Here is a 41,558-nt window from a genome sequence, read left to right as displayed (position 1 = left end):
GCTGGGCCGCCCACGACGACACCTACGTCGTCGACGGCGAGAACGTCGTCGTCCTGGCCCGCTACACCGCCGTCAACAAGGCCACCGGCAAACCGATCGACGTCCGCGTCGCCCACCACTTCGTCGTACGGGGTGGACTCATCGTCCGCTTCGAGCAGTTCGTCGACACCGCACTCGTGCGGGAGGCCATGACCGACTGAGTGGTGGGGGGAGTGCGGCGGCGGACGGAGTCTCTGCCGCCGCACCCCCGTTTGCGGTCGCCGGGGGATGCGGTCAGTCCGGCAGCGGCTCGGAGTAGTGCCGGAAGCCGTCACGCTTGTGGTGGATGGCGAACAGGCGCTCGGCCAGGGCGTCAGGGCTGCTGTGCTCGGCGTCGGGGCGGATGGCTCCCGGGATGACCAACTGGGCGACGTGGATGTTCTCCGGGGCGAGGGCGTCGTGGAGCATCCGCGCGTAGGCGCTCTCGCCGGCGAAGGCGATCGAGGTGCCGGCCCGGTCCGGGTGCGGGCGTACGGCGGTGCCGCCGTTGACGAACAGGAGCGTGCCGCGGCCGAGTTCGCGCATGCCGGGCAGCACGGCGTGCACCGCGGTGACCGGACCCTTCACCGAGAAGGACAGGGGCGCGTCGAGGTCGGCGGCGCTCGTGTCGAGGACCGGCTTCATGAAGTCGGCGCGGGGCGCGGGGCTGTACTGGAGGATCTCGATCGGCCCGAGGGCGTCGGCCGCCGTGTGCAGGGCCGCGGTGAGGGATGAGGGGTCCAGTACGTCAGTGGTGAAACCGCGGGCCTGGATGGCGTCGCGGGTCAGTTCCTCTGCCAGCTCCTCCAGCTTCCCGGCGCTGCGGGAGAGAAGGGCGACGTTGTGGCCGGCGGCTCCGAAACGGCGGGCGGTGGCGAGCCCGAGGCCGGGGCCGGCGCCGACGAGGGCGAAGGTCGTCACGGGAACTCCTTGAACGGAGCGGGCCCGGGTCGCACGGTCGGCCGTACGACCCGGGGGTGGCTCGGTGTGTTCGGTCGGGGCTGGAGAAAGGTCTTGATGGCGCGGCGCTCATCCATCGCCTTGTACCCCTCGGCGACCTGTTCCAGCGGCGGAGCAGGTCGAAGACCTTGCCCGGGTCGATCCGGCCGGACAGCACCAGGTCGATCAGCTCGGCAGGTGTCGGAGGCCTCAGCCCTGGAAGACGATTTCGCCCTGGTCCCGCTTGGTGGTGTGCAGCTCCCAGTAGACCGGGGAGATGTCCTCGGGCCGGGCCACCGGCCGGCCAGGGATGAGGGAGACGGCGATCGACACGTCGATGCCGACGTGGGCGGCCTGGATGCCGGTGCCGTCCAGCTCCTTGTGAAGGTTGACCGCCCAGTTGCGCAGCGCGGCAGCGGCGGCGTTGACGTTGCCGACCACCGGCACGGGGTCGAGGGAGCCGGCGCCTGTGGTGTAGAGCAGGGTGCCGGTGCCGGCCTCCCGCATCGCGGGCAGCACCGCGTTGGTGGCGGCGATGGCACCGTAGAGCTGGAACTCGATCTCGTGCTGAACATGAGCCGGGTCGCTCTCGGCCGGGGTGGTCAGGACGACCTGGCCGAACTGTCCGAGCGGCGAGTACTCCAGGACGTCGATGCCGCCGAACCGCGCGGCGGCGTTCTCGAGCGCCTGGGTGAGTGCGTCGCGGTCGAGTACGTCCGCGGGGAACGCCGCGGCGTTGATGCCCTCGGCGGTGAGCTTGCCCACGAGGTCGTCGAGCTTGTCGCGGTTGCGGGAGATCAGGGCGACGTCGAAGCCCTGGGAGCCGAAGGTGCGGGCGATGGCCAGGCCCAGCTGGGGGCCGGCTCCGACGATGGCGATGCTGGTCACAGCGATCCTTCCGTAAGGCGTCCAGAGGGAGTCAGGAAGATATGGACAGGTCTGTCCAGTTCGGCGATCCGGATAGACCTTTCCGGTTCGCCGGGATCAACATAACACCAGAAGTGGATAGGGCGCTCCGATTGGCGCCATCCCGCCGCCGCGGTCAGTTCGACGCAGCCGCCGGACATCGAAGCGAAGAGGCACCGTCGGACCCCTGGGCAGCGACCCAGGAAGTTCCGTGGCGGGTGACGTTGCGGGCGCCGCGGCGGATGGCCGGGGCCGCCACGGGTCATGGGGGACGGCGCGTCAGCCTCCTCGACCTGCCGACCCCGCCAGGCAGCTCGGAGCAGAGCGGATCAGGAGGCCTCCCTCCCCCCTTCGCTTTCAGCCAGGCCACGAGATGCGTCCCGGACTCTTGACGGCACGCTTATGACTGCGTAGACATGACTACGCAGTCAGACGGCGGTGTCTGACATCATTGGGGCTCGTTCGAGCGCCACCGGGAGGCACCATGACGCGAGGCACAGGGCGGAGCAGTGGATCCGCCGCGCCGAACAGCGTGGACGTGGCCCGCCTCGCCGGGGTCTCGCAGAAGACGGTCTCGCGTGTCTTCAACGAGGAGCCCTATGTCTCCGCCGAGGCGCGCAGACGCGTCCTCGACGCCGCCGAACAGCTCGGCTACCGGCGCAACAACGCCGCCCGGGCACTGGCCTCCGGACGCACCCGCTCGATCGGCGTGATCACCCTGGGAACCGCCTTGTACGGTCCCGCCTCGCTGCTCATGGGTGTCGAGCGGGTGGTGCGGGACACCGGGTACGCGCTGCGCGTGGTCAACACGATGGAGGGCGACCCGGCGGGTCTCGCCGGTGCCGTGGACTCGCTTCTCGACCAGGGCGTGGACGGCATCGTCATCTCCGAGCCGATCGACGAGGAGGGCGACGGCTCGGCCGATCCCCTCCGGGTGGACGTACCGGTCCTCGTCATCGGCGCACCGCCGCCACCGATCACCTCCCCGGCGGTGCTGACCGCGGGCCGGGGTGCCGATCTGATGGCCCGTGCCGCCACCGAACACCTGCTGGGGCTCGGCCATATGACGGTCCATCACCTTGCGGGCCCGCAGCGGTGGTACGCCGCCCGGGACCGCCTGGAAGGGTGGCGGGCGACGCTGACCGCGCTGGGCAAGGACGTGCCCCCGGCGGTCGAGGGCGACTGGTCGGCCGCGTCCGGGTACGCGGCGGGTCGCGAGTTCGCCCGGGACCCCGAAGTCACCGCCGTCTTCGTCGCCAACGACGACATGGCGATCGGCCTGGTCCACGCGCTGACGGAGGCCGGGCGGCGCGTGCCCGGCGACGTGAGCGTGGTCGGCTTCGACGACATCCCGGTGGCCGCGTACGTCACTCCTCCCCTGACCACGGTGCGGCAACCCTTCGACGCCATGGCGCAGGAAGGACTCAAGCGTCTGGTGCACGCCATCGAGAACCCGGACGCCGACCCCCTGCCGGCGAGCCCCCCTCCGGTCGACCTCATCATCCGCGCCTCCACGGCGCCCCCGAAGGGAGGTTCCTCCACCCGCGTCTGACCCGCTCCGGTCAGCCCAACTCCGGTAAGCCACAGGGGCTTACAGCTGAGGCAGGAGGGCCGAGCAGACAGTGGTATGTGACATACCACTGTCTGATCCACGGACCTGCCTCACCACCCGCACCCCCCGGCCGCGACCCGCTGTGTCGTGAGCCCGTATCCACACGAACGCGACCCGACCGCGTCCGTCTCTTCCCACACCCTCGTACGCCCTCGCCAGGCGTGCCCTCCTCTCTGTCTTCGGCGGGAGTTCACCATGCCCAGAAACGCCTCCTCCATGAGCCGTCGCCTGTTTCTCACCACCACGGGAGCCCTCTCCCTCGGTGCCGCACTCACCGCGTGCGGTGGCGGCGACTCCGGCGGCTCGTCCGGGTCGGCCAAGCCGGTCGGCCAGGCCGACATCGACAAGGCGATGAAGACGCCGACCCAACTGACGTTCTGGACCTGGGTCCCGAACATCGCCAAGGAGATCGCCCTCTTCGAGAAGAAGTACCCGGCCATCAAGGTCAAGGTCGTCAACGCGGGCCAGGGGACGCCCCAGTACACGAAGTTGCGTACGGCGCTCAAGGCGGGCACCGGCGCCCCGGACATGGTGCAGCTGGAGTACCAGGCCATCCCGACCTTCACGATCACCGACAGCCTGCTGGATCTGCGGCCGTACGGCGCCGACGCGCTCAAGAGCCGTTTCGTGGACTGGACCTGGGGCCAGATCAGCGGCACGAAGGGCGAGGTCTGGGCGATCCCGCAGGACACCGGCCCGATGGGCATGCTGTACCGCAAGGACATCTTCGACAAGCACGGCATCCAGGTCCCGAAGACCTGGGACGAGTTCGCCGCGGCGGCCCGCAAGCTCCACAAGGCCGACCCCGGCGTCTACCTCACCAACCTCGCGGCGAACCAACCCGCCGCCTGGCACGGCCTGTTGTGGCAGGCCGGCGCGAAGCCGTACGTCACCTCCGGCAGGAGCGACATCGCCATCAGCGTCGACGACGCGGTGTCGAAGAAGCTCGGCGACTACTGGGGCGGCCTCGCGAAGGAGGGCGTCATCAGCACCGACCCCGACTTCACCGACGCCTGGTACACCGGCTTCAACAAGGGCAAGTACGCCACCTGGCTGACCGCGGCCTGGGGCCCCGTCTTCCTCTCCGGCTCCGCCAAGGCCACCGCCGGCAAGTGGCGGGCGGCCCCGCTGCCGCAGTGGGACCCGGCCAGGCCCAGCTCGGGCAACTGGGGCGGCTCGACCACCGCGGTTCTGCGTTCCACCAAGAACCCCATCGCCGCGGCGGTGTTCGCGCAGTTCCTCAACAGCGACCCGGCGAGCGCGAAGATGTTCGCCACCGAGCAGTTCTTCTTCCCTGCCACCAAGGCCCTGCTGACGGACGCCGAGTTCACCGGTGACGCCCCGGCCTTCTACGGCGGACAGAAGGTCAACCAGCTCTTCGCCGAGATCGGTGACACCGTCAACTCCACTTTCCAGTGGCCCCCGTTCCTCGACCAGGCGGCCACCGACTGGACGGAGACGGTCGGCAAGTCCCTCGCCGACCGGTCCGACACGACCGCCGCCCTCGGCAGCTGGCAGTCACGGCTGACGACGTACGCCAAGGCCCAGGGCTTCACCGTCAAGGGGGGCTGAGATGGCCGCCGTACGCCGGCACCGGTCGGCGGGACCGCTGTTCGTCGCCCCCTTCCTGGTGCTGTTCCTGCTGCTCTTCCTCGCCCCGCTCGGCTACGCCGCCTATCTCAGCCTCTTCCAGGAACGTCTGATCGGCGGCACCGTCTTCGTCGGGCTCGACAACTACGTCCAGGCCCTCGGGGACTCCCAACTCCTGCACGGCGTCGGCCGCGTGGCCCTGTTCTTCGTCATCCAGGTCCCCGTGATGCTGCTGCTGGCGCTTCTGTTCGCCCTCGCGCTCGACAGCGGGCTGCTGCGGCTGGCCCGGGTGATCCGCCTCGGCATCTTCGTCCCGTACGCCGTGCCCAGCGTGGTCGCCGCCCTCATGTGGGGCTACCTCTATGGCCCGGACTTCGGCCCGTTCGCCCAGCTGAGCCGGAAGCTGGACCTGCCGGTCCCGCACTTCCTCAGCGACGGCTGGATGCTCGGCAGCCTGGCCAACATCGTGACCTGGGAGTTCGTCGGCTACAACATGATCATCCTGTACGCCGCCCTGCGCACGATCCCCCACGAGCTGTACGAGGCGGCCGCGATGGACGGCGCGGGTGCCTGGCGGATCGCCTGGTCCGTCAAACTGCCCGCGCTCCGCCCGGCGTTGATGCTGACCCTGCTGTTCTCCGTGATCGGCAGCTTCCAGCTCTTCAACGAACCGAACCTGCTGATGAAGATCGCCCCGGACGTCATCAGCAGCTCCTACACCGCCAATCTGTACGCCTACTCCCTCGCCTTCACCGGCAACCAGGTCAACTACGCCGCCACGGTGTCCTTCCTCCTCGGCCTCCTCATCGTGATCGTCTCCTACGGCGTCCTGCTGACCGCCAACCGCAGGAGGACGCCATGACGACCACAGCGCCCGAGACGGTCGCCACAACGGCCGCGGTGCCGGCCCGCACGACTCCCGCCCGCGGGCCCAGGGCCCGCCGCAGCACCCCGCTCACCATCGCCATGCTGGCCGCCCTGGCCTACTTCCTCCTCCCCCTGTTCTGGCTGCTGATCGCCTCGACGAAGAGCGCCCAGGACCTGTTCGACAGCTTCGGCCTGTGGTTCTCGCACACCCCACGGCTGCTGACGAACATCAAGGAGACCTTCACCCAGGACAACGGCGTCTTCGCGCGCTGGCTGCTCAACACGGTGGTGTACGCCGTCGTCAGCGCGGTCGGTGCCGCGCTGCTCGCGGCCGCCGGCGGGTACGGGTTCGCCAAGTTCCGCTTCCGCGGCGACCGGATCGCCTTCAACCTGGTCCTCGGCGCGGTCATGGTGCCGACCACGGCGCTGGCGATCCCGACCTACCTGCTGTTCGCGAAGGCCGGCCTGGTCAACACCCCGTGGGCCGTCATCCTGCCTTCCCTCGTCAACCCGTTCGGCCTGTACCTGATGCGGATCTACGCGGCCGACGCCATCCCGGACAGCCTCCTCGAGGCCGCCCGGATCGACGGCGCGGGCGAGGCGAAGATCTTCTTCCGGATCGCGCTGCGACTGCTGGCGCCGGGTCTGGTGACGGTCCTGCTGTTCACGCTGGTGGCGACCTGGAACAACTACTTCCTGCCGCTGATCATGCTCAACGACACCAGCCTCTATCCGATCACGGTCGGCCTCTCCTCCTGGGCCGCGCAGGCCCAGAACGGCGGGGCCGGCGCCAGCAGCGACATGATCGCGCTCGTCGTCACCGGCTCGCTGATCTCGATCGTCCCCCTCGTCGCGGCCTTCCTCCTGCTCCAGCGGTACTGGCAGAGCGGCCTGGCCACCGGCGGCGTCAAACAGTAGCCCGACTCCCCCCATTCTTCGGAGGTTTCCTTCATGGCGGCTCTGCCTGCCCGCGTCCTGTTCGGTGCCGCGTACTACCACGAGTACCAGCCGCACGAACGGCCCGACGAACGACTCAAGACCGACCTGGACCTCATGGCCGACGCCCGCTTCAGCGTCATCCGGGTCGGTGAGTCGGTGTGGTCGACATGGGAGCCGGAGAACGGTCGCTTCGCACTCGACTGGCTGCAACCGGTGTTGGACGGCGCCCATGAGCGGGGCATCTCGGTGGTCCTCGGGACGCCGACGTACGCGGTGCCACCGTGGCTCGCCCGCCAGTACCCCGAGATCACCGGCGAGCGACGCACCGGCGAGCGCATCGGCTGGGGCGCCCGGCAGGAGGTCGACTTCACCCACCCGGCGTTCCGCTTCCACGCCGAGCGGGTCATCCGCAAGGTCGTCGCCCGCTACGCGGACCACCCCGCGGTCATCGGCTTCCAGGTCGACAACGAGCCCGGCCTGGAGCTCTTCCACAATCACGGCGTCTTCCAGCGCTTCGTGGACCATCTCCGCGAGAAGTACGGCGACGTCGAGACCCTCAACAAGGAGTGGGGCCTGGTCTATTGGTCTCACCGACTCTCCACCTGGGCCGACCTGTGGACCCCGGACGGCAACGCGCAACCTCAGTACGACGTCGCCTGGCGGGAGTTCCAGGCCCGCCAGGTCACCGAGTTCATCGGCTGGCAGGCCGACATCGTGCGCGAGTACGCCCGCCCCGACCAGGCCGTCACCACCTGCATCTCCTACACCCGCGCCGGGGTCGAGGACGACGAACTGACCGACCGCCTCGACATCGCCTCGGGCAACCCGTACTACGAGATGCAGGACGGTCTGCTGGTGCCCGACCCCACGCCCGACGGCCATGAGCAGACCTGGAAGACCACGGGCGTGTGGTCGCTGTACCAGACCGCCGACTGGATGTTCTCCTCCCGCCAGGAACCCTTCCTGGTCACCGAGACCAACGCGGGCTCCATCGGCGAACCGTGGCACAACCGCCCCGCCTACGACGGCCAGTGGCGTCAGGCCGCCTGGGCGCTCGTCGCACGCGGCGCCCGCATGATCGAGTACTGGCACTGGCACACCCTGCACTTCGGCGCCGAGACCTACTGGGGCGGCGTCCTCCCGCACACCGGCCGCCCGGGGCGGACGTATGCCGAACTCGCCCGTCTGGGAGCCGAGTTCGAGACGGCGGGCCCGCTCGTCGCCGGGCTCGAACCGGACGCCGACATCACGCTGGTGTACTCCACGCCGAGCAAGTGGCTCATGCAGAAGTATCCGCCGCTGGCCAAGCCGGACGGCAGCCCCGATCCGACCGCCTACCATCGCATCCTCGACCCCTTCTACCGCGGCGCCTTCGACGCGCGCCGCCAGGTCCGCATCGTCCACGCCCGCCAACTGCACGACCCGCGCGGGGAGCGGGACGGACTCTCGCCCAAGGAGGCCGTCACCCGGCACCCGGTCCTCGTCGTCCCGGCGTTCTACGTCGCCGCCGACTCCACGCTCGACTGGCTGGGCGCGTACGCCGAGGCGGGCGGCCACCTGGTCCTGGGCCCGCGCACCGGCTACGCCGACCACGAGGCACGGGCCCGCACCGAACCGGCGCCGGGACGTCTGGCCGAGGCCGCCGGTGTGACCTACGACGAATTCAGCAACCTCCTCGAGGACATCCCCGTGCGTGCCGCGCCCGACGGCCCGCTGACGCTCCCGGAGCACGCCACCGCCACACGCTGGGCCGACGGTCTGACCGTCTCCGACGCCGAGGTGCTGGTCACGTACGACCACCCGCACTTCGGCCGCTGGCCGGCGGTCACCACCCGCTGCCACGGCGAGGGCCGGATCACCTACGTCGGCACCGTGCCCGGCCGCGATCTCGCCCAGGCGCTGGCCGCCTGGCTGGCGCCGCGGGCGCGCACCCCGTGGCCGGACCTGCCGGCGTCCGTCACGACGACGTCCGGCACCTCTCCCGACGGCCGCCGTGTCCACGTCGTCCACAACTGGAGCTGGGAGCCGAGGAGTTTGCGGGTCCCGCTGGACCTCACCGACGCACTGAACAGCAGTCGTATCCCCGCAGGCGGCGCGCTGGAGCTCGGCGCGTGGGACGTGCGGGTCCTCATCAGCCAGAAGGAGACCCGGAGTTGAGAAGAAGTCGGAGCAAGGCGCTCGGAACGTTCGTCGCGGCGACCGCGCTGGTGATGGTGCCCCTGGCCGGTGCGCAGGCGTACAACCCGACGGGCGGCGTCCTCTACCAGCTCGGCAACGAACCGTGCCTCAAGGGGCGGGGCAACTGCGCGATCTATCCCAAGTCGGCGCAGCTGCCGGGCGGACGGCTGGTCGCGGCGTTCGAGAAGTCCACCGTCGTACCGTCGAGCGGCAGCGCCGACGGACAGACGCTCCCCGTCTACAAGAGCGACGACAACGGCACCTCGTGGCAGGCGCTCTCGGAGGTCAAGGCTCCCGCGTACCTCTCCGACGACCCCACGTACGCGAAGTACACCAGCAATTGGACCAACCCGTATCTCTACGTCCTTCCCCAGGACGTCGGGAACCTCAAGGCGGGCACCCTGCTCCTGGCCAGTGTCGTCTCCGGCGACGACTCCTACTACCAGGAGCACAAGGCGGCCGACCCGAACTGGACGCCGTCCAACGACGGCGACCGCAAGAACCTGGCGATCGCGCTGTACACCAGCAGCGACCGGGGCGCCACGTGGAAGGTCGTCAACGTCGTCGCGACCGGCGGCCGGCAGGGAGGCAGCGCGGGGGCGATCGGCCAGAACGTCGCCACCGCGAACACCTACAAGCAGGTGGATCCCCTCTGGGAGCCGTACCTGATGGTCTATCAGGGCAAGCTCGTCTGCTACTACTCCGACGAGAACGACTACACCGGCTTCGACCCGGCCACGGGTGTGCCCACCCCGGACCCCGCGAACGACACCGCCACGGACTCGCACGGCCAGATCCTGGCGCACCGGACCTGGGACGGCCGCAGTGCGCGGTGGAGCGGTCCGGTCGTCGATGTCGCGGGCCTGAACCAGGACATGGGCGGCGGCAAGACGGAGATCGGCGGCGGTCGGCCGGGCATGACGAACGTCGTGCCGACGACGGACGGCAAGTGGCTTCTGACGTACGAGTATTGGGGCGGCGGGGTCAACACCCGCTATGCCGTCGCCGACAACCCGCTGAAATTCTACGCCGGTTCGACGGGCAATCCCGTCACCTCTCTTCCGGTGACCGCCGGTTCACATCCCCTCGCGGTGAACGGCAGCCCGGTCCTCATCCGCCTCCCGGACGGGCGTCTCGTCTACAACGCGGCCGGCAGCGGCAACGTCTGGGTCAACGCGAGCGGGCGCAGCGACGGCACATGGACGGAGTACCAGACGACCTCGCCGGCCGGTTACAGCCGCAGTCTGCAGTACGTCCAGGGCACCGGCCGTATCTCGATCCTCAACAACCAGGGCACGTCGACGATCGCCTACGCGGAGGTCGACCTCGGCCGATCGGCGGGCGCCTCCTACCAGTTGGTGAACCGCAAGACCGGCCAGGTGATCGGCACGGGCGGAAAGACCAACGACGCGAACATCGGCAACGGCGATGTGCCCGATGTCGTCCTCGAAGACGCCGGCTCGGCGGCGAACAGGGACACCCAGTACTGGCATGTGGTGACCGAACCGCAGGGCGGCACCACGCTGTTGAACAGGTCCGGGGGCCGCGCGGCGGCGATCTGGACGGGGAACGCGACCGTGGGGCAGCGGATCGGTCAGTGGGTCGACAACAGCCCCACCGGCAGCTGGAACCTGATCAGGACCACCGACGGCTACTACCGGCTCCAGGCGGTCAGGAACACGAGCCTGTACCTGACCGGTGCTTCCGCCGGGGCCGCGCTGACCTTGCAGAACGCGGCCTTGGACGGCTCGCAGGAGTGGCGGCTGGTGCCGGCCCCCGCAGGGGCCGGCAGGGCGCGCGTTCAGCCGTAGAGCGCTATTCTCGGCTGGACCGTGCCCGCCGCGGACGCGTTGGTCACGGTCAGCCGGAACCGCTCGGTGAGCGTCTCACCGGGGTGCAGGGTGCGCTGGGCGGTCGACAGGTCGGTGAACAACGTGCCGGTCTGGCTTCCGAGTCGTACGGCCGTCCAGCAGCCGTCCGCCTTCTGTCGTTCGAGCTCGACGTCCGAGGGGCTCAGGAATGGTCCCGCGTCCGGCGACTCCACCAGGATCTGCGGGGCGACGACCTGGTCCGCCGCCGAGTCGTTGTGGTAGGTGACCGTGAAGGTGTGCGGCTTCGCGGCGGCCGGCAGGGGGCTCGCGGTCAGGTCGACGAAGTCGACGGGAGCCGCGCTCGCGGCCGTCGACGTCGCCGCGGTGACCGGTGCCGTGCTTGCCAGCGCGGGGCCGGCGCCGGCCATTCCGGCGAGGGTCGCGGTCAGCACCAGGGCTGCCGCGGTCGCGAGACGCTTGTTCGTGAGGGGCACGTGCTGGATCCTCCATGTGCGAGGGTGGGGGGTTACTCCGCGATCATGGTAAGTGCCCTCGTCGTGGCACGGATCAACCGAATGGACGAGCCGGCCGTGGCGGCCGTCGTCCGTGCGGCCTGGAGAGCGCGCCTTCAGCGGTCCCGCAGCCGTACGAGGTGGTAGAACACCGGCATCGCGGTCGTGTGGTTCTCCCGCAGGGTGGGCTGGAGGAAGCGGTAGAAGCTCGGCTTGCTGAACTGGCGCAGGGCGGCGGTGGGGAGGCCCATGTCCCAGCGGGCGTGGCCGATGTGCGTGTAGTGCGAGGCCGTGGCGTCGAGGGGCTCCAGCAGCAGGGCGTTGTCCAGGCCGGTCTCGACGGCGTACCAACCCGCGAGGTGCTCCCAGAGCTCGGCGACGCGCTGTGGGTTCTCGCCGAGGAAGTAGTGGAAGAGGAACAGTCCCTGGTGGGTGCGGTCGACGTCGGCCACGCACTTGCCGCAGCGGGCCGTCAGCTCGTGGAGGTCGCTGCAGTGGTGTTCGAGACGTCGGCGCAGGTTGCGGTAGGCGACGGTGTCCTGCACGGCCGGGATGTCCTGCGGTGACCTGGTCTCCACCAGCACCGCCACGTCGTAGGGGGCGCGGTGCGGGCTGCCCGGCGGGTCCCAGCCGATGGCATGCGCGACGGCGGCGGCCCGGAACACGCTCGCCCGTTTCACCTCGGCGAGACTCGCCAGGTCCTCGGTCTCGGCGCGCAGCATGTCGAGCAGCAGCGCCTTGTCACGGCCGTGGCCGGGCCGGCCGAGGCCCCCGGTGGGCGGCCGGACCGTGGCGGCGAGGTGGAGGTAGCCGGACGGCGGCGGCTCGGTGAGCGGGGCCGGGTGGAACTTGGGGCGGGGATGGACGAGGGTGACGCTCATGGGGTCTCCCGCGGGTGCGGTGTATTCCCTGGCCTGCCTGGCACCTACCCAGGGAGGCGCACCTCACGCAGATGGGCCGCGGTGCGTGCCGGTAACGTCACCGCTCGGCAGACCTGGCCCTCGACCCGAGTGGATGGTGCGCACCGTGCTGGACCCCGACCGCCCCCGCAGGCTCGCCGCCGCCCTGACGGAGTTCGCCGACGACACGGCGCTCACCTCCTCCCCCGACGTTCTGGCGCTGTTCCACCAGGTGGCCGCCACCGTCCCGGCATACGGCGCCTTCCTCGCCGAGCACGGCATCGATCCGGACGGTGTGCGCACCCTGGAGGCGTTCCGTGAGCTGCCGCTGACCGACAAGGCGTCGTACCACCACCGCTACCCGCTGGCCGACCGCTGCCGCGACGGCCGCCCGGCGGACCTGGACATCGTGGCCGTCTCCTCCGGGTCGAGCGGCCGGCCCACCCTGTGGCCCCGGTCCGTCGTCGACGAGCTGCACATCGCCCGCCGCTTCGAGCAGATCTTCGCCGACGCCTTCCGGGCCGCCGGGCGCTCCACACTGGCCGTGGTCTGCTTCCCGCTGGGCACCTGGGTCGGCGGCCTGTTCACCACCAACTGCGTACGTCTGCTGTCGGCCAAGGGCTACCCGGTCACGGTCGTCGCACCGGGCAACAAGCCCGAGGAGATCCTGCGCGTCCTGCCCGAACTCGCCCCCGGCTTCGACCAGACGGTCCTGCTCGGCTACCCGCCGTTCCTCAAGGACGTCATCGACACGGGTACCGCGGCCGGCCTCGACTGGAGTCGGTACGCCGTCAAACTCGTCTTCGCCGGCGAGGTGTTCAGCGAGGAGTGGCGGGACATCGTCGGCAAGCGGGCCGGGTTGACCGACCCCGTCCACGACACCGCGTCGCTGTACGGCACGGCCGACGCGGGTGTCCTGGGCAACGAGACCCCGCTCAGCATCACCGTACGGCGCTTCTTCGCCGCCCGTCCCGACGCGGCCCGGGAGGTCTTCGGCGACGCGCGGCTGCCCACCCTCGTCCAGTACGACCCCGGCAGCCGCTGGTTCGAGGAGCACGAGGGCACCCTGCTGTTCACCGGCGACAGCGGCGTACCGCTGATCCGGTACCACATCGCCGACGAGGGTGGAGTGATCCCCTACGACGAGATGCTCCGCATCTGCGCGGACCACGGCTTCGACCCCGTGGCCTCGGCGGGCACCGACTCCCGCGGTCTGCCCTTCGTGTACGTCTTCGGCCGGTCGCTGTTCACCGTGTCGTTCTTCGGCGCCAACATCTACCCGGAGAACGTCACCGTCGGCCTCGAACAGCCCGGCATCCACGACTGGGTCACCGGCCGTTTCGTCCTGGAGGTGGTGGAGGACGAGGCCCACGACCGGCAGTTGCGCATCACCGTCGAGCGGGCCCCCGGAAAGGACGGCGACCCGGCCGAGCCCGCCCGTTCCATCCGCGCCCAACTCCTGCGTCTCAACAGCGAGTTCGCCAACTACGTGCCTGCGGACCGGCAGCTCCCGCACATCGAACTGCGCGACTTCGGCGACCCCGAGTACTTCCCCCAGGGGGTCAAGCACCGCTACACCCGCGGCTGAGCTCACTCGTCGATGCCGATGGGGCGACGCTCAACGGCCTGCCGCTCGGGCCAACGCCGCCTCGGCCTGAACGGCCAACGCCTCGACCAGTTCCTCCGCCGGCGGCAGATCGGTGACCAGATCGACACCCTCGCCCGCCCACACGGGCAGCGGCGGTACGGCGCCTCGCGCCACGTCGGCCCGGTAGGCCTGCTGTGCTTCCGGGCTCGCGGCGAGTTCGGCTTCCCGGTCGCGCCAGCGGTCGAGGTAGGGGTGGCCGAGGGTACGGGCCGTGTACCGCGACGACCACCGGGACCCTCGGGCGATGTCGAGGACGCGGTTGCGTTCGGTGTCCTGGCCTCGGCCCGCCACGATCGCCCTGACGATCGAAGGGTCGGCCAGGGACTCGGCCGTGGCCTGGAAGCGCGTACCGACGAGCGCTCCGGCGGCGCCCAGGGCCAGCGCCGCCGCCACCCCGCGCCCGTCGGCGATCCCGCCCGCCGCCAGCACCGGCACCGTCCCGGCCAGATCCACCACGACCGGCACGAAGGGCAGCGTGGACATGCCGTGCCGCGCCCCGTGCCCGCCGCTCTCCGTCCCCTGCGCCACGACGACGTCGGCGCCCAGGTCCAGCGCCTGCCGGGCCTCCTCGACCCCGGTGACCTGGAGGAGCAGCGCCGCGCCGCCCGCACGGATGCGCTCGGCGAACGGGATCGGATCCCCGAACGAGAGCATCACCGCGGTGGGGCCGTACGACAGCGCGTGCTCGACCACACCGGCATCGGCCTGCCAGGTCAGGAACCCCACCCCCCAGGGCCTCCCGCACTCGGCCACGATCGGCAGCTCCCGGTCCAGCCACTCCCGGTCCCCGCCACCCACCAGCCCGAACCCTCCGCCGCGGGACACGGCCGCCGCCAGCGCACCGCCGGCCGAACCGCCCATCGGTGCCGACGCGATCGGATGCCGTACCCCGAACTTCCGTGTGAACTCCGTGGACAACGCCATGACTGCCATCATCTCCCGATCAGAGCAGGGAAGTTGGGCCGTTCTTCCGCCAACGTCGTCACGTCCTCGGAAATTGCCTGCGATCTTCGGTCCCACCCGTCATACGCTTGCCTCCGCTGTCTGCCGAGGGAGGACGCATGGGGATCCGGAGCCTGACCCGCACCGAAGCCGAGCGACGGGCCGCGCTGTTGGCGGTCGAGCGGTACGACGTGGACATCGACCTCACCGACCTGCCCGGCGGGCCGGAGGTCCGCTGTGTCTCCACGGTGACCTTCACCTGTCGTGAGCCGGGCGCGGAGACCTTCGTGGACTGCGCGGCACAGGTACGGAGCGCCGCCCTGAACGGCACCGCGCTCACCCCCTCCGACGACGGCCGTATCCCCCTGCCCGCCCTCGCCGGGCACAACGTGCTGCGGGTGGAGAGCGTCCAGGCCGACACGGCCGCCGGTCAGGGCGTGCACAAGGCGGTCGACCCCGCGGACGGCGAGGTCTACGTGTGGATGAGCTTCGAGCCGGACGAGGCGCGGTACGTGTGGGCCTGCTTCGACCAGCCCGACCTCAAGGCGCCGCACGCGTTCACGGTCACGGCCCCGGCCGCCTGGACCGTCCTCAGCAATTCCGGCGAGGCGCGCGTGGAGGAGCTGGGCCCGGCCCGCCGCTGGACCTTTCCGGACACCCCGCCGCTGTCCGTGTACAACACCGTCGTCAACGCGGGCCCCTTCCACGAGATCCGACGCGTGTCCGACGGCCACGACCTGGGCCTGTACGCCCGCCGCTCGCTCGCCGAGATCCTCGACCGCGACGCCGAGGAGATCCTCACCCTGACCCGGCAGGGCCTCGCCTTCTACGCCGAGGCCTTCGCCATGCCGTTCCCGCAGCGGAAGTACGACCAGGTGTTCGTGCCCGAGTTCGGCGGGGCGATGGAGAACTACGGCTGTGTGACCTGGTCGGACGCGTTCCTGCGGCGGGCCGAACCGACGCCCGCCGAGCGCGAGTTCCTCGCCGTGGTCCTGCTGCACGAGATGGCGCACATGTGGTTCGGCAACATCGTCACCATGCGCTGGTGGGACGACCTCTGGCTGAACGAGGCGTTCGCGGAGTTCGCCTGCCACTGGGCGGCCGAGGGCGCCACCCGGCACAGGGACGCCTGGGCGAGCCATCTGGTGGTCGGCAAGATCCGCGCGTATCTGTCCGACCAGGGCCCCGCCTCCCACCCGATCCACCAGCCCATCCACGACGTCGCCCAGGCCGCGTCGATCTTCGACAACATCACCTACCCCAAGGGCGCCTCCGTCCTCCATCAGCTCATGACGTACGTGGGCGAGGACCGCTTCCGCACCGGCATGGCCGCCTACTTCGCCCGCCACGCATGGGGCACCACCACGCTCCAGGACCTGATCGACGCCCTCGCCGAGGCCAGTGGCCGCGACCTGACCGCCTGGCGCGGCGCCTGGCTGGAGACGGCGGGCACCGACCGCTTCTCACTGGAACGAGAGGGCGGGTCCGTCACGCTGGTCACGACCGGCGCCCCGCGACCGCAGGTGCTGGCGGTGGGTGCGTACGAGGCCAAGGGCGAGTCCCTCGAGCGCAGCGCGCTGGTACGGGTGGAGGTGTCGCGGGCACGTACCCCGATCACCGGCCTGCCCTCCACCGCGGACGTCCTCCTGGTCAACGACGAGGACCTCACCTTCGCCACGACCCGCCCGGACGCCACCACCCGGGACACCCTCTTCCGTACGGCGGCGCGGCTGCCCACGGCCATCTCCCGGGGCGTGGCCGCGGTCACCGTCTGGGACATGCTGACGACCGGCGATGCCACGGCGGCCGAGGCCGGGCGGTGCATCACGGCGGTCCTCGCGGCCGAGACGTCCGACAGCGTGATCGAGCCCTATCTCACCCTCGCCGCGAACATCGCCGAATTGTGGGCACCGCCCGCCGAACGCGCCGACCTGACAGGGGAGTTGGCGGCGGTGTGCCGACGTCTCGCCGCCGACCCGGGCCGCCGCCAGGTCGCGCTGCGCGGTCTGGCCCGTACCGCAGGTGATGCGGACGACCTGTCCTGGCTGCGCGAACAGGCGGGCGACGACGTGGACCTGCGCTGGCGTGCACTGGTCCGCGAGGCGGAACTGGGCACGGACGTGTCCGACCGGACCGCCCTCCTCCTCGAACGCGATCCGGACCCCGACGCCTGGATCCGCGCCCTCACCGTCCGGGCCGCCCTCCCCGACGCCACCGCGAAGGCGGAGGTCTGGCAGAAACTGGCCGTGGACCGCGAGGTCCCCATCAGCGCGGTCGCCCAGGTGGCGACAGCCTTCTGGCGCCCCTCCCAGGACGCTCTGCTCGCCCCCTACGCCGAGCGGTACCTGGCCTCGATCCCCCAGCTCCACCAGGGCGGAATGATCCAGGCGATGGGTTACACGACCCACCTCTTCCCACCGCACGCCATCGACCCCACGTACATCGAGAAGGCCCAGCAGGCGGCCAAGGAGGCACCCCCGGTGGTCCGCAACTCCCTCCTGGAACGCTCGGACACGATCAGCCGAATGCTGCGTACCCGCACCAGGTCGGCCTGATTTCGCCCCCCGGCCCGGGGTCGAACACCCTTATCCGGTACGGGATTTCGACATGCCGTCCGCCCGCTCCCCTATGCTGGGGCGCCACGTACGCCGCACGCGTCACGGGGAGCACAGTGGCCGTACGGGGCGAGTACCGCAGGCCGGGAGGACGTTGTGGCAGCACTGGAGCCGGACGACCCGCGCTCCGTCGGGGACTACCGGCTGCTGAGCCGACTGGGCGCGGGCGGTATGGGGCGGGTCTTCCTGGGGCGGTCCCCGGGCGGGCGGCTCGTCGCGGTCAAGGTGGTGCACGCCGAGCTGGTCCGCCGGCCGGAGTTCCGCTCCCGCTTCCGCCGCGAGGTCCAGGCGGCCCGCCTGGTCAGCGGCGCCTTCACCGCCCCGGTGATCGACGCCGACCCGGACGCTCCCCGCCCGTGGCTGGTCACCAGCTACATCGCCGGACCCTCGCTGGAGCAGGTCGTCGCCGAGCGCGGCCCGTTACCCACGGCGGCGGTGCTGTCTCTCGCGGCCGGGTTGGCCGAGGCCCTGGTGTCGATCCACGCCGTCCGCCTCGTCCACCGCGACCTCAAGCCCTCGAACGTGCTGCTCGCCGAGGACGGTCCGAGGGTCATCGACTTCGGGATCGTACGGACCGTGGAGGCCGACTCCCTCACCGGCACCGGGCAGTTGGCCGGGTCGCCGGGGTTCATGTCACCCGAGCAGGTCGGCGGCGGCGAGATCACTCCGGCCAGTGACGTCTTCTGCCTGGGAGCGGTGCTGGCCTTCGCGGCCATCGGCGGCAACCCCTTCGGCGACGGACCGACCCCGGCTCTGCTGTACCGGGTCGTGCACAACGAGCCGGACGTCACCGCCGTCACCGACCCCGCGCTCCGGTCGCTGATCAGCGCCTGCCTCGCCAAGACCCCCGCCGCCCGCCCCACACCCCGCGGCATCCTCGCCCGGACGGGCCCCGCGGGTGCGGCGGGTCTGGCGTCCGTCCTGGCGCCATACGCCGGCCAGGGTGCACCGTGGGACGGCCCCGCGTCGGCGGCTCCCCCGGCCGACCACGTGTTTGCCGACCCGTCCGGCCACCGTACGGCCGCCCCCGCATCCGCCCAGTCCCCGGGTGCCTTCGCGGACGCCCCCGGCCACGGCGCCGTACCGCCCATCGGGCCGCCGCACACCCTCGCGGCCACCCATGTCCGGCCGACACCCCCGCCCACGCACCTCTACCCGCCGCATCCGACGTCGCAAGGGCACACCACCCCGCCGTCTCCTGCCGCCGAGCCCGGCGCAGGCAGTGGCCGTACCCGTCGTGTCTTCCTTCTCTCCGGCGCCGCCGCCGTCACCGCGCTCGGAGCCGGTACGGCCGTATGGTTCAGCCGCTCGTCGGGCGAGGAACACACCGGCCCGGCGGGCGCGGTGGCCGAAGGCGGTGCCCCTCCCCCGGCCGCCGCCCGCCCGTCGCCGATCGGCGTCTGGCCCCTCGACGAGGCCTCGGGCACGACGGCCAGGAACATCGTCGGCGGCGGCACCGGCACCGCGACCGGTGTGCGGTGGCGGGCCGGAGCGGACGGTGCCGCCGAGTTCGACGGGAAGAGCAGCGCGATCGTCACCGACGGTCCGGTGCTGCGAACCGGCGCAGGGCGCAGCTTCACCGTCTCGGCCTGGGTGAACCTGCCCGCCGAGCCCGGTTTCTTCGCCACCGCCGTCAGCCAGGACGGCACCGTGGCCAGCGGCTTCTACCTCCAGTACTCCAGCGAGGAGAAGCGCTGGGCCTTCGCCCGCCCCGACCTGCGGGCCGTCGGCCACACCGTCCCCGCCGTGAACACCTGGACCCATCTGGTGGGCGTCTGCGACGGCTCCGCCCGCAGACTGCGGCTGTTCGTGAACGGGGTCCAGGAAGCGGCGATCGACGACACCAGGCCGACCCCGTCCACGGGCCCCTTCGTGATCGGCCGCGCTCGGTACAACGGCCGGCCCAGCGACTACTTCCCTGGCGCCATCAAGGACGTCCGCGTCTTCGACCGGGCCCTGACCGCCGCCCGCGTCAAGAGTCTCGGCTGAGCGAGGGGACGGGTGCCGGCGTGCGCACCATGAACACGTCGACGGGGTCCTCGGCCTCCAGCGTGAACCCGTGCCGCTCGTACAGCCGTCGGGCCGGGCTGCCCTGCAGCACGTTCAGCCGGACGGGGACGCCGTCGCGGTCGCACCGCTCCAGCAATTCGCGCAGTACACCCGATCCGACGCCGAGGCCGTGCAGGTGCGGGGCGAGGAGGAAGTGCTCCAGCCAGTGAGCGTCCTCGGCGGGGCGCAGCGCCACGCAGCCGGCGAGGGCGTCGTCCACCTCGATGATCCAGGTGTGCGCCGGCTCGAACCGGTCCCGCAGCCGCTGCCGCACCCGGTGCTCGTCGTAGCGCCCGAGCCTCTCCAGATCGGGCCGCATCACCACGGCCCGCAGCTCCACCACGGCCTCGACGTCCGACACCGTCGCCGGTCGCATCCCCCACTCCACCATGATCACCAGGCTACCTCTTCCCTTCGACCGCACTCCATCCTGCACACTCACACCATGGACACAGTCGCGTTCGTGGAGATCCTGGACCGGGAAGGCAGGCTGCTGGCCGCGGCCGCCGAGCTGGCGGGCAGTGACGCGAAGGTGCCGACCTGTCCGGACTGGCAGGTGCGGGACCTGCTGCGGCACACCGGGATGGTGCATCGCTGGGCCACCGCCTTCGTCGCCGAGCAGCACACCTCGTACCACCCGGACGGCGGGCTCCCCGACCTCGACGGCGCCGAGCTGCTGACCTGGTTCCGTGAGGGACACCGGCAGCTGGTCGACACCCTCGCCTCCGCCGCGCCCGACGTGCGGTGCTGGCACTTCCTGCCCGCGCCGTCGCCGCTCGCGTTCTGGGCCCGCCGACAGGCGCACGAGACGACCGTGCACCGCATCGACGCGGAGTCGGCGCGGGGCGGTACGCCCGGCGAGATCGCGCCCGCCTTCGCCGAGGACGGCATCGACGAGCTGCTGTCCGGTTTCCACGCCCGCTCCAGGAGCAGGGTCCGCAGCGAGGAGCCGCGGGTGCTGCGGGTGCGGGCGACCGACGCGGACGGCGCGGTGTGGACCGTACGACTGTCTCAGGAACCGCCCGCGGCCGTGCGGGGCGCGAGCGGGGAAGCGGACTGCGAAGTGGCCGGTTCCGCCGCGCAGTTGTACCTGGCTCTCTGGAACCGGCTGCCCTTCCCGAGGGTGACCGGCGACGCCTCGGTCGCCACGCTGTGGCGCGAGAAGTCCGCCGTCACCTGGAGCTGAGCCGCCGTCAGGCGGTCAACATCCTTGTCAGCACCGCGCGTTGCACCGGAAGCACCTCGCCGTACAACGCGCGCCCCTTCCTCGTGAGCGTCACCCGCACCCCCCGCCGGTCCTCGGGACACATGGCGCGCTCCACCAACTCGTCCTTCTCCAGCCGGGCGATCAGCCTCGACAGCGCACTCTGGCTCAGATGGACGCGCTCGGCGATCTCCTGCACACGGTAGGCGCAGGAGTCGCCGGACAGCACGTCCAGCACCTCGAAGTCGCTTGCGCACAGGCCGTGTTGGTGCAGTGCGCGGTCCAGTTCGCACTGGGTGCGGGCATGCAGCGCCAGGATGTCCCGCCATTGGTCCACGAGCGCCCGCTCGGCCTTCTTCGCCACCATCCGCGCACCGTAGCAGAGCCAGCACTTCATTGCACGTGAATTAAATGCATTTGCATTCGATGCATGCGCATGTAGTGTCTGTGGGCATGACCTCTCCGCTCACCACTCCCGCGGCCCCGTCCTCGGAGGTTCGCTGGACTCCCCGGCTGTGGGGCACCCTGCTGGTGCTCTGCGCCGCGATGTTCCTGGACGCGCTCGACGTCTCGATGGTCGGCGTCGCACTGCCGTCCATCGGCTCCGACCTCGGCCTGTCCACCTCGACGCTGCAATGGATCGTCAGCGGCTACATCCTGGGCTACGGCGGCCTGCTGCTCCTCGGCGGCCGCACCGCCGACCTGCTCGGCCGACGCCAGGTCTTCCTGGTCGCCCTCGGCGTCTTCGCGCTCGCCTCGCTGCTCGGCGGCCTCGTCGACTCGGGCCCGCTGCTGATCGCCAGCCGCTTCATCAAGGGCCTGAGCGCGGCCTTCACCGCTCCCGCCGGCCTGTCGATCATCACCACGACCTTCGCCGAGGGCCCCCTGCGCAACCGCGCCCTGTCCATCTACACCACCTGCGCGGCCACCGGCTTCTCCATGGGCCTGGTCCTCTCCGGCCTGCTCACGGAGGCCAGTTGGCGCCTGACCATGCTGCTGCCCGCACCCATCGCCCTGATCGCCCTGCTGGCCGGCCTGAAGCTGCTTCCGCGCAGTCAGCGCGAGAAGGACCACAACGGCTACGACATCCCCGGCGCCGTTCTCGGCACCGCGTCGATGCTGCTGCTGGTCTTCACCGTCGTCCAGGCACCGGAGGCCGGTTGGGCCTCGGCCCGAACTCTGCTGTCCTTCCTCGCCGTTGCCGTCCTGCTGACCGTGTTCGTCGCCGTCGAGCGGCGCTCGCCCGGCCCGCTGGTCCGGCTCGGGGTGCTGCGCTCGGGCAACCAGATCCGCGCCCAGCTCGGCGCGGTGGCGTTCTTCGGCTCGTACGTCGGCTTCCAGTTCCTGACCACGCTCTACATGCAGTCGCTGCTGGGCTGGTCGGCCCTGCACACCGCGCTGGCCTTCCTGCCGGCGGGCGCGCTGGTGGCGGTGTCCTCGACCAGGGTCGGCTCGGTCGTCGACCGGTTCGGCACACAGCGGCTGATCGCGGCCGGCTTCGCGCTGATGGTCGTCGGATACGCGCTGTTCCTGCGCATCAACCTCGATCCCTCGTACGCCGTCGTCATCCTGCCGTCGATGCTGCTGATCGGCGCGGCCTGCGCGCTGGTCTTCCCCTCCCTGAACATCCAGGCCACGAACGGCGTCGACGACCACGAGCAGGGCATGGTCTCCGGGCTGCTCAACACCTCGGTGCAGGTGGGCGGCGCCATCTTCCTGGCCGTCGTGACGGCCGTGGTGACCGCGGGCGCCCCCGAACACGCCACCGCCCAGGCCGTGTTGGACAGCTACCGGCCCGGACTGACGGTGGTGACCGGCGTCGCCGTCGCCGGTCTGCTGATCACCCTCACGGGGCTGCGGGCCCGGCGCCCGCAGGAGTCCGTGGTGGTCGCCAGGTCCACCTCCCTGGAGGCGGAGCGCGTGTCCGTACGGGACTAGCGCGACCAGGGGGACGCCTCCACGCGTGCGCCCGGCGGGGTTGTTGCCTCACCGGGCGCACGTTTGTGACACTCGCGGTATGACGAACCACGGGGGACGGCGCAGTCAGGCCGAGCGGGACGCGATGACCGTCGAGATCGGGTACGCACTCTTCAGTGCGGTGTTCGCGGCGGCGGTGGTGCTGGGGGCGGTGGCGGGACCGGCGTTCGCCTTCGACGTGTCCGACGGTGCGCGCGGCACGCTCATCGGCTCGGGCATCACGCTGGCGATCGTGGTGTTCTTCGCCCGGGTGGTCGGCGTACTCGTCCGGTTCCAGCAGGAGGCGCGGGAGTCTCAGCCCAGCCAGCCCGGCCGGACCAACCCCGACTCGTAGGCCAGGACGACCAGTTGGGCGCGGTCGCGGGCGCCCAGCTTGACCATGGTGCGGCTGACATGGGTCTTCGCGGTGAGCGGACTGACGACCAGGCGCCGGGCGATCTCCTCGTTGGACAGTCCGATGCCGACCAGGGCCATCACCTCCCGTTCCCGCTCGGTGAGTTCGGCGAGGGCGCCTTCGGCCGCGGGTTCCTTGGAGCGGGCGGCGAACTCGGCGATCAGGCGGCGGGTCACGCCCGGGGAGAGCAGGGCGTCGCCCTCGACCACCGCCCTGACGGCGCGCAGGAGTTCGTCCGGCTCGGTGTCCTTGACCAGGAAGCCGGAGGCGCCCGAGCGGATCGCCTCGAAGACGTACTCGTCGAGTTCGAAGGTGGTGAGCATGACCACCTTCACGCCGCCCAGCTGCGCGTCCTCGGTGATGCGGCGGGTGGCGGCCAGTCCGTCCAGCAGGGGCATGCGGATGTCCATCAGGACGACCTCCGGGCGCAGTTCGCGCACCTTGCGCAGCGCCTCCTCGCCGTCGGCGGCCTCGCCGGCCACCTCGATGTCCGGCTGCGCGTCGAGCAGCGCCTTGAATCCCGCCCGAACCAGCGACTGGTCGTCGGCGAGCAGTACGCGGATCACCGGTCGTCCTCCTTGGCCTTGACCTTCAACGGCAGTACGGCGAGCACCCGGAAGCCCCCGTCGTCACGCGGCCCGGCCTCGATCGTGCCACCCAGCGCGGCGGCCCGCTCCCGCATTCCGGCCAGGCCATTGCCGCTGCCGCCCGCGTCGGCGCCGGTCGCGGGCCCGTCGTCGTCGATGCGCAGCCGCAGCGCCCCGGTGTCCTGCTCGACGTGCACGCGCGCGTGACGCGAACCGGAGTGCCGTACGACATTGGTGAGCGCCTCCTGGACGATACGGAACGCGGCGAGGTCCGTGCCGGGCGGGAGCCTGGGCGGCTCCCCCTCCACCTCGACCGTCAGGCCTGCGCCGGCCGCCTGCTGCACCAGCTCCGGCAGCCGGTCCAGGCCGGGTGCGGGCGCGCGCGGCGCGTCTCCCGGTGTGCGGAGCGTGTCGAGCACCTGGCGGACCTCGCCGAGCGCCTCCTTGCTGGCGGCCTTGATGGTGGTGAGGGCGGTGCGGGCCTGCTCGGGGTCGGTGTCGAGGAGGGCGAGGCCGACGCCCGCCTGCACGTTGATCACGGAGATGCTGTGCGCCAGGACGTCGTGCAGCTCGCGGGCGATCCGCAGCCGCTCCTCGTCGGCCCGCCGCCGCGCCGCCTGTGCCCGTTCGGCCCGCTCGCGCGCCCACTGCTCGCGTCGGGTCCGGGCGAGCTCGGCCACCGCCATGATCGCCACCACCCACGCGGCGATCACCGCCTCCTGCGTCCAGGAGGCGGCCGAGTCCCCGGACGGCGGCAGCCATCGGTACAGCCAGTGGGCGACCAGCACATGTCCCGCCCACAGCATCGCCACCGCACCCCAGGCGGCGCGCCGGTGCCCGGTGACCACGGCGCTGAAGCAGGCGACGACGACGGTGAAGAAGACGGGCCCGTACGCGTATCCGGCCCCGAGATAGACCATGGCGGCGGCCGCCGTACCGAACACGACGGCCACCGGATACCGCTTCCGCCACAGCAGCAGCCCGGACCCGACCAGCAGGAGCACGCGCGCGAAGACGTCGAGCGCGGCGCGCTTGCCCTCCTGATGCTGGGCGGCGAAGTTGGAGCCGCCGAGCACGAAGAAGGTGATCAGCACGGTGGAACGCCACGGCCATCCGGCCCCTCGACGCTCCTCGCCGTCCCAGCGGTTCCGCCACGGTGGCCCATGCCACCGCCACCGCGGCGCCCCGCCCTCGCGTACGCCCTGCTGCTCCTCCATGACGGCCACGCTAGACGCCGTAAGCCCTGGTGGGCGTCAGCCGGGCGTGGTGATCACACGTACTCCCCGGGAAGTACGTCGGTTGCGGCCCCTGCCTGCAGAACAGCCGGCGTCGGGGCGCTCGGCTCGATCACGTCGGCGGCCCCTCCGCCTTCCGCCTTCTATGCCTTCTGTGCCCTCTGGTAGAGGTTGACGATGTTGCCGTCGGGGTCGCGCAACCAGACGGATCGGCGGCCCCAGGGCTGGGTGGTCGGGGGCTTGAGGATCTCGGCCCCCTGAGCGAGCAGCCCTGCGTGGCGCTCGTCGACGTCGGTGACCTCGAACTCGAGCGTGAAGTTCCCGCCGGCCGCGACGGTCGTCACTCCCGGCACCATCGCCTCGATCCCCCGCGTCGAGAAGAACGACAGGACCGCGCCCGGGACGGACACCGTGGCGAAGGGGTCGCCGCCCTGGACCTCCGCGTCCAGGACCGTGGCGTAGAAGGCGGCCAGGGCCGGGACGTCGTCGGTGATCAGGCAGGTGCCGGTGAAGTGAGGTCGCGTCATCCCCGCACTCCAGGAGCACGGTCCGACAGTCCGACCCCGCGCGCGATCTGCCCCACCGCATGCCGGAAGAACGCGTCCCGGTCCTCGACGACCCGGTTGAACTGTCCGAACAGCTCGAACCCGATCAGTCCGAACAGCTGGGCCCACGCCGCTACGAGGGCCGCCGCCACGGGTGGGGGGAGGTCGGGGGCGATGTCGGCGGAGAGACGCTCTGCCTCGGGACGCAGTTCGACGGAGAGGGAAGGGACGGTCACGCCGGGGCCCTTGACGGCGTCGCGGACGATGCCGATCAGGACGAGCGCGACGCGGGAGGCGGCGGGGATGGTGGTGTCGGGCGCGACGTAGCCGGGGACCGGGGAGCCGTAGATCAGGGCGTACTCGTGCGGGTGCGCGAGGGCCCAGGCGCGGGCGGCCTCGCAGACCACGGTCCAGCGCTGGACGGGGCCGGCGTCGGCGGCGGCCTTGTGCGCCGCCTCAGCCGCTTCCCCCACGGCGTCGTACGCGTCGATGATGAGCCCGGTGAGCAGGTCGTCCCGGCTGGGGAAGTAGCGGTAGAGCGCGGAGGAGACCATGCCGAGTTCCCGGGCGACGGCCCGCAGGGAGAGCTTGGCGGCGCCCTCGGCCGCGAGCTGTCTGCGCGCCTCGTCCTTGATGGCGGCGGTGACTTCGATCCTGGCTCGGGCGCGGGCGCTGTGGGGGGTGCTCATACGATGCAGTGTGCCATGAAAGCAGAGCAGTGCACACAAACGAGAGCGTCGCACAAAAAAGAGAGCAGTGCTCTTGCTTTGGATCACCGATCCGGTGCAGACTCTTCACAGGCAAGCGAGAGCAGTGCTCACAAAACAGAGCGTCGTTCACGCAAGTCGTCCACTGAACCGACGTACTCAACCCATGGGGGTCATCATGTCCACGCACGTCCAGAAGCCCGGCTGGTTCACCGTCAACGTCTTCAACCGCGCGGTCGCCTGGATGACCCGCCGCGGCCTCAGCGTCTGGGGCTCCCGGGTCCTCGCCGTCCGCGGCCGCAAGAGCGGCGAGTGGCGGACCACCCCGGTGAACCTGCTGGTCGTGGACGGACAGCAGTACCTGCTCGCCCCGCGCGGACACGTCCAGTGGACGCACAACATGCGCGCCGCGGGCGGCGGAGAGCTGCACCTGGGCAAGAGGGTGGAGGCGTTCACCGCCACCGAGGTCGCCGACGACGACAAGGTCCCCCTGCTGCGCGCCTACCTCAAGCGCTGGAAGGCCGAGGTCGGCGTCTTCTTCAACGGGGTCGGCCCCGACTCCCCCGACGCCGACCTGCGCCGGATCGCCCCCGACCACCCGGTCTTCCGCATCGAGGTCGCCAAGTGAGCACGGCTCCCGCCGCCGACCGCCCTCGCACACCCCACCCGGAGGACCCCATGGCCTCGTCCACGCCCTACTACCTCGAGGGCAGTCCGCTCACCGTGCGCTTCAACAAGGTGATCGGGCTGCTGGCCCGGCACGGGCTGAGCCTGATGGGCACGGCGGAGATGTCCGTGCGCGGCCGCAAGAGCGGCACGATGCAGCGCATTCCCGTCAACCAGCACAGCCACCAAGGCGAGCGGTACCTCGTCTCGGCCCGCGGGCACTCCCAGTGGGTGCGCAACATGCGCGTCGCCGGTCGCGGTGAGCTGCGCGTCGGACGCAGGGTCCGGGAGTTCACCGCGGTGGAGCTCCCCGACGCGGAGAAGCTCCCGATCCTGCGGAGCTATCTGGAGAAGTGGGGCTGGGAGGTCAACCAGTACTTCCAGGGCGTGACGGCCAGGTCCTCCGACGAGGAGATCATCGCGGCCGCGCCCGACCACCCGGTCTTCCGGATCACCGTCACGAACTGACCTCGGTGGCCTCCCCGCCCATCGCGCCCACCGGACGCCGGTCGAACGCGGTCAGCGCGCGCTGGGCCATCGGGTGCGTACGGACGATCTCACCGAGGGACGTCGAGCCCTGGGTGATCTCCTTGAACGCGTTCCATGCCGGCCGGAACCCGGTGATCGCCGCGTGGAAGAGACCGGGGCGGCGCTCGAAGACCGTCAGCAGCCGCTTGCCGACGCTCATCTCGACGCCGAGCCCCGCCCTGATCGCGAACGCGTAGTTCAGGGCCTGGCGGCGGGTGTCCACCGCGTCGTGCGCCTCGGCGATCCGCACCGCCCACTCCCCCGCGAGCCGCCCCGAGCGCAACGCGAACGAGATGCCCTCCCGCGTCCACGGCTCCAGCAGCCCGGCCGCGTCCCCGCACACCAGCACCCGCCCGCGCGAGAGCGGCGAGTCATCGGCACGGCAGCGGGTCAAGTGGCCGGAGGAGATGCTCGGTTCGAACCCGGCGAGTCCGAGCCGTCCGATGAACTCCTCCAAGTACCGCTTGGTCGCGGCGCCTTCACCGCGGGCCGAGATCACACCGACCGTGAGTGTGTCCCCCTTCGGGAACACCCAGCCGTAACTCCCGGGCATCGGGCCCCAGTCGATGAGCACCCGTCCCTTCCAGTCCTCGGCGACGGTCTCCGGCACCGGGATCTCCGCCTCCAGGCCGAGGTCGACCTGGTCGAGCTTCACCCCGACATGCGCTCCTATCCGGCTCGCGCTGCCGTCCGCGCCGACCACGGCCCGGGCGAGCAGCGTCTCGCCGCCCTGCAGGACCACGGCGACCGAGCGCCGGTCCGGGACCGCCGAGCCGTGCTGCTCGACCCGCGACACCGTGACGCCCGTACGCAGCTCGGCGCCCGCCTTCTGGGCGTGCTCGACCAGCTGCTGGTCGAACTCGGGCCGGTTGATCAGCCCGAACAGCATCTGCTTGGAGCGACGGGTGCGGGTGAAGCGGCCGTTGCTGGAGAAGGTGATCGCGTGCACCCGGTCGCGGAACGGCAGCTCGAAGCCGGGCGGCAGGGCGTCGCGCGAGGGCCCGATGATGCCGCCGCCGCACGTCTTGTAGCGGGGCAGCTCGGCTTTCTCCAGCAACAGCACACGCCGCCCCGCGACCGCCGCCGCATAGGCGGCCGAGGCCCCCGCGGGTCCCGCGCCCACCACGACGACGTCCCACACCTGCTGCACGTCGTCCGCCGAAGAGTTCTCGCTGCTCACGATGGTCTACTGCTCCCGATCAAGCCGCTGCCGCACCTGTCCTCCGCATCCTACGGCGGACGTCGCCGCAGGCCGCTGTGGGAGGATCCCGATATCCACTCGTACAACGTCGCACCCACAAGGAGCGTGCCCATGTCGTCGAATCCGGTCGCCGAGACGAACCCGGTCGCCGAGACCGTCGCCTCGCTGATGCCGAGGGCGAGGGCCGAGCTCGCCGAGCTGGTGGCCTTCAAGTCGGTGGCGGACTTCGACCAGTTCCCGAAGAGCGAGAGCGAGGGCGCCGCCAACTGGGTCGCCGACGCCCTGCGCGCCGAGGGCTTCCAGGACGTGGCCCTGCTCGACACCCCCGACGGCACACAGTCCGTCTACGGCTACCTGCCCGGCCCCGCGGGCGCCAAGACCGTCCTGCTCTACGCCCACTACGACGTGCAGCCGCCGCTCGACGAGGCCGCCTGGACCACCCCGCCCTTCGAGCTGACCGAGCGCGACGGCCGCTGGTACGGGCGCGGGGCCGCCGACTGCAAGGGCGGCGTGATCATGCACCTGCTGGCGCTGCGGGCCCTGAAGGCCGACGGCGGCGTCCCGGTCCACGTCAAGGTGATCGCCGAGGGCTCGGAGGAGATGGGCACGGGCGGTCTGGAGCGGTACGCCGAGGAGCACCCCGAGCTCCTCGCCGCCGACACCATCGTCATCGGCGACGCGGGCAACTTCCGCGTCGGCCTGCCGACGGTCACCTCCACCCTGCGCGGCATGACCCTCCTCCGCGTCCAGGTCGACACCCTCGAAGGCAACCTCCACTCCGGCCAGTTCGGCGGCGCGGCCCCCGACGCGCTGGCCGCGCTCATCCGCGTACTCGACTCGCTGCGCGCGGAGGACGGTTCCACGACGGTCGACGGGCTGGGCTCCGACAAGCAGTGGGAGGGGCTGGCGTACGAGGAGGCGCAGTTCCGTGCCGACGCCAAGGTCCTGGACGGCGTGCGGCTGATCGGCTCGGGCACGGTCGCCGACCGCATCTGGGCGCGGCCCGCCGTGACCGTGCTCGGTATCGACTGCCCGCCGGTCGTCGGCGCCACCCCGTCCGTGCAGGCCGGCGCCCGTGCCCTGGTCAGCCTCCGGGTGCCGCCGGGCGTGGACGCGGCCGAGGCGACCAAGCTCCTCCAGGCCCACATCGAGGCACACACCCCGTGGGGTGCCCGGGTCCACATCGAGCAGGTCGGCCAGGGCCAGCCCTTCAGCGCGGACACGACCAGCCCGGCCTACGCGGCCATGTCCGAGGCCATGTCGGTCGCCTACCCCGGCCAGGAGATGCAGTACGCCGGCCAGGGCGGCTCCATCCCCCTCTGCAACACCCTCGCCTCCCTCTACCCGCAGGCGGAGATCCTCCTGATCGGCCTCAGCGAGCCGGAGGCCCAGATCCACGCGGTGAACGAGAGCGTGTCCCCGGAGGAACTGGAGCGCCTCTCGGTGACGGAAGCCCTGTTCCTGCGCAACTACGCGGCGAGCTGACCGACTCTGCCGACAGCAGAGGGCGCCTCGCCGACCGGCGGGGCGCCCTTACGTTCACCCCATGGACGTCATCGAACTCCTCCCCCGCCTCCACCTCCTCCGCTTCCCGGTCGGCCAGGCCTATCTCTGGCGGGACGGCGACGAGTTGACACTGATCGACGCGGGGCCGGCGGGCTCGGGGGCCGCCATCGCGACGGTCGCGGAGTCACTGGGGAAGGTACGACGGGTCGTGCTGACCCACTTCCACGAGGACCATGTGGGTGGAGCGGGCGAGTTCGCCGCCCTGAGTGGGGCGGAGGTACTCGCCCATCACCGGGACGCGCCTGTCGTGCGGGGTGAACTCCCGGGACCATCCCCGGTGTTCGAGGAGTGGGAGCGTCCGGTCCATGCCGGGGTGGCCCGGCAGCTCCCCACGGGCGGATTCGAACGCCCCACACGGATCACCGAGTTGTCCGACGGGGACGCCCTCGACTTCGGTGACGGCGCCCATGTCGTCCACGCCCCCGGCCACACGCACGGCAGCATCGCGGTCCATCTCCCGCACCACGGTGTGCTGTTCACCGGCGACGCGATCGCCGCGTCTCCGGTCGACGGCAGCGTCATGTTGGGCGTCTTCAATGTCGACCGCGCCCAGGCCGTCACCTCCTTCCACCGACTGGCCGGACTCGACACGGCCATCGCCTGTTTCGGACACGGCGCCCCGGTGATCGGCGACGCCTCGACGTCCCTTCGCCGATCGGCGGACAGACACCCGACTCCCCGTTGAAGATGGGTCATGACCCGCATCCCACGCCTCGCCGACCACTCCGCTGTCTCCACCTCCCTCGCCCTCCTCAGCGACCACGAACTCGGCGCGCTGCTGGCGGCGGGCACACCGGCCGGCGCGGGGGTCGGTGGGCGGGCGACACTGGTCGAGGTCGACGGGGTGCGGGTGTTCGTGAAACGGGTGCCGCTCACGGACCTCGAACGGCGTCCCGAGAACGTCCGGTCCACCGCGAACCTCTTCGGGCTGCCGACGTACTGCCACTACGGCATCGGTACCATCCCCGGCCCGGGCTTCGGCGCCTGGCGGGAACTCGCCGTGCACACCATGACCACCAACTGGGTTCTGGCGGACCAGTTTTCCGGCTTTCCGCTGATGTACCACTGGCGCGTGATGCCCGAGCCCGAGCAGCAGCTCCTCCCCGATGAACTGGCCAATGTGGAGGCCGCCGTCGGCTACTGGGGCGGTGGCCCAGGGGTGCGCCGACGCATCGAGGCGCTGCGCACCGCGTCGGCGAGTGTCGCACTGTTCCTGGAGTACGTCCCGCACACCCTGCACGACTGGCTCCGCGCCCAACTCGCCGCCGACGACGCGGAGTCCGCCTGCCGCCTCGTCGAACAGGGCCTGGAGGCCATCACCTCCTTCCTCCACGGCCGCCGGCTCCTGCACATGGACGCCCACTTCGGCAACATCCTCACGGACGGCCACCGGCTCCACCTCGCCGACTACGGACTCACCCTCTCCTCACGCTTCCGTCTCACCCCGGACGAGCGGGCCTTCTTCGACCGGCACCGCGCCTACGACCGCTCCTACACCTCCCTCTACCTGGTCCTCTGGCTCGTCACCGAGCTGTACGGCCACCGTGGCGAGGAGCGGTCCGCCTTCATCCGCGCATGCGCCGACGGCGCCAGGGCGGAGGGCATCCCTGAGGCCGCCGCCGAGCTGATCTCACGCCACGCCCGAACGGCTGCCGCGATGGACGACTTCAGTCGGCGGTTTCAGCAACGGGTGACGGAGTGGGAACCCCTGCCTCCAGGTACAGCGCGGCGCCCCGCTCCCGTGCCCGCAGGGCCCAGCGCAGGCGCTCGTAGCGGACCGGTGGAAGGAGGTGGACGGCCTCTTCCTCGCTGACGAAGCGCCACTCGCGCAGCTCGGGGCCGGGGAGCAGCACCCGGCCCGCCTGAGAGGAGTCGAGGCGACCGCCGTCGAAGAGGAGGCGCAGGCCGCCGAAGGCGGGGGGTGCGGGGGCCTCCCAGTCGATGACCAGGAGGCGCGGTACGTCGGTGAGGTGGATGCCGGTCTCCTCGGCGACCTCGCGCATACCGGCACGGGCGGGTGCCTCGCCGGATTCGACGACCCCGCCGGGGAACTCCCAGCCGGCCTTGTAGGTGGGATCGACCAGCAGTACCCGGTCCTGTTCGTCGAAGAGGAGGACACCCGCAGCGAGCGTTTCGGCGGTCGGCTCCGGCGTCTGCACGATGTCGCAGACCGGCACCTCGCCACTGCCGACGGCCTCGGCGATGCGGACCGCCGTCTCGTACGGCGTGAGGGCGCTGGTGTCGACCGGGTGGGCGTCGGCGGTGAGCCAGGAGGCGAGGGCGCTGCGGTACGGCTCGATGTGGTCGTAGGACCACTGCCGTATCCGTATCTCGGCGTCCGGGAGGTCCGGTGGGACCTCCCGGACGGCTATTCGCTCACGCAGGATCGTTTCCGCCGGAGCGAGGAGGACATGCCGGACGCCGATGCGGCGCGCGGCGAGGCCGCCGAAGATCTCGTCGCGGTACTCCTGGCGCAGCAAGGTCATGGGGATCACGAGGGTCCCCCCGAGCTCGGCGAGCATGGCGGCCGCCGTGTCGATCACGAGACGCCGCCAGATGGGCAGGTCCTGGTAGTCGCCGACCTCCGCGAGGTGTTTGGCCGGCAACAGGTGTGGCAGTGCCCCGCCGATGACCTCGGGGTCGAAGAGCGTGCTGTTCGGGATCAGGTCGATCAGTTCCCGTGCGGTGGTGGTCTTCCCCGCACCGAACGCGCCGTTAATCCAAACGACGGTCACGGTTCCCCCTCTTCTGTTGGCCCCCTGAGGCTTGCCCGCAACACCCTGCCACGGAAACCAGCCCCAGTTGAGGGCGCACATACGGCGGCGCCGGTGCCCCCTGCGGCAGGGGCACCGGCGCCGCGATCCGGCACTCGGCCGGGTCAGCCGTTCTGCCCGAGGGTCTTGTCCGCGCCGGAGAGACCGCCGTCACTGACAGTGCCGGTAACCGTACCCACGGTGTCCTCGGCACTTACGTCGCCGAGCGTCTGGTGATCACCGAGTACCTGGTGGTCACCGGTGTGCGTGGGACTGATCGCCGCGACGACGAACCCGGTGGCTAGGGAGGCGATGGCCATCATGCTGCGCTTCTTCATGCCCCGATCAACTGCCGGACCCGGGCCGGGGTCACGCATGCCGGGAACATGGACGGGACGGACGGGCACGTCGACCGGCGCCCGCTGGTCGACAACCCCGCCGCGCGCGGCATGCCGGCGACCGCCTTCGGCCTGGTAGGCGACCCGCCGAGCGTCGTGACCACGGGCTGTGGTCTGCGGGTGCCGTATGCGATGACCTCCCGGCGCCCGGAGAGCGTCACGTGCCCGCCGTGCCGCGAGCACGCCGCGCGGGAGCACCTGCGCCAGGCCGAAGGGCTCGATCGGCTGGCGGGTTCCCGGGGCCGGGCTTTCGCGACGAGCCGGTGCGAGAGGCCGCCGCGCGCCTTCGCGACCTCGCCCGCAGGTTCTCGGCCGGTTGACCTCGGCCGGTTGATCTCGGCCGGTTGATCCCGATCCCTCACCCCTTCGTCGACCCGAGCGTCAGCCCCGCGATGAAGTGCCGTTGCAGCAGCAGGAACACCAGGATCGTCGGCAGCGCGACCAGGACCGAGCCCGCGGCCAGGAGGTTGTAGTCGGTGAAGAACTGGCCGCGCAGGTTGTTCAGCGAGGACGTGATGGGGAGCTTGTCGGGGTTGGAGATGAAGATCAGGGCCCAGAGGAAGTCGTTGTACATCCAGGTGAACTCGAGCGTGGCCAGGGCCGCGAGCGCGGGGCGGCACAGCGGCAGGGTGATACGCCAGAACTGGGTCCACACGCCGGCGCCGTCGACGATCGCCGCCTCCAGGATCTCCTGGGGCAGCGTGCGCATGAAGTTGGCGAGGACGAAGACGCAAAACCCCATCTGGAAGCCGATGTTGACGATGATGACGGCCCAGTAGGAGTCGTACATGGTCAGCGAGTCGGACATCCACCAGGGCAGCGGGATCTTGTTGAACAGGACGTACAGGGGCGTCACGATCACCTGCTGCGGCAGCAGGTTGCCCGCGGTGAAGAACATCAACAGAAGGATGCCGCCGCGGAGTCTGAGCCGGGACACCGCGAAGGCCACGAACGACGCCAGGAAGAGCGTGACGAGGACGGCCGGGACCGCGATCATCAGGGTGTTGGTGAAGTACTTGCCCATGCCGGACTCGGTGTAGGCCCGGCGGTAGTAGTCGAGGGACAGGTGCTTCGGCCAGGAGAGGTAGCCGTGCTGCGCCGTCTCCTGGTACGGCCGCAGGCTGGCGTAGACGGCGAGCAGCAGCGGGGCGAGGAAGGCCAGAGACACCGCCATGAGAAAGATGTGGACGCCCCAACGACCGCGCCGGCGCGGGGACTTCGCGGCCGGGGCGGCGGGAGTGGCCGGGCGGTGCACCGGTGCGGTGGTACGGATGTCTGCCGTCATCGCTCGCGCGCACCTCGCAGTTCTTGGACCAGGAACGTCACGATGAATCCCAGCGACACGACGAGCAGCACGACCGCGATCGCCGAGCCGAAGCCGATCCGGCTGGCCTCGCCGATGATGTTCTCGGTGATCAGGACGGACAGGAGTTCCAGGCCGTTGCGGCCCTTGTTGACGGCGTAGACGATGTCGAAGGCCCGTAGCGCCTCGATCACGGTGATGACGCCGACGATGACGTTGACCGGTCGCAAGGTCGGGAAGACGACGCGGAAGAAGGTCTGGCGCTCGTTCGCGCCGTCGATCGCGGCGGCTTCCTTCAGCTGGGGATCGACGGCCTTGAGGCCGGCCAGATAGAGGATCATGACGTAGCCGACGTGCCGCCAGCCGGCCGCGATCATGATCATCCAGAGGTTGAGGTGGGAGTTGCCCAGCCAGTCGATGGGGTCGTCGTGGTTGTTGAGGATGGTGTTGATCACGCCCTGGTCGGTGCCGAGGATCAGTTGGGCGATGAAGCCGACGATGGCGAGCGAGAGCACGACCGGCATGTAGAGGACGGACTGGTAGAAGCGGCTGAAGCGGACGCCCCGGTCGATGAGGACGGCCAGGAACAGGCCGAAGGGCGTGGCGATCAGGCCGAGGAAGAGCAGCCACATGATGTTGTGGCGGACGGCCGGCCAGAACGGCGGGTAGTTGTCGGCGAGGTTCTTGTAGTTGTCCAGGCCGATCCAGTGGATCGAGCCGATGCCGTCCCAGGCGGTGAAGGACAGGCCGATCGAGGCGAGCGTCGGGCCCCAGACGATGGCGATGTCGAGCAGGATCGGTATGCCGAGCAGCACGCCGAGGACGACGGCGTCACGGCGGGTGAACCGCCTGAGGCGCCGTCGTCGTCCGGCGCGTCGCGGGAAGGTGAGCGCCACGGAACTTCTCCCCCAGTGATCAACGGAATCCAGTGATCAGCCGACGGTGATCAGCCGACGGGCTGCGAGAAGATGGTCTTCTTCTGCCGCTCGATGCTGTTGCACAGCCCGTCGACGTCCTTCGGATTGCCGATGAAGTCCTGGATGGACTGGATCATCACGGTCGAGGCGAAGTCGGGCCGGGTGTCGCGGTCCAGGAACTGCGAGATCTGCTTGGCGCCGGAGACGAGCCCGGCCGATTTCTTCTGCAGGGCGCTGTAGTGCGAGGTGTCGGCGCCCGAGTTGACGGCCACGTTGTTGGGGTCGTACTTGAGGTAGGTGTTCTCGGCCTCGGGCTTGCCCAGCCACTTCAGCAGGTCTTTGGCGCCGGTGATGTTCCTGGACTTCTTGGCGACGAGGAAGCCGTCGATGGGCGCCTCGACCGCGTCCTGGGCCCACTGTGGGTCGATCTCCGGGAAGGCAAAGAAGTCGATGTCGTCCCGCTCGTTCGCCGGGAACTGGGTGCCGGGGTGCGGCATGCCGAACACCGCCATGCCGGTCTTGCGCTGCTGCAGACTCTGCCCGGCCTCCTCCCAGGTCCGGCCGAGCGCGCCCTTCTGGTAATAGGGCATGAGTTCACGCCAGGTGTCGAAGACGTTCTTCACCTTGGTGTCGGTCCACGATTCCTCGCCCGCCATCAGGGACTTGTGGAAGTCGTAACCGTTCAGCCGCAGATTGATGTAGTCGAAGGTGCCCATCGCGGGCCAGCCGTCCTTGTCGCAGAACGCGACCGGATTTCCGTCCTTCTGCATCTGCTTCGCCAGGGCGATGAAGTCGTCCCACTTCGTGGGCTGTTGATAGCCCTTCTGCTGGAAGAGGCTCTTACGGTGGAAGACCGCCCACGGATAGTAGTAGTACGGCACGAAGTACTGCTTGTTGCCGTGCGTGGACTGCGCCTTCAGCGCGTCGGAGAAACCCGAGAAGGTCTTCCAGACATCACTGATCTCGGTCAGCAGCCCCTTTTCCGCGAAGTACTGCATGCGGTATCCCGCGAACCACATGAAGACGTCGTCGGGGGTGCCCTGCAGATAGCGGTTGATGTTCTCCTGGAAGTCGTTGTGGTCCTTGGTGTTGACCTTCACCTTCTTCCCGGTCTTCTTCTCGTACGCCTGGAAGGCCGCCGCGTATGCCTGCTTCGGTACGGGGTCCGAGGCGTTGGAGCCGACGGTCACCTCCTTCTTGTCGCCGCCGGGCCCGCTGCCGCAGGCCGACAGCAGGGCGGGCAGCGTGACCGCACCGGCACCAAGGGCCGCACCGCGTAAGAGACTTCGCCGGGACATCGGATGACCTGCCCCGTCTTTGGACTGGGCCAACCGGTTGAACGAGGACTGTGCCATGTGCCCCTCCCGAGGGTGCCACCCAACACAACCGAACGCGTGGCTTGGATCTCACCCCCATGTGGCCTCAGCGTCAAGGGTTCTGACGGGATATCGAACAACCGTTACCTCTTCTCTTCCAACACAGTCAGACACGTCCTACCGTAAACGCGCATGAGTGACGAGGACATGACGTCATCCCACCTTTCGCGTGTTCGGAGGAACGTAACGATGCGTCACCTTCACACCCGCACAACCCGCCGAAGAGTGGTCGGAGCACTCACAGCAGGACTGCTGTGCGCGGCCGGACTCGCCGCACCGGCCCTGGCGGCACCCGCCACCGAGCCCGCCTCGCCGACCCTGGCCGACGGTCTCGCCCTCACCCCTCCGATGGGCTTCAACAACTGGAACTCCACCCACTGTCGTGCCGAGTTCAACGAGTCCATGGTCAAGGGGATCGCCGACCTGTTCGTCGAGAAAGGCCTCAAGGACGCGGGCTACCAGTACGTCAACCTCGACGACTGCTGGGCCCTGCCCAACCGGGACGCCGACGGCAGACTCGTCCCCGATCCGGCCCGCTTCCCGAACGGGATCAAGGCCGTCGCGGACTATGTGCACTCCAAGGGCCTCAAGCTCGGCATCTACACCAGCGCGGGCACGAAGACCTGCAACAGCGCGGGTTTTCCGGGCGCGCTCGGTCACGAGTACAGCGACGCCCAGCAGTTCGCCGACTGGGGCGTCGACTACCTCAAGTACGACAACTGCAATAACCAAGGTGTAGACGCCACGTTGCGCTACACGACCATGCGCGACGCCCTCAGGGCGACCGGCCGTCCCATCGTCTACAGCATCTGCGAATGGGGTCAGAACAAGCCCTGGGAATGGGCCGCGGATGTGGGCCACTTGTGGCGTACTACCGGTGACATCAGTGACAACTGGGGCTCGATGCTGGGAATTCTGAAGAAGAACCTGCCCCTCGCCCCGTACGCCGGGCCCGGCCACTGGAACGACCCCGACATGCTGGAGGTCGGCAACGGCGGCATGACCGACACCGAGTACCGCTCCCACTTCTCGATGTGGTCGATCATGGCCGCCCCGCTGCTCATCGGCTCCGACCTGCGCAAGGCCTCCCCGGCGACCTTCGACATCCTCGACAACAAGGAGGTCATCGCCGTCGACCAGGACCCGCTGGGCAAACAGGGCACCGTCGTCTCGTCCGAGGGCGGGCGCTGGGCCGTCGCCAAGGAGATGAAGGACGGCAGCCGCACGGTGGCCCTCTTCAACGAGAACGGCACCGCCCAGCACATCTCCACCACCGCCCAGGCCGTCGGCCTGCCCCACGCCCCCGCCTACACCCTGCGCGACCTGTGGCAGCACAGGAGCTACAACACCGCGGGCATCATCTCGGCGACCGTGCCCGCCCACGGCACGGTTCTCGTGCGGGTCTCGGCCGACCGCAAGTGGGCCACGCACCCGCCCGCCGTCGAACTCGGCCTGGACGGCAGCCCGTTGGTCGAGGCCGGCAAGCCCGCCGCACTGATGTCCGTGGTCACCGACCTGGGCCGCACACCCGCACTGCACGTCGCGGCACAGCTGACGGGACCCGAGGGCTGGACGGTGAAGGCAGCCTCGCGACCCACCTCCGCCGTCGTACCGACCGGGCGCTCCCTGCGCACCAGGTGGGCGGTCACCGCTCCTCAGGGGACGCCGGCGGGGTCGTACGACCTGACGCTCAAGGCGAGTTACCGCTCCCCGACCGGCATCCGCGTCGACAGCGTGCTGCCGCTGACCGCGTCCGTCGTCGCACCGCCGCCTTCCGGCACCTCCGGGCTCGGCGACCTTCCCTGGCTGTCGGCCACCAACGGCTACGGCCCCGTCGAGCGGAACACCAGCAACGGGGAGAGTGCGGCCGGCGACGGCCATCCCCTCACCATCGGCGGGGTGGTGTACCCCAAAGGCCTCGGCGTGCACGCGGAGAGCGCCGTGGAGTACTACACCGGCAGGGCCTGCAGGACGGTCACCGCGGACGTCGGCGTCGACGACGAGAAGGGCGCCAACGGCACCGTCGCCTTCGAGATCTGGGCCGACGGCACCAAGGTCGCCTCGACGGGGGTCCTGACCAACGCGATGTCGGCCCAGCCCGTCAGCGCGGATGTGACGGGCGCCCAGGTGGTCCGCCTCGTCGTCACCGACGGCGGGGACGGCATCGACTCGGACCACGCGGACTGGGGGAACGCGCAGTTGAGCTGCTGAGCCCGCGCTGAGGACCCAGCAGCCCGCCTGAACGTTCCTGCGCCGGTGGGCGCCTCCGCGGCCGCCGAGGCGCTCAGACCGCGGCCGTGTCCGCCCGCTTGGCGAGCGCGGCCGCGGCCGCGCCCACCAGTCCGGCGTCCGTGCCCATCTGGGCGGGCGTGATCTGCAGGCGCTGCACGAAGGACAAGGTCGCGTAGTCGCCCAACGCCTTGCGCAGGGGCGTGAACAGCACGTCGCCCGCCTTGCCCACTCCCCCGCCGATCACCGCTATGTCGATCTCGACGAGGGTCGCGGTGGCCGCGATCCCGGCGGCCAGCGCCTGGGCGGCCCGGTCGAACGAGGCCACGGCGACCGGGTCACCGGCGCGGGCGGCGGCGGCCACCGCGGCGGCGGAGGTGTCGCCGTCGGGGCCGGGCAGCCAGCCGTTCTCCAGCGCCCGGCGCGCGATGTTCGGCCCGCTCGCGATGCGCTCCACACAGCCGCGCGAGCCGCACGGGCACGGGTCGCCGTCGAGGTCGACGCTGATGTGGCCGATGTGGCCCGCGTTTCCGGTGGGGCCGGGGTGCAGCTGGCCGTTCAGGACCAGGCCGCCGCCGACGCCCGTGGAGACCACCATGCACAGCGCGTTGTCGTGACCACGCGCGGCGCCCTGCCAGTGCTCGGCCGCCGTGATCGCGACACCGTCGCCGATCAGCTCGACAGGCAGGCCGCCGGCCGCGTCCTGGACCCGCGCCACCAGCGGATAGTCGCGCCAGCCCGGCACGTTCACCGGACTCACGGTGCCCGCGGAGGCGTCCACCGGCCCGGCGCTGCCGATGCCGAGGGTCGTGGCGCCTGCCCACAACGGCGAGGCCGTCAGCTCGCCGACGACCTCCTCCACGGCACCCATCACGGTGTCGCCGTCCTCCTGTGCGGGCGTCGTGCGCTGCGCGCGCACCAGGATCTCGCCATGGCCGTCCACCAGCGCTCCGGCGATCTTGGTGCCGCCGATGTCGAGCGCGGCCACGAGGTCGGTGTGCATCAGTGTCGGATCTCCCGGTCAAACCATAGGTTCCGCGTCGGCCAGGGGAAAGTTCCCCCTTCAACTACGGAGAAGGGCGGGCCGGTCTCGCGGTGGGGGCGCAGGCCGGAGATTGCGGTGGACAGTCTCTCGCGCATATGACAACGTTGTCCAGGCTCTATGCTCGACGCCACATCCTCATACAAACTCATGGTCCGCCGCACCCCCATGGACAAGAGTCGACAAGACCCGTGGCCGAGACAGGACAGGACAAGCGCATCGTGCCCGAGACCGCCCGCCGCACAGACCGCCTCACCGCAGCTCGTTACGGCAATCGTCCCACCATGAAGGACGTCGCCGCGCGCGCCGGAGTCGGCCTGAAGACCGTCTCCCGCGTGGTCAACGGCGAACCCGGAGTCACCCCGGAGACGGAGCGCCGCGTCCAGGAGGCCATCGACGCGCTCGGCTTCCGCCGCAACGACAGCGCGCGCGTCCTGCGCAAGGGCCGCACCGCCAGCATCGGCCTGGTCCTGGAGGACCTCGCCGACCCGTTCTACGGCCCGCTCAGCCGCGCGGTCGAGGAGGTCGCCCGCGCGCACGGCGCCCTGCTGATCAACGGCTCCAGCGCGGAGGACCCGGACCGCGAGCAGGAGTTGGCGCTCGCGCTGTGCGCCCGGCGGGTGGACGGCCTGGTGGTGATCCCGGCCGGTGACGACCACCGCTATCTGGAGCCGGAGATCAAGGCGGGCGTCGCCACCGTGTTCGTGGACCGCCCGGCCGGCCAGATCGACGCCGACGTGGTGCTGTCGGACAACTACGGGGGCGCCCGCGACGGTGTCGCCCATCTGATCGCCCACGGCCACCGCCGGATCGGCTTCATCGGCGACATGCCCCGCATCCACACGGCCGCCGAGCGACTGCGCGGCTATCGCGCCGCCATGGAGGACGCCGGCATACCGGTCGAGGACTCCTGGATGTCCCTGGGCGCCACGGACCCGCAGCGGGTGCGCCGGGCCGCCGAGGACATGCTCGACGGTCCGCAGCCCGTCACGGCCATCTTCGCGGGCAACAACCGCGTGACCGTCACCGTGGTCCGCGTCCTCGCCGAGCACAGCCGCCGGGTGGCCTTCGTCGGCTTCGACGACATCGAGCTCGCGGACCTGCTGCAGCCCGGGGTTACCGTGGTGGCACAGGACGCGGCCGCCATCGGCCGTACCGCGGCGGAGCGGCTCTTCCGTCAGCTTGACGGGGACCTGATCACCCCGGAGCGCATCGAGCTGCCGACCCGGCTGATCACCCGGGGTTCGGGCGAGCTGCCGCCGGCGGCCTAGGGGGTGTCCGGCGGATCAGGTCGGCCGTGCGGCACGGCGCCTCCTGGCCAAGCCGAGCGGGGCCATGGGGGTCCCCCCGCTCGAGCGAAGCCGAGAGTGGGGGAGCGTGCAGCTGCAAGGCGGAGGCGGGCGGC

38 protein-coding genes are annotated in these 41,558 nt (G+C 70.6%); 20 read left to right on the top strand and 18 right to left on the bottom strand.

Annotated elements, in window-relative coordinates:
- Positions 1 to 200 (top strand): nuclear transport factor 2 family protein (locus ACWC09_RS43490; protein WP_450856710.1); only part of this gene is annotated, 200 nt, incomplete at its 5' end.
- A 73-nt stretch (positions 201 to 273) separates the two neighbouring features.
- On the opposite strand, the gene ACWC09_RS43485 is transcribed toward ACWC09_RS43490, so the two are convergent.
- Entirely contained in the window at positions 274 to 939 is a 666-nt protein-coding gene (locus ACWC09_RS43485; protein ID WP_450856708.1) for an SDR family NAD(P)-dependent oxidoreductase, read from the bottom strand.
- 228 nt (positions 940 to 1,167) lie between these two features.
- The gene (locus ACWC09_RS43480; RefSeq protein ID WP_450856707.1) at positions 1,168 to 1,845 is read right to left on the bottom strand and encodes an SDR family NAD(P)-dependent oxidoreductase; all 678 of its coding nucleotides are present in this window, start codon (positions 1,843 to 1,845) and stop codon (positions 1,168 to 1,170) included.
- A 502-nt stretch (positions 1,846 to 2,347) separates the two neighbouring features.
- On the opposite strand from ACWC09_RS43480, the gene ACWC09_RS43475 reads away from it, so the two are divergent.
- The 6 genes from ACWC09_RS43475 to ACWC09_RS43450 all read left to right on the top strand — a co-directional run bounded on the left by ACWC09_RS43475 (position 2,348) and on the right by ACWC09_RS43450 (position 10,860).
- Positions 2,348 to 3,415 carry a LacI family DNA-binding transcriptional regulator gene (locus ACWC09_RS43475; protein ID WP_450856706.1) on the top strand — a complete coding sequence of 356 codons (1,068 nt, stop codon included), beginning with the start codon at positions 2,348 to 2,350 and terminating at the stop codon, positions 3,413 to 3,415.
- 255 nt (positions 3,416 to 3,670) lie between these two features.
- Positions 3,671 to 5,047 (top strand): ABC transporter substrate-binding protein, encoded by a 1,377-nt coding sequence (locus ACWC09_RS43470; protein WP_450856705.1) that lies wholly within the window; start codon positions 3,671 to 3,673, stop codon positions 5,045 to 5,047.
- A 1-nt stretch (position 5,048) separates the two neighbouring features.
- Positions 5,049 to 5,927: a carbohydrate ABC transporter permease gene (locus tag ACWC09_RS43465; RefSeq protein ID WP_450856704.1), complete on the top strand. Its 879-nt coding sequence runs from the start codon at positions 5,049 to 5,051 to the stop codon at positions 5,925 to 5,927.
- Positions 5,924 to 6,850, top strand: coding sequence for a carbohydrate ABC transporter permease (locus ACWC09_RS43460; protein ID WP_450856703.1), 927 nt, complete (start codon positions 5,924 to 5,926; stop codon positions 6,848 to 6,850). The genes ACWC09_RS43465 and ACWC09_RS43460 overlap by 4 nt, the downstream gene beginning before the upstream one ends.
- 33 nt (positions 6,851 to 6,883) lie before the next feature.
- Entirely contained in the window at positions 6,884 to 9,028 is a 2,145-nt protein-coding gene (locus tag ACWC09_RS43455; RefSeq protein ID WP_450856702.1) for a beta-galactosidase, read from the top strand.
- A gap of 53 nt (positions 9,029 to 9,081) precedes the next feature.
- Positions 9,082 to 10,860, top strand: coding sequence for an RICIN domain-containing protein (locus tag ACWC09_RS43450; protein ID WP_450856714.1), 1,779 nt, complete (start codon positions 9,082 to 9,084; stop codon positions 10,858 to 10,860).
- Here the strand turns inward: ACWC09_RS43450 and ACWC09_RS43445 are convergent.
- Complete coding sequence (locus tag ACWC09_RS43445; RefSeq protein WP_450856701.1) at positions 10,851 to 11,354, bottom strand: signal peptide protein; 504 nt, start codon at positions 11,352 to 11,354, stop codon at positions 10,851 to 10,853. The two genes, ACWC09_RS43450 and ACWC09_RS43445, sit on opposite strands and share 10 nt — an antisense overlap.
- Positions 11,355 to 11,488: 134 nt before the next feature.
- Positions 11,489 to 12,253: a hypothetical protein gene (locus tag ACWC09_RS43440; RefSeq protein WP_450856699.1), complete on the bottom strand. Its 765-nt coding sequence runs from the start codon at positions 12,251 to 12,253 to the stop codon at positions 11,489 to 11,491.
- 145 nt (positions 12,254 to 12,398) lie between these two features.
- Here ACWC09_RS43440 and ACWC09_RS43435 point away from each other — a divergent pair, with 145 nt between their 5' ends.
- The gene (locus ACWC09_RS43435; protein WP_450856697.1) at positions 12,399 to 13,859 is read left to right on the top strand and encodes a phenylacetate--CoA ligase family protein; all 1,461 of its coding nucleotides are present in this window, start codon (positions 12,399 to 12,401) and stop codon (positions 13,857 to 13,859) included.
- Positions 13,860 to 13,889: 30 nt separating this feature from the next.
- Here ACWC09_RS43435 and ACWC09_RS43430 read toward each other — a convergent pair whose 3' ends face one another.
- Positions 13,890 to 14,843 carry an NAD(P)H-dependent flavin oxidoreductase gene (locus ACWC09_RS43430; RefSeq protein ID WP_450856696.1) on the bottom strand — a complete coding sequence of 318 codons (954 nt, stop codon included), beginning with the start codon at positions 14,841 to 14,843 and terminating at the stop codon, positions 13,890 to 13,892.
- Between the two features lie 137 nt (positions 14,844 to 14,980).
- Between ACWC09_RS43430 and pepN the strand changes: the two genes are divergently transcribed.
- Both pepN and ACWC09_RS43420 read left to right on the top strand, forming a co-directional pair.
- Positions 14,981 to 17,416, top strand: coding sequence for an aminopeptidase N (gene pepN / locus ACWC09_RS43425; RefSeq protein WP_450856694.1), 2,436 nt, complete (start codon positions 14,981 to 14,983; stop codon positions 17,414 to 17,416).
- Positions 17,417 to 17,572: 156 nt separating this feature from the next.
- Positions 17,573 to 19,465 carry a protein kinase domain-containing protein gene (locus ACWC09_RS43420; protein ID WP_450856693.1) on the top strand — a complete coding sequence of 631 codons (1,893 nt, stop codon included), beginning with the start codon at positions 17,573 to 17,575 and terminating at the stop codon, positions 19,463 to 19,465.
- Here the strand turns inward: ACWC09_RS43420 and ACWC09_RS43415 are convergent.
- Positions 19,449 to 19,916: a GNAT family N-acetyltransferase gene (locus ACWC09_RS43415; protein WP_450856691.1), complete on the bottom strand. Its 468-nt coding sequence runs from the start codon at positions 19,914 to 19,916 to the stop codon at positions 19,449 to 19,451. The genes ACWC09_RS43420 and ACWC09_RS43415 overlap by 17 nt on opposite strands.
- A gap of 54 nt (positions 19,917 to 19,970) precedes the next feature.
- On the opposite strand from ACWC09_RS43415, the gene ACWC09_RS43410 reads away from it, so the two are divergent.
- Positions 19,971 to 20,711 carry a maleylpyruvate isomerase family mycothiol-dependent enzyme gene (locus ACWC09_RS43410; protein WP_450856689.1) on the top strand — a complete coding sequence of 247 codons (741 nt, stop codon included), beginning with the start codon at positions 19,971 to 19,973 and terminating at the stop codon, positions 20,709 to 20,711.
- Positions 20,712 to 20,718: 7 nt separating this feature from the next.
- Here ACWC09_RS43410 and ACWC09_RS43405 read toward each other — a convergent pair whose 3' ends face one another.
- The gene (locus ACWC09_RS43405; RefSeq protein WP_450856688.1) at positions 20,719 to 21,096 is read right to left on the bottom strand and encodes a MarR family winged helix-turn-helix transcriptional regulator; all 378 of its coding nucleotides are present in this window, start codon (positions 21,094 to 21,096) and stop codon (positions 20,719 to 20,721) included.
- Between the two features lie 86 nt (positions 21,097 to 21,182).
- On the opposite strand from ACWC09_RS43405, the gene ACWC09_RS43400 reads away from it, so the two are divergent.
- Together ACWC09_RS43400 and ACWC09_RS43395 are read left to right on the top strand one after the other, a co-directional pair.
- Positions 21,183 to 22,667: an MFS transporter gene (locus ACWC09_RS43400; RefSeq protein ID WP_450856686.1), complete on the top strand. Its 1,485-nt coding sequence runs from the start codon at positions 21,183 to 21,185 to the stop codon at positions 22,665 to 22,667.
- Between the two features lie 79 nt (positions 22,668 to 22,746).
- The gene (locus ACWC09_RS43395) at positions 22,747 to 23,040 is read left to right on the top strand and encodes a DUF6332 family protein (protein ID WP_450856684.1); all 294 of its coding nucleotides are present in this window, start codon (positions 22,747 to 22,749) and stop codon (positions 23,038 to 23,040) included.
- On the opposite strand, the gene ACWC09_RS43390 is transcribed toward ACWC09_RS43395, so the two are convergent.
- From ACWC09_RS43390 to ACWC09_RS43375, 4 genes are all read right to left on the bottom strand, one after another.
- The gene (locus ACWC09_RS43390; protein ID WP_450856682.1) at positions 23,001 to 23,666 is read right to left on the bottom strand and encodes a response regulator; all 666 of its coding nucleotides are present in this window, start codon (positions 23,664 to 23,666) and stop codon (positions 23,001 to 23,003) included. The genes ACWC09_RS43395 and ACWC09_RS43390 overlap by 40 nt on opposite strands.
- Positions 23,663 to 24,904: a sensor histidine kinase gene (locus ACWC09_RS43385; protein WP_450856680.1), complete on the bottom strand. Its 1,242-nt coding sequence runs from the start codon at positions 24,902 to 24,904 to the stop codon at positions 23,663 to 23,665. Before ACWC09_RS43385 ends, ACWC09_RS43390 begins: the two co-directional genes overlap by 4 nt.
- Positions 24,905 to 25,065: 161 nt before the next feature.
- Positions 25,066 to 25,449 carry a VOC family protein gene (locus ACWC09_RS43380; protein ID WP_450856678.1) on the bottom strand — a complete coding sequence of 128 codons (384 nt, stop codon included), beginning with the start codon at positions 25,447 to 25,449 and terminating at the stop codon, positions 25,066 to 25,068.
- On the bottom strand, positions 25,446 to 26,156 hold the full coding sequence (locus tag ACWC09_RS43375) for a TetR/AcrR family transcriptional regulator (RefSeq protein ID WP_450856677.1): 711 nt from the start codon (positions 26,154 to 26,156) through the stop codon (positions 25,446 to 25,448). The genes ACWC09_RS43380 and ACWC09_RS43375 overlap by 4 nt, the downstream gene beginning before the upstream one ends.
- 196 nt (positions 26,157 to 26,352) lie before the next feature.
- Here ACWC09_RS43375 and ACWC09_RS43370 point away from each other — a divergent pair, with 196 nt between their 5' ends.
- On the top strand, positions 26,353 to 26,802 hold the full coding sequence (locus ACWC09_RS43370) for a nitroreductase family deazaflavin-dependent oxidoreductase (RefSeq protein ID WP_450856675.1): 450 nt from the start codon (positions 26,353 to 26,355) through the stop codon (positions 26,800 to 26,802).
- Positions 26,803 to 26,852: 50 nt separating this feature from the next.
- Positions 26,853 to 27,308, top strand: coding sequence for a nitroreductase family deazaflavin-dependent oxidoreductase (locus ACWC09_RS43365; RefSeq protein ID WP_450856713.1), 456 nt, complete (start codon positions 26,853 to 26,855; stop codon positions 27,306 to 27,308).
- Here the strand turns inward: ACWC09_RS43365 and ACWC09_RS43360 are convergent.
- A complete protein-coding gene (locus ACWC09_RS43360; RefSeq protein WP_450856673.1) occupies positions 27,298 to 28,548 on the bottom strand; it encodes a geranylgeranyl reductase family protein in 1,251 nt (416 codons plus the stop codon). The genes ACWC09_RS43365 and ACWC09_RS43360 overlap by 11 nt on opposite strands.
- Positions 28,549 to 28,680: 132 nt before the next feature.
- Between ACWC09_RS43360 and ACWC09_RS43355 the strand changes: the two genes are divergently transcribed.
- Together ACWC09_RS43355 and ACWC09_RS43350 are read left to right on the top strand one after the other, a co-directional pair.
- Positions 28,681 to 30,054: a M20/M25/M40 family metallo-hydrolase gene (locus ACWC09_RS43355; RefSeq protein ID WP_450856672.1), complete on the top strand. Its 1,374-nt coding sequence runs from the start codon at positions 28,681 to 28,683 to the stop codon at positions 30,052 to 30,054.
- A gap of 61 nt (positions 30,055 to 30,115) precedes the next feature.
- Complete coding sequence (locus ACWC09_RS43350) at positions 30,116 to 30,820, top strand: MBL fold metallo-hydrolase (protein ID WP_450856670.1); 705 nt, start codon at positions 30,116 to 30,118, stop codon at positions 30,818 to 30,820.
- A 982-nt stretch (positions 30,821 to 31,802) separates the two neighbouring features.
- Here the strand turns inward: ACWC09_RS43350 and ACWC09_RS43345 are convergent.
- A complete protein-coding gene (locus ACWC09_RS43345) occupies positions 31,803 to 32,870 on the bottom strand; it encodes an NUDIX hydrolase (RefSeq protein WP_450856668.1) in 1,068 nt (355 codons plus the stop codon).
- Between the two features lie 143 nt (positions 32,871 to 33,013).
- Positions 33,014 to 33,226, bottom strand: a complete 213-nt coding sequence (locus tag ACWC09_RS43340) for a hypothetical protein (RefSeq protein ID WP_450856666.1) — start codon at positions 33,224 to 33,226, stop codon at positions 33,014 to 33,016.
- A 48-nt stretch (positions 33,227 to 33,274) separates the two neighbouring features.
- Here ACWC09_RS43340 and ACWC09_RS43335 point away from each other — a divergent pair, with 48 nt between their 5' ends.
- The gene (locus tag ACWC09_RS43335) at positions 33,275 to 33,634 is read left to right on the top strand and encodes a hypothetical protein (RefSeq protein WP_450856664.1); all 360 of its coding nucleotides are present in this window, start codon (positions 33,275 to 33,277) and stop codon (positions 33,632 to 33,634) included.
- 10 nt (positions 33,635 to 33,644) lie between these two features.
- Here ACWC09_RS43335 and ACWC09_RS43330 read toward each other — a convergent pair whose 3' ends face one another.
- Genes ACWC09_RS43330 through ACWC09_RS43320 form a run of 3 tightly spaced genes read right to left on the bottom strand, consistent with a single transcriptional unit; the run spans position 33,645 to position 36,804 of the window.
- Positions 33,645 to 34,571 carry a carbohydrate ABC transporter permease gene (locus ACWC09_RS43330; protein WP_450856662.1) on the bottom strand — a complete coding sequence of 309 codons (927 nt, stop codon included), beginning with the start codon at positions 34,569 to 34,571 and terminating at the stop codon, positions 33,645 to 33,647.
- Positions 34,568 to 35,485 carry a carbohydrate ABC transporter permease gene (locus ACWC09_RS43325; protein ID WP_450856660.1) on the bottom strand — a complete coding sequence of 306 codons (918 nt, stop codon included), beginning with the start codon at positions 35,483 to 35,485 and terminating at the stop codon, positions 34,568 to 34,570. Before ACWC09_RS43325 ends, ACWC09_RS43330 begins: the two co-directional genes overlap by 4 nt.
- A 50-nt stretch (positions 35,486 to 35,535) precedes the next feature.
- On the bottom strand, positions 35,536 to 36,804 hold the full coding sequence (locus ACWC09_RS43320; RefSeq protein ID WP_450856658.1) for an ABC transporter substrate-binding protein: 1,269 nt from the start codon (positions 36,802 to 36,804) through the stop codon (positions 35,536 to 35,538).
- A gap of 267 nt (positions 36,805 to 37,071) precedes the next feature.
- Between ACWC09_RS43320 and ACWC09_RS43315 the strand changes: the two genes are divergently transcribed.
- On the top strand, positions 37,072 to 39,093 hold the full coding sequence (locus tag ACWC09_RS43315; protein WP_450856656.1) for an NPCBM/NEW2 domain-containing protein: 2,022 nt from the start codon (positions 37,072 to 37,074) through the stop codon (positions 39,091 to 39,093).
- A 73-nt stretch (positions 39,094 to 39,166) separates the two neighbouring features.
- Here the strand turns inward: ACWC09_RS43315 and ACWC09_RS43310 are convergent, their stop codons facing one another.
- The gene (locus ACWC09_RS43310) at positions 39,167 to 40,114 is read right to left on the bottom strand and encodes an ROK family protein (protein ID WP_450856654.1); all 948 of its coding nucleotides are present in this window, start codon (positions 40,112 to 40,114) and stop codon (positions 39,167 to 39,169) included.
- Positions 40,115 to 40,374: 260 nt separating this feature from the next.
- On the opposite strand from ACWC09_RS43310, the gene ACWC09_RS43305 reads away from it, so the two are divergent.
- Positions 40,375 to 41,424 carry a LacI family DNA-binding transcriptional regulator gene (locus ACWC09_RS43305; RefSeq protein ID WP_450856711.1) on the top strand — a complete coding sequence of 350 codons (1,050 nt, stop codon included), beginning with the start codon at positions 40,375 to 40,377 and terminating at the stop codon, positions 41,422 to 41,424.
- The last annotated feature ends 134 nt before the right edge of the window (positions 41,425 to 41,558 follow it).

This window comes from Streptomyces sp. NPDC001617, assembly GCF_053596855.1.
The sequence above is the reverse complement of the archived record's forward strand: the minus strand, read 5'-3'. Positions and strand labels throughout refer to the sequence as shown.

Coding starts and splice junctions, on each gene's coding strand:
- ACWC09_RS43430 (WP_450856696.1), bottom strand. CDS start 14,843: ATGGCGTTGTCCACGGAGTTCACACGGAAGTTCGGGGTACGGCATCCG.
- ACWC09_RS43470 (WP_450856705.1), top strand. CDS start 3,671: ATGCCCAGAAACGCCTCCTCCATGAGCCGTCGCCTGTTTCTCACCACC.
- ACWC09_RS43370 (WP_450856675.1), top strand. CDS start 26,353: ATGTCCACGCACGTCCAGAAGCCCGGCTGGTTCACCGTCAACGTCTTC.
- ACWC09_RS43310 (WP_450856654.1), bottom strand. CDS start 40,114: ATGCACACCGACCTCGTGGCCGCGCTCGACATCGGCGGCACCAAGATC.
- ACWC09_RS43350 (WP_450856670.1), top strand. CDS start 30,116: ATGGACGTCATCGAACTCCTCCCCCGCCTCCACCTCCTCCGCTTCCCG.
- ACWC09_RS43410 (WP_450856689.1), top strand. CDS start 19,971: ATGGACACAGTCGCGTTCGTGGAGATCCTGGACCGGGAAGGCAGGCTG.
- ACWC09_RS43340 (WP_450856666.1), bottom strand. CDS start 33,226: ATGAAGAAGCGCAGCATGATGGCCATCGCCTCCCTAGCCACCGGGTTC.
- ACWC09_RS43365 (WP_450856713.1), top strand. CDS start 26,853: ATGGCCTCGTCCACGCCCTACTACCTCGAGGGCAGTCCGCTCACCGTG.
- ACWC09_RS43335 (WP_450856664.1), top strand. CDS start 33,275: ATGGACGGGACGGACGGGCACGTCGACCGGCGCCCGCTGGTCGACAAC.
- ACWC09_RS43320 (WP_450856658.1), bottom strand. CDS start 36,804: ATGTCCCGGCGAAGTCTCTTACGCGGTGCGGCCCTTGGTGCCGGTGCG.
- ACWC09_RS43455 (WP_450856702.1), top strand. CDS start 6,884: ATGGCGGCTCTGCCTGCCCGCGTCCTGTTCGGTGCCGCGTACTACCAC.
- ACWC09_RS43355 (WP_450856672.1), top strand. CDS start 28,681: ATGTCGTCGAATCCGGTCGCCGAGACGAACCCGGTCGCCGAGACCGTC.
- ACWC09_RS43400 (WP_450856686.1), top strand. CDS start 21,183: ATGACCTCTCCGCTCACCACTCCCGCGGCCCCGTCCTCGGAGGTTCGC.
- ACWC09_RS43450 (WP_450856714.1), top strand. CDS start 9,082: ATGGTGCCCCTGGCCGGTGCGCAGGCGTACAACCCGACGGGCGGCGTC.
- ACWC09_RS43405 (WP_450856688.1), bottom strand. CDS start 21,096: ATGGTGGCGAAGAAGGCCGAGCGGGCGCTCGTGGACCAATGGCGGGAC.
- pepN (WP_450856694.1), top strand. CDS start 14,981: ATGGGGATCCGGAGCCTGACCCGCACCGAAGCCGAGCGACGGGCCGCG.
- ACWC09_RS43385 (WP_450856680.1), bottom strand. CDS start 24,904: ATGGAGGAGCAGCAGGGCGTACGCGAGGGCGGGGCGCCGCGGTGGCGG.
- ACWC09_RS43315 (WP_450856656.1), top strand. CDS start 37,072: ATGCGTCACCTTCACACCCGCACAACCCGCCGAAGAGTGGTCGGAGCA.
- ACWC09_RS43460 (WP_450856703.1), top strand. CDS start 5,924: ATGACGACCACAGCGCCCGAGACGGTCGCCACAACGGCCGCGGTGCCG.
- ACWC09_RS43475 (WP_450856706.1), top strand. CDS start 2,348: ATGACGCGAGGCACAGGGCGGAGCAGTGGATCCGCCGCGCCGAACAGC.
- ACWC09_RS43465 (WP_450856704.1), top strand. CDS start 5,049: ATGGCCGCCGTACGCCGGCACCGGTCGGCGGGACCGCTGTTCGTCGCC.
- ACWC09_RS43440 (WP_450856699.1), bottom strand. CDS start 12,253: ATGAGCGTCACCCTCGTCCATCCCCGCCCCAAGTTCCACCCGGCCCCG.
- ACWC09_RS43415 (WP_450856691.1), bottom strand. CDS start 19,916: ATGGTGGAGTGGGGGATGCGACCGGCGACGGTGTCGGACGTCGAGGCC.
- ACWC09_RS43380 (WP_450856678.1), bottom strand. CDS start 25,449: ATGACGCGACCTCACTTCACCGGCACCTGCCTGATCACCGACGACGTC.
- ACWC09_RS43330 (WP_450856662.1), bottom strand. CDS start 34,571: ATGACGGCAGACATCCGTACCACCGCACCGGTGCACCGCCCGGCCACT.
- ACWC09_RS43375 (WP_450856677.1), bottom strand. CDS start 26,156: ATGAGCACCCCCCACAGCGCCCGCGCCCGAGCCAGGATCGAAGTCACC.
- ACWC09_RS43395 (WP_450856684.1), top strand. CDS start 22,747: ATGACGAACCACGGGGGACGGCGCAGTCAGGCCGAGCGGGACGCGATG.